This is a genomic window from Corynebacterium sp. DNF00584 (assembly GCF_001552965.1).
Taxonomy (GTDB): Bacteria; Actinomycetota; Actinomycetes; order Mycobacteriales; family Mycobacteriaceae; genus Corynebacterium; species Corynebacterium phoceense.
Map to the genome: position 1 here is coordinate 1 of NZ_KQ959735.1, position 55450 is coordinate 55450.

46 protein-coding genes are annotated in these 55450 nt (G+C 65.8%); 20 read left to right on the forward strand and 26 right to left on the reverse strand.

All coding sequences use genetic code 11. The features are described 5' to 3' along the window. Positions 1-464, forward strand: a 464-nt coding sequence (locus HMPREF0307_RS03575; RefSeq protein ID WP_231725027.1) for an HNH endonuclease signature motif containing protein, incomplete at its 5' end; no start/stop codon positions are given. Between the two features lie 52 nt (positions 465-516). Here HMPREF0307_RS03575 and HMPREF0307_RS03580 read toward each other — a convergent pair. The 6 genes from HMPREF0307_RS03580 to HMPREF0307_RS03605 all read right to left on the reverse strand — a co-directional run bounded on the left by HMPREF0307_RS03580 (position 517) and on the right by HMPREF0307_RS03605 (position 10002). Continuing rightward, positions 517-3378: an acyltransferase family protein gene (locus HMPREF0307_RS03580; RefSeq protein ID WP_066487376.1), complete on the reverse strand. Its 2862-nt coding sequence runs from the start codon at positions 3376-3378 to the stop codon at positions 517-519. A gap of 67 nt (positions 3379-3445) precedes the next feature. Beyond that, positions 3446-4561 carry a DUF6882 domain-containing protein gene (locus HMPREF0307_RS03585; RefSeq protein WP_066487380.1) on the reverse strand — a complete coding sequence of 372 codons (1116 nt, stop codon included), beginning with the start codon at positions 4559-4561 and terminating at the stop codon, positions 3446-3448. 25 nt (positions 4562-4586) lie between these two features. Beyond that, positions 4587-5720 carry a glycosyltransferase family 4 protein gene (locus HMPREF0307_RS03590; RefSeq protein WP_066487383.1) on the reverse strand — a complete coding sequence of 378 codons (1134 nt, stop codon included), beginning with the start codon at positions 5718-5720 and terminating at the stop codon, positions 4587-4589. Continuing rightward, a complete protein-coding gene (locus HMPREF0307_RS03595; protein WP_066487395.1) occupies positions 5717-6910 on the reverse strand; it encodes an NAD-dependent epimerase/dehydratase family protein in 1194 nt (397 codons plus the stop codon). Before HMPREF0307_RS03595 ends, HMPREF0307_RS03590 begins: the two co-directional genes overlap by 4 nt. Before the next feature lie 111 nt (positions 6911-7021). Then, the gene (locus HMPREF0307_RS03600; protein ID WP_066487397.1) at positions 7022-7636 is read right to left on the reverse strand and encodes a TetR family transcriptional regulator; all 615 of its coding nucleotides are present in this window, start codon (positions 7634-7636) and stop codon (positions 7022-7024) included. After that, a complete protein-coding gene (locus tag HMPREF0307_RS03605) occupies positions 7636-10002 on the reverse strand; it encodes an MMPL family transporter (protein WP_066487399.1) in 2367 nt (788 codons plus the stop codon). The genes HMPREF0307_RS03600 and HMPREF0307_RS03605 overlap by 1 nt, the downstream gene beginning before the upstream one ends. A gap of 142 nt (positions 10003-10144) precedes the next feature. Between HMPREF0307_RS03605 and HMPREF0307_RS03610 the strand changes: the two genes are divergently transcribed. After that, on the forward strand, positions 10145-10798 hold the full coding sequence (locus HMPREF0307_RS03610) for a hypothetical protein (RefSeq protein WP_066487410.1): 654 nt from the start codon (positions 10145-10147) through the stop codon (positions 10796-10798). Here the strand turns inward: HMPREF0307_RS03610 and HMPREF0307_RS03615 are convergent. Both HMPREF0307_RS03615 and HMPREF0307_RS03620 read right to left on the reverse strand, forming a co-directional pair. Then, positions 10795-11337 (reverse strand): gamma carbonic anhydrase family protein, encoded by a 543-nt coding sequence (locus HMPREF0307_RS03615; protein WP_066487413.1) that lies wholly within the window; start codon positions 11335-11337, stop codon positions 10795-10797. The two genes, HMPREF0307_RS03610 and HMPREF0307_RS03615, sit on opposite strands and share 4 nt — an antisense overlap. A 3-nt stretch (positions 11338-11340) precedes the next feature. Next, positions 11341-11721 (reverse strand): hypothetical protein, encoded by a 381-nt coding sequence (locus HMPREF0307_RS03620; RefSeq protein WP_066487416.1) that lies wholly within the window; start codon positions 11719-11721, stop codon positions 11341-11343. Between the two features lie 36 nt (positions 11722-11757). On the opposite strand from HMPREF0307_RS03620, the gene HMPREF0307_RS03625 reads away from it, so the two are divergent. The 5 genes from HMPREF0307_RS03625 (at position 11758) to HMPREF0307_RS03645 (ending at position 16823) form a co-directional block, all read left to right on the forward strand. Further along, positions 11758-12627, forward strand: a complete 870-nt coding sequence (locus HMPREF0307_RS03625; RefSeq protein ID WP_066487422.1) for a patatin-like phospholipase family protein — start codon at positions 11758-11760, stop codon at positions 12625-12627. Between the two features lie 76 nt (positions 12628-12703). Then, a complete protein-coding gene (locus tag HMPREF0307_RS03630) occupies positions 12704-13894 on the forward strand; it encodes an acetyl-CoA C-acyltransferase (protein WP_066487425.1) in 1191 nt (396 codons plus the stop codon). Positions 13895-13908: 14 nt separating this feature from the next. Next, complete coding sequence (locus tag HMPREF0307_RS03635) at positions 13909-14985, forward strand: enoyl-CoA hydratase/isomerase family protein (RefSeq protein ID WP_066487433.1); 1077 nt, start codon at positions 13909-13911, stop codon at positions 14983-14985. A gap of 21 nt (positions 14986-15006) precedes the next feature. After that, on the forward strand, positions 15007-15771 hold the full coding sequence (locus tag HMPREF0307_RS03640) for an enoyl-CoA hydratase (protein ID WP_066487435.1): 765 nt from the start codon (positions 15007-15009) through the stop codon (positions 15769-15771). 317 nt (positions 15772-16088) lie between these two features. After that, positions 16089-16823, forward strand: a complete 735-nt coding sequence (locus HMPREF0307_RS03645; protein WP_068801566.1) for a CPBP family intramembrane glutamic endopeptidase — start codon at positions 16089-16091, stop codon at positions 16821-16823. Between the two features lie 58 nt (positions 16824-16881). Here HMPREF0307_RS03645 and HMPREF0307_RS03650 read toward each other — a convergent pair whose 3' ends face one another. From HMPREF0307_RS03650 to HMPREF0307_RS03660, 3 genes are all read right to left on the reverse strand, one after another. Next, complete coding sequence (locus HMPREF0307_RS03650) at positions 16882-17361, reverse strand: MarR family transcriptional regulator (protein WP_066487440.1); 480 nt, start codon at positions 17359-17361, stop codon at positions 16882-16884. Positions 17362-17364: 3 nt separating this feature from the next. Continuing rightward, entirely contained in the window at positions 17365-19110 is a 1746-nt protein-coding gene (locus HMPREF0307_RS03655; RefSeq protein WP_066487443.1) for an AMP-binding protein, read from the reverse strand. 146 nt (positions 19111-19256) lie between these two features. Further along, positions 19257-19835, reverse strand: coding sequence for a TetR/AcrR family transcriptional regulator (locus HMPREF0307_RS03660; RefSeq protein WP_066487445.1), 579 nt, complete (start codon positions 19833-19835; stop codon positions 19257-19259). 159 nt (positions 19836-19994) lie between these two features. Between HMPREF0307_RS03660 and HMPREF0307_RS03665 the strand changes: the two genes are divergently transcribed. From HMPREF0307_RS03665 to HMPREF0307_RS12850, 3 genes are all read left to right on the forward strand, one after another. Further along, the gene (locus HMPREF0307_RS03665; protein WP_066487447.1) at positions 19995-21203 is read left to right on the forward strand and encodes an acyl-CoA dehydrogenase family protein; all 1209 of its coding nucleotides are present in this window, start codon (positions 19995-19997) and stop codon (positions 21201-21203) included. 9 nt (positions 21204-21212) lie between these two features. Further along, positions 21213-21959 (forward strand): SDR family NAD(P)-dependent oxidoreductase, encoded by a 747-nt coding sequence (locus HMPREF0307_RS03670; protein ID WP_066487455.1) that lies wholly within the window; start codon positions 21213-21215, stop codon positions 21957-21959. 73 nt (positions 21960-22032) lie between these two features. Then, positions 22033-22176: a hypothetical protein gene (locus tag HMPREF0307_RS12850; RefSeq protein ID WP_156435899.1), complete on the forward strand. Its 144-nt coding sequence runs from the start codon at positions 22033-22035 to the stop codon at positions 22174-22176. Here HMPREF0307_RS12850 and HMPREF0307_RS03675 read toward each other — a convergent pair. Then, positions 22173-23300, reverse strand: coding sequence for an acetoin utilization protein AcuC (locus tag HMPREF0307_RS03675; protein WP_066487462.1), 1128 nt, complete (start codon positions 23298-23300; stop codon positions 22173-22175). The genes HMPREF0307_RS12850 and HMPREF0307_RS03675 overlap by 4 nt on opposite strands. Positions 23301-23309: 9 nt before the next feature. Beyond that, a complete protein-coding gene (locus HMPREF0307_RS03680) occupies positions 23310-25928 on the reverse strand; it encodes a GNAT family N-acetyltransferase (RefSeq protein WP_066487541.1) in 2619 nt (872 codons plus the stop codon). A 179-nt stretch (positions 25929-26107) separates the two neighbouring features. Here HMPREF0307_RS03680 and HMPREF0307_RS03685 point away from each other — a divergent pair, with 179 nt between their 5' ends. Next, positions 26108-27622: a CoA-acylating methylmalonate-semialdehyde dehydrogenase gene (locus HMPREF0307_RS03685; protein ID WP_066487470.1), complete on the forward strand. Its 1515-nt coding sequence runs from the start codon at positions 26108-26110 to the stop codon at positions 27620-27622. 16 nt (positions 27623-27638) lie between these two features. Beyond that, entirely contained in the window at positions 27639-28517 is an 879-nt protein-coding gene (gene mmsB, locus HMPREF0307_RS03690; RefSeq protein WP_066487472.1) for a 3-hydroxyisobutyrate dehydrogenase, read from the forward strand. Positions 28518-28548: 31 nt separating this feature from the next. On the opposite strand, the gene HMPREF0307_RS03695 is transcribed toward mmsB, so the two are convergent. Then, on the reverse strand, positions 28549-29136 hold the full coding sequence (locus tag HMPREF0307_RS03695; protein WP_066487475.1) for a TetR/AcrR family transcriptional regulator: 588 nt from the start codon (positions 29134-29136) through the stop codon (positions 28549-28551). A 60-nt stretch (positions 29137-29196) separates the two neighbouring features. Here HMPREF0307_RS03695 and HMPREF0307_RS03700 point away from each other — a divergent pair, with 60 nt between their 5' ends. Then, positions 29197-30699 carry a GntP family permease gene (locus tag HMPREF0307_RS03700; protein WP_066487478.1) on the forward strand — a complete coding sequence of 501 codons (1503 nt, stop codon included), beginning with the start codon at positions 29197-29199 and terminating at the stop codon, positions 30697-30699. A gap of 18 nt (positions 30700-30717) precedes the next feature. Here the strand turns inward: HMPREF0307_RS03700 and HMPREF0307_RS03705 are convergent, their stop codons facing one another. Genes HMPREF0307_RS03705 through pth (HMPREF0307_RS03715) form a run of 3 tightly spaced genes read right to left on the reverse strand, consistent with a single transcriptional unit; the run spans position 30718 to position 33943 of the window. Continuing rightward, positions 30718-32358 carry a peptide chain release factor 3 gene (locus tag HMPREF0307_RS03705; RefSeq protein ID WP_066487482.1) on the reverse strand — a complete coding sequence of 547 codons (1641 nt, stop codon included), beginning with the start codon at positions 32356-32358 and terminating at the stop codon, positions 30718-30720. A 24-nt stretch (positions 32359-32382) separates the two neighbouring features. After that, complete coding sequence (locus HMPREF0307_RS03710; RefSeq protein ID WP_066487486.1) at positions 32383-33237, reverse strand: SDR family NAD(P)-dependent oxidoreductase; 855 nt, start codon at positions 33235-33237, stop codon at positions 32383-32385. Between the two features lie 40 nt (positions 33238-33277). After that, positions 33278-33943 carry an aminoacyl-tRNA hydrolase gene (pth, locus tag HMPREF0307_RS03715; protein ID WP_082723214.1) on the reverse strand — a complete coding sequence of 222 codons (666 nt, stop codon included), beginning with the start codon at positions 33941-33943 and terminating at the stop codon, positions 33278-33280. Positions 33944-33973: 30 nt separating this feature from the next. Here pth (HMPREF0307_RS03715) and HMPREF0307_RS03720 point away from each other — a divergent pair, with 30 nt between their 5' ends. Beyond that, positions 33974-34963: a nitronate monooxygenase gene (locus tag HMPREF0307_RS03720; RefSeq protein ID WP_082723215.1), complete on the forward strand. Its 990-nt coding sequence runs from the start codon at positions 33974-33976 to the stop codon at positions 34961-34963. Positions 34964-35036: 73 nt separating this feature from the next. Beyond that, entirely contained in the window at positions 35037-36509 is a 1473-nt protein-coding gene (locus HMPREF0307_RS03725; protein ID WP_181734615.1) for a glyceraldehyde-3-phosphate dehydrogenase, read from the forward strand. 175 nt (positions 36510-36684) lie between these two features. Here HMPREF0307_RS03725 and ppk2 read toward each other — a convergent pair whose 3' ends face one another. Both ppk2 and HMPREF0307_RS03735 read right to left on the reverse strand, forming a co-directional pair. Beyond that, positions 36685-37584: a polyphosphate kinase 2 gene (gene ppk2, locus HMPREF0307_RS03730; protein ID WP_066487492.1), complete on the reverse strand. Its 900-nt coding sequence runs from the start codon at positions 37582-37584 to the stop codon at positions 36685-36687. Between the two features lie 119 nt (positions 37585-37703). Next, positions 37704-39146 (reverse strand): MFS transporter, encoded by a 1443-nt coding sequence (locus HMPREF0307_RS03735; RefSeq protein WP_070593846.1) that lies wholly within the window; start codon positions 39144-39146, stop codon positions 37704-37706. 149 nt (positions 39147-39295) lie between these two features. Between HMPREF0307_RS03735 and HMPREF0307_RS03740 the strand changes: the two genes are divergently transcribed. Next, on the forward strand, positions 39296-40447 hold the full coding sequence (locus HMPREF0307_RS03740; protein WP_066487495.1) for a PucR family transcriptional regulator: 1152 nt from the start codon (positions 39296-39298) through the stop codon (positions 40445-40447). On the opposite strand, the gene HMPREF0307_RS03745 is transcribed toward HMPREF0307_RS03740, so the two are convergent. The 7 genes from HMPREF0307_RS03745 to HMPREF0307_RS03775 all read right to left on the reverse strand — a co-directional run bounded on the left by HMPREF0307_RS03745 (position 40444) and on the right by HMPREF0307_RS03775 (position 47019). After that, positions 40444-41376: a fumarylacetoacetate hydrolase family protein gene (locus HMPREF0307_RS03745; RefSeq protein WP_082723217.1), complete on the reverse strand. Its 933-nt coding sequence runs from the start codon at positions 41374-41376 to the stop codon at positions 40444-40446. The genes HMPREF0307_RS03740 and HMPREF0307_RS03745 overlap by 4 nt on opposite strands. A 21-nt stretch (positions 41377-41397) precedes the next feature. Beyond that, positions 41398-41961, reverse strand: coding sequence for an aminoacyl-tRNA hydrolase (pth, locus tag HMPREF0307_RS03750; protein ID WP_066487504.1), 564 nt, complete (start codon positions 41959-41961; stop codon positions 41398-41400). A gap of 93 nt (positions 41962-42054) precedes the next feature. Further along, the gene (locus HMPREF0307_RS03755; RefSeq protein WP_066487514.1) at positions 42055-42711 is read right to left on the reverse strand and encodes a 50S ribosomal protein L25/general stress protein Ctc; all 657 of its coding nucleotides are present in this window, start codon (positions 42709-42711) and stop codon (positions 42055-42057) included. 215 nt (positions 42712-42926) lie between these two features. Further along, the gene (locus HMPREF0307_RS03760; protein ID WP_066487518.1) at positions 42927-43199 is read right to left on the reverse strand and encodes a hypothetical protein; all 273 of its coding nucleotides are present in this window, start codon (positions 43197-43199) and stop codon (positions 42927-42929) included. Positions 43200-43254: 55 nt separating this feature from the next. Then, complete coding sequence (locus HMPREF0307_RS03765) at positions 43255-44229, reverse strand: ribose-phosphate diphosphokinase (RefSeq protein ID WP_066487521.1); 975 nt, start codon at positions 44227-44229, stop codon at positions 43255-43257. 47 nt (positions 44230-44276) lie between these two features. Next, entirely contained in the window at positions 44277-45734 is a 1458-nt protein-coding gene (gene glmU, locus HMPREF0307_RS03770; protein WP_066487526.1) for a bifunctional UDP-N-acetylglucosamine diphosphorylase/glucosamine-1-phosphate N-acetyltransferase GlmU, read from the reverse strand. Positions 45735-45786: 52 nt separating this feature from the next. After that, positions 45787-47019: an MFS transporter gene (locus tag HMPREF0307_RS03775; RefSeq protein ID WP_066487528.1), complete on the reverse strand. Its 1233-nt coding sequence runs from the start codon at positions 47017-47019 to the stop codon at positions 45787-45789. Positions 47020-47068: 49 nt separating this feature from the next. Between HMPREF0307_RS03775 and HMPREF0307_RS03780 the strand changes: the two genes are divergently transcribed. The 4 genes from HMPREF0307_RS03780 (at position 47069) to mfd (ending at position 55059) form a co-directional block, all read left to right on the forward strand. Then, positions 47069-48700 carry a multicopper oxidase family protein gene (locus HMPREF0307_RS03780; RefSeq protein ID WP_066487530.1) on the forward strand — a complete coding sequence of 544 codons (1632 nt, stop codon included), beginning with the start codon at positions 47069-47071 and terminating at the stop codon, positions 48698-48700. Between the two features lie 352 nt (positions 48701-49052). Next, on the forward strand, positions 49053-50276 hold the full coding sequence (locus HMPREF0307_RS03785) for an MFS transporter (protein ID WP_255356846.1): 1224 nt from the start codon (positions 49053-49055) through the stop codon (positions 50274-50276). A gap of 523 nt (positions 50277-50799) precedes the next feature. Further along, positions 50800-51408 carry a TetR/AcrR family transcriptional regulator gene (locus tag HMPREF0307_RS03790; RefSeq protein ID WP_066487536.1) on the forward strand — a complete coding sequence of 203 codons (609 nt, stop codon included), beginning with the start codon at positions 50800-50802 and terminating at the stop codon, positions 51406-51408. Then, positions 51409-55059, forward strand: a complete 3651-nt coding sequence (gene mfd / locus HMPREF0307_RS03795) for a transcription-repair coupling factor (protein WP_197418381.1) — start codon at positions 51409-51411, stop codon at positions 55057-55059. It begins immediately after the preceding gene. Positions 55060-55450 lie beyond the last annotated feature (391 nt).

A 55450-nucleotide genomic window follows, 5' to 3' on the forward strand; every position in this document is an offset into this window, starting at 1 on the left:
CACCGGCTCGTGCTGCGCATGTGGTTATTCGTCTTGATGAGCATGAGGAGTACGTGGCTGAGGGCAAGCTTATTCGTGCTACGGATGGCACGGTGCGCCCGGCTCGTTTGCTCGCCCAGGACAAGCTTGCGGAGGTCGGCTACGTCACGTTGGTGACCGATTGGGGTGAGCCGGTGGATTGCTTTAAGTCGACGCCGATCTTCAATGAGAAGCAAACGCTCATGGCGTTTGCTTTGCATCCGCAGTGTATTCATCCGGGTTGTGTGACGCCGGCTTTGTTGTGCGAGCGTGACCACTTTATCCCGCGGAACAAGGGCGGCGACACGAATGTCGCGAACCTTGTGCCGTTATGCCGGTTCCATAACGGGCGCAAGGCCGATGGTGATTCGTATACCCGTGATGCCGAGGGCAATTACTGGTACGTCACGCCGTATGGCAAGCGCCTGCTCTGCACCGTGGACTAACCCCCCACAAACGAAAACCCGCCCCGCAGGGCGGGTCATTCGGCATGCCGTTTTATACAGCGCACTGCGTCGAAGTGTTCTTGTCGTAGTTCGAGTACTGCTGCAGCGCGTACTGGAACGCCAGCGCGTACTGGTCGGCGCCTTCGATTTCGGGGTGGACGCCGTCGGCGCGCAGGAGCGACGTGTTGGACTGTGCGTGCGTGCACCAGTCCGCGATGTAGACGTTCTTGTGGTCCTTGGCCGCTTGGATGACCTCGGCGCGCGCGCCGGGCATCCAGTCCCGGTCGCCGTAGGGGACGGAGAGAACGATGGTGCGGTCGGGGCCGATGGCATCGATAAGCTCATCGAGCTGTCCGGGGAACGCCGCGCCATTCGTGCCGAAGCCGAGGAAGACTGTATCGCGCAGCTGGCCCGTACTCTTCAGCTCCTGGACGATTGGAATCGCCGCGGTGTAGTGACGCGAGACCGTCGCGTCGATGTAGAGACCAGGGAAACGGGTGTTGAGCGCGGCGCTCGAGGCGAGCATGACCGAGTCGCCGATGGCGGTTATCTCTGGGCCGCGCGGCATGGGGCGGGTCTTCTTAGCAGTCGTCGTGGGAGCGGCGGCCTCGGGAGCTGGCGTGCTTCCCGAGTTATTGAGCTGTTGCAGCTCTTCGAGGTCGCGTTCGAGCTGCGTCTTATCGCTCGACGTCACGACGCCGTAGACCACGCCTGCCAGCGACGCAACGACGAGCAGCGGCACGAGCGGCCACGCGACCTTCGCGAAGCCGTACCGCAGCTCGGCAAGGCCCGGGCGGGAGGCCCAGTACGTCGTCCACGCCTTCTTGTATCCGCCGCGACGGAACGGGTTTTCAATGAACTGGTACGAGATTTCCGCCAGGAGGAAGGACAGCGGTAACGCCACAAGCCCCCACACCCAGGCGTGCTCGCGCTTTGAGTCGAAGAGCGCGATGAGGATCATGATGAGCGGCCAGTGCCACAGGTAGAGCGAGAACGAGCGTTGGCCCAGCCACCGCATGACGGTCGTGCTGAAGAGCCACGTGAGCGGACGCGCGTCGCGCACGACACCCCAGAGCATGAGCGCTCCCAGCACGCTCGTAAGCATCAGCCCGCCGCGGTAGGTGAATTCCAGATCGTCTGTCATGAAAATGAGCTGCGCGAGGTACGCGAGCAACGTCAGCGGCGCGAGGACCTGCGCCGCGATAGCGCCTGCGCGGCGCGACGATGGCCAGGAGTCCGCCGCTGGGTCCGAGTGCGTCGACGTAATGATGAGCGACAGCGCCGCACCGATGAGCAAGCCAAACGCGTGCGTATCCGTGCCGTAGTAGACACGCGTCGGGTCCTCGCCTGGGGTGTAGATAAACCACATGGCGACCGCGGACGCCGCGGCCAGCACGACCGACACGATAATCGGCACGCGCCGCGGATACCGCCGCACGACGATAAACAGCCCCGCGATAAGCAGCGGCCAGATGAGATAGAACTGCTCCTCCACGGCGAGCGACCAGTAGTGCGCGAAGACCTGAATCTCGTTGTCCGCAAAGTAAGACTGGGAGGTGGCAATCTGCGTCCAGTTATTGACGAAGAAGAGCGTGCCCAGGAACTGCTCGCGAATCCCCACGGCCAGGTCGCCGCCAATCGCCGCGACAATCGCCGTACAGATCACCAGCACCGTCACGGCTGCCGGCAAAATGCGCCGGAAACGCCGGACCCAGAAATCCTTGAGACTAATGCGCCCCGTGACGCGGAACTCGCGCACGAGCAGCGACGTAATAAGGAAGCCCGACAGGACAAAGAACATGTCCACGCCCAGGTAGCCGCCGGGCAGCACATCGCCAAAGAAGTGATAAATGACCACAGCGAGTACCGCCAGGCCGCGCAGGCCGTCAAGACCCGGCACCAGACGCAGCCGGGTGCGCGCATTCTTTCGCACCGCCGCGGACTCGACCGGCGTGGCAAGCGCCCGCTTGCCGATGCCCCCATCGCCCACCGCAGCCTCCGCCTCCGCCGCCCGGGCGGCGCTGCGTTGTGCCGCCGAGGGAATGACAACCGGCATCGCGCGCTTGCGAGCCATGGGTCCAGCAGTTGCGGTTGCAGCAGCGGCCGCCGCGGCCGCGAGTGCTCCTGCCGTCTCGGCAGCGGGCTTGTCAGCTACGGGTTGCGATGCAGGCGTTTCAACTCGGGGCGCTGGGGAGGAGAGAATTCCCGACAAGCGCCGCAGCACCCGACGCGCAGCCGGCGACGGCTCTGGTTCGTCATCCGTTGCGGGAGCGGGGCGCAGGCTGGCGGGGAGGCGGCGTGCGGCGACGCGGTTGGCGGGCGTTGCTTCGCGCTCGAGTGGGGGCGCTGGGCGTAGCGGACGGGGAGCCGCAGGCGCGGGAACCGGGGCCAGGGTAGCTGCGGGGACGGTGAGGAGCGTGGCGAGCCGGCGGTGCGCGCGGCGCGCGGCGGGCGAGAGCTCTGGTTCTTCGTCCGTGGCGGGAGCGGGGCGCAGGCTGGCGGGGAGGCGTCGTGCGGCGACGCGGTTGGCGGGCGTTGCTTCGCGCTCGAGTGGGGGCGCTGGGCGTAGCGGACGGGGAGCCGCAGGCGCGGGAACCGGGGCCAGGGTAGCTGCGGGGACGGTGAGGAGCGTGGCGAGCCGGCGGTGCGCGCGGCGCGCGGTGGGCGAGAGTTCTGGTTCTTCGTGCGTTGCGGGAGCAGGGCGCAGGCTGGCGGGGAGGCGGCGTGCAGCGACGCGGTTGGCCGGTGTCGCCTGGCGCGGGGCAGGCGCGGCGTGACGCGGCGGGCGCGCGATGGGCTCGGGAACTGCGGGGCGGGAAACTGGGGCCGACTCCGGAGACTGGGGCGCGGGAAGCTCGTTGTCACGGTGGGTGCCGGTGACGCGATCAACAATCGACCGAAGGAAGCGTTTCACAAAATCTCCCGCATGAGAAGATGGTACAAGGACGTGCTATAGCTTAACCCCCACGGCGGGATGGGCGTTAGCCGCGGGCGGCGCGATACGCGGCCTGCGCGCGCACGGCGTCGAGGCCATCCGGCAGCGGCACGGCGAGGATCGCCGAGTGCGTCGCAACGGTGGCGTCGGGCAGGCGTAGCTGCGGGGCGTCGAGGAGGAACAGGCCCGTCGTCGTGGGGGAGAGCGCGACGGGAACGAGCGTCCACAGCTGAAGGATGGGCATGGCGGCTTGGGCAAGGCCGAGCTCGAAGGCGCGGGCAGCGGGCAGCTGCGGGCGCAGGAAGTCCGCGATGCCGTGGTCCGCGCCGAAGCGGCGCACATTGGCGGCGGCGCGGCGGGCCGGCGGGGCGAGTTCTTCGTCGGCCCAGGCCCACGTCCACGTGTCGTCCGTGATGGTCGCGAGGACCGGGGCGACGGCCTCGAAAGCATGGCCGCCGGCAGAGACGGTGGCGCGGCCCTCGAGCAGGCGCGGGGACACTTGCGCGTGGGGGAAGCGGGCATCGACGAAGAACTGGTGCTCGGCAGCGAGGTAGTGGGCATCTGCGCGCACATCGGCGAGGGTGAGCGAGGAACCCCAGCCGGTCAACCGCGTGCCGTCGAAGCGCGGTGCGGGAATCTGTTGGCCGGTGGCTTGGGCGTAGGCCTCGAGGGCGCGCCGCTCGTCGGTCGCGGGAGTGGACTGTGCGAGCCCGGCGGCAATCGCCTCGGACAGCGGCACGCCGTTGCCGCGGAAGGCGACGGCGACGGCGGCGAGTGCGTCGTCCTGCTCGGCGATGAGCACCGGCGAGCCGCCCACGACGGTGCGCGCGGCGGCGAGAAGCTTCGGAGAATAAGGCTGGGTGCCGCTCAGCTCGGGCACAGTAAGCCCCGCGGTCATGGAGGTGGCCCACGTCCACTGGCCGTCGCGGAGGACGGCCAGGCGAGTGCCCTCGAGATCATGGACGCCGGTCTGGGCGTCGATGCGCAGCTGGACGGGGACATCGGGAAGCGGGGCGCCAGCGCCGTCACGGTCGGCCGCGAAGTTATACTCCGCCGAGCTTACGGGCCCGAGTGCCTGCGCGAACGCGAGGTCTTGGGCTGCGGAGACGAAGAGTCCGTCGGCAAGCACATCGGCGAGCGTGGCAGGCGCGGGCAGCGGCATGGCGTGGAATGCTCCTTACAGAGGGTTAGGCCAACGGGGCCGCGACGGCGTCCTCGTAGGCGGAGATAAGGGACATCGTAGACTCTCGCCACGAGTATTTTTCGGCCTCGGCGCGCGCGGCGGCGCCCATTTCTGCGCGCGCCGTGGGATCGGTGAGGAGGTCGGCGATGGCTGCGGCCCAGGCGGCATCGGGAAGCTCGGGCTCAATGAGGCGGCCGGTGACGCCTTCGGTGATGACGAAGGGAATGCCGCCGGCGCGGGTGCCCACGACGGGCACGCCCGAGGCGAAGGACTCGAGCGCGACAAGGCCGAGAGTCTCCGTCTGGGAGGGGAAGACGAAGACGTCGCCGGAGGCGAAGGCGGCGGCGAGGTCCTCACCGGAGAGGTAGCCGGTGAAGACGGTGCCGTCGTCGAAGTGTTGCTTGAGCTCCTCGAGGTAGGGGCCTGCGCCGACGATGGCGAGGCGCGCGCTGGGGACTTTCTCGCGGACGCTTTGTGCGATGGCGGGGAGACGGTCCAAGTCCTTTTCCTTGGAGACGCGGCCGACGTAGACGAAGAGCGGGTCCTCGGGGTGGCCGTCGCTAAGCCGGTCGCGCATCTCACGTGTGGCCTTGGAGGGGTGGTAGCCGTGGGTGTCGACGGCCTTGGGCCACAGCCGGACGTTGCGGATGCCCAGGTCGCGAGCCTTGGTCACCATGGGGCCGGAGGTGCACAGGTTTACCGCAGCCTGGTTGTGGAGGTACTTCAGCGCGGCGACGGTGAGCGGCTTGGTCCAGCCGATGCCGAGGGCCTCGACGTATTCGGGCACGTTGGTGTGGAAGCTCGCGACGAGCGGGACGGCGTCGAGCTTCGCGGCAAAGACGCCCAGCGCCGCGGTCCAGATGGGGTTGACGGCGTGGATGACGTCGGGGTCGAAGGCGCGGATTTCCTTGAAGAAGCGCGCGGACGGGAGACCGAACTTGATTTCCGGGTAGACGGGCAGTGCGAGCGACGGGATGCGGTGGACCGGGAACCCCGCGAAGGTCGCGGGCGGGGTGCCGGGTGCGAAGATGGCGACCTCGTGGCCCAAGGCTGCGAGCTGCTCGATGGTACGGGTCAGTCGCGTGACCACGCCGTCGATTTTGGGGAGGAAGACCTCCGTGACGATGGCTACTCTCATGAAAGTTCGGGCACACCTGCGCGCTGGTTCTTCGTCCACAGGGACTGCGCGGGGATCTTGTCACGGTCGACGCGATCGGCGTAGCGCTGGGCGACTTCCTCGACTTCGTGGAGCAGGCCCTCGGCGAGCGTGGTGGGCTTAAGCCCCAGGGAGAGGAACGTGTCGTTGGAGACGAAGAGCTCGTTTTCCGCTGATTCCTTGCGCGGGTTGGGCACGTAGGCCACGGCGGCGCCGGAAATCTGCGCGACGAGCTCGGCAAGGTCGCGGACGCGGTGCGTTTCCGTCATCTGGTTGATGATCTTCACGCGCTCGCCACGCGCCGGCGGGTTCTCGAGCGCGAGCTCGATGCAGCGGACCATGTCACGGATGTGGATAAATGCGCGGGTCTGGCCGCCCGTGCCGTGGACGGTGAGCGGGTAGCCGATGCCGGCCTGGATGAGGAAGCGGTTGAGCACCGTGCCATAGTCGCCGTCGTAGTCGAAGCGGTTGATAAGGCGCTCGTCCCGCGCCGTCTGCTCGGTCCACGTGCCCCAGATGATGCCCTGGTGGAGGTCGGTGACGCGCAGCTCGTCGTTCTTCGCGTAGTACGCAAAAAGGTGCTGGTCGAGCACCTTCGTCATGTGGTAGACGGAGCCCGGGTTGGACGGGTAGAGGATGGACTGCTCGATGTTGCCGTGGTCGTCCGTGTGGACCATGACGTCGAGGTAGCCTTCCGGAATCTTCATGCCCGCGGTGCCGTAGCCGTAGACGCCCATGGTGCCCAGGTGCACGACGTGGATATCGAGCCCGGACTCCACGATGGCCGCGAGCAAGTTGTGCGTCGCGTTGATGTTGTTATCCACCGTGTAGCGCTTCGTGCGTGAGTTCTTCATGGAGTACGGCGCGGCGCGTTGCTCGGCGAAGTGCACGACGGCATCGGGAGCCTCCGCGCGCAGGAAATCGAGCAGGGCGTCGTAGTCTTGCGCGACGTCGATATTGCGGAAGCCGATGGTCTTGCCGGTGACCTCGTACCAGGCGTCCAGGCGCTCCGCGATGGAGGCGATGAGGGTGAGCGATTCCGCGCCGAGTTCTTTATCGATGGCGCGGCGGGAGAGGTTGTCGATGATGGTGACGTCGTGTCCCCGGTCCGAGAGGTAGAGGGATGCGGGCCAGCCGCAGAATCCGTCGCCGCCCAGAATCGCGATCTTCACTGTGGTGTTCACTCCTCGTGCTCGTGCGCCCGCCGAGTTGCGGGGCCTTTGCACGACAATACCCCGGCCTTCCGCCCGCAATGGGGGGATCCGGGGTAAATACTTGGTGAACTAGGCGCGGAGCTTTCCGATGCCACGTACCACCCGCACGGCACGAGCGATCAGCGCCCGGCCCTGTTCAGGGGTGCGATCCGGGCCGAGCTCGTCGTAGATGTGCAAGGCATGGCCGATGCCCCCGGCGCCGGCCTGGAGGGCGACAAGGATATCGAACTCGTCCATACTGGGGAAGCGTTCCTGGAAGGCGGTGATGATGGGAGCCGCGGCGGCGCGGGCTGTCTCCTCGTCCGCGCCGAGGGCGCTGGGGCCTCGGTGCTGCATCTCCATGGCCTGACCGATGGCGAGCAGCGTGCTGAGCGAGTAGAGCTCAACGCCGTCGTCGGAGAGGGCATCGCCCAGCAAGCGCTCGAGGACGTCGAGCATGTCGAGGCCCGTGGGGAGCGCGCGGATATCCTCGGCGATGACGGCGAACGTGCCCGCGATGAAGTCGACGAGGGGCTCTTCCAGACTCGAGAAATAGTTGTGGAAGGTGCGGGGAGAAACGCCGGCGGCGTCCGCGACGGCGGCGACGGTAAGCGCGTCGAAGCCCTCGCGCAGCACGATATTAGCTGCCGACTCCGCGATGGCGGTGTGTGTCGCTTGCTTCTTCTTATCCCGCAGTCCGGTCACTAGTTCTTCACCTTCTCGCGCTGGCTGGCCTCGAGCGCCGCGCGGTCGCGGGAGAGGGCCTCGCCTTCGATATCCATGTTGGGAAGCAGCTTATCGAGCCACTTCGGGATCCACCAAGCCTTCTCGTCGAGGAGGAACATCGTGGCAGGGATGAGCATCATGCGGACGATGAAGGCGTCAATGAACACGCCCACGGCGAGCGCGAAGCCCATCGTCTTAATGAATGGCATGTCGATGAGCATGAACGCCGCGAAGACGGAGATCATGATGAGTGCTGCGGCCGTCACGGTGCGGGCGCCGTGCTTGAAACCGTTGGAGGTTGCGTTGCCCGCGGTCTTGCCGTGGACGAAGCCTTCGCGCATGCGGGTGACGAGGAAGACTTGGTAGTCCATGGCGAGGCCGAAGGTCAGGCCGATGAGCATGATGGGCAGGAAGGAAAGGATGGGCTGTGGGTCGTCGATGATGCCGAACATGCCCTTCTGGAAGATGGCGACGGTAATGCCGAAAGTCGCGGCCATGGAGAGGCCGAAGCCGGCGGCCGCGATGAGCGGCACCCAGATGGAGCGGAAGACGAGCAGCAGGACGAAGAACGCGAGGACCAGGACGATCGCGATATACGGAACGAGAACGCTATTGAGCTTCTCCGAGATGTCGTTGAAGATAGGCGTGATGCCCGTGACGCCATAGGTGCCGCCGGTGTTCTCCTCGAACTCGCCCTTGTAGTCGCGCAGGTGCTCGAGCGTGGTCGTCGTGGCCTCGTCCGTGGCGCCGGTGGTGGGGGTAATCATGATGCGGGCGGCATCGTTCGCCTCGTTCATGCCTGCGATCTGGGCGTTGACGACGCCCTCGGTCGTAGCGAAGTCCTGCAGAAGCTCCTGGAGGGCCGGCATGCGGTCTTGCTCGGAGACGTTCGCGAGGTCGACGAAGGCGATCATCGGGGCGTTGCGGCCGGGGCCGAAGGCTTCTTCGGTCATCTCGTACGCGTTGCGCTGCGGTGAGCCGAGCTTGGCGGTGCCGTCGGTGGGCATCGCGAGCGTGAGGTTCGCAGCAGGGATGGCGAGGACGCCGAGCAGGACGACGCCCGCGACGAGGTGGAGGAACGGATGCGCGCGGATGCGGCGGACCCAGAGCAGCCCCATGGTCGGCTTCTCGTCCTCGGGATCCGGGACCTTGGGGCCGGGGACGCGGGCGGCGAAGATTTTTGTGCCAAGCAGGCCGAGCAGCGCCGGGATGAACGTGAGCGCGACGAGTACGGCGATGACGACGGTCACGGCGGCGGCAATGGCCATCGTGGACAGGAACGGGATGCCGATGATGGTGAGCGCGGCGAGTGCAATGACCACCGTCGTGCCGGCGAAAACGACGGAGGAGCCGGCGGTGCCGAGCGCCATGCCCATGGAGTGGGCGCGGGTGGCCTTGTCCATCTTCTTCAGTTCCGCGGCGAGTTCCTTGGGGCTCAAGTCGTTGAGGCCGGAGGAGGTGATGAGCTCGTTGCGGAAGCGCGCGACGATAAACAACGCGTAGTCGATGCCGACGGCGAGGCCGATCATGGACGCGAGCATGGGCGTCATGTCGGAGACGGAGTCGGTGAAGATCGTGGCGAGCTGGACGCCGAGGAGCCCCACGCCCACGCCGATGACGGCGGAGATGAGCGGCATGCCTGCGGCGACGAAGGAGCCGAAGGTGATGAGCAGGACGATGGCGGCGACGATGAGGCCGAGGATCTCGGACGTGCCGTTCATCTCGTCCGCGCCGCTAAAGGCGTTGCCGCCGTAGGCGACGGTGAGGTCGCCCTCGTCAGCGTGGGTGAGTACGTCGGTGACGGCGGACTTCTCTTCCGTGGGAATCTCGGTGATGGTGTCCGCGTCGAAGGTAATCGACAGCGTGCCGGTGCGCTTATCGGCGCTCAGCGGCGAAATGGCGGCGAGGTTCGCGTCGATCTGCTCCTGCGGCATGCCCTGGGCCGAGAGCTGCTCGGTCATCTGCTTCTGCATGCCGGCGGCCGCCATGACGGGGCTCACGAGAGCGTCGGTGTCGGTGAGCGCGCCGGTGTCCTTGAGATTCGCGATGAGCTGATCGACCTCGGCGGCGACGTCCGGGTCGGCGAGGGTCTTACCCTCCGGCGCCTCGATGATGACATTGGCGGTCGGCGCGTCCATGGACTCGCCGCTGTCGCCGAAGCGTTCGTTCATCTGCTCCATCGTCACGGTGGAGTCCATGTCCGGCATGGAGAAGGAGGGGTTGGGGGACTTCGCGAAGCCGGCCGCCAGGCCGCCCATCGCGATGAGGAGTACCAGCCAGAAGGCTAAAAAGGGCCACACCTTGCGGTACGACCACGAGCCAACGCGGTAGAGGAATTTCGACATGTAATTCTTTCTCTCGATAACAGTGCATGACCCGTGCGACGTCACGGCCGCGGGGATACGTGCATACCCTACGCAATTTTGCGGAGATGGTGCAAATTTAACGGTTAAAGTTGCGCGCCGGCGGTGGGCTAGACTGTCCCGCATGCTCCATGCCGTCCTTTATGCCCTCCTTGACTCCGTGAATGCGCTGCTCATCGGCATCCTCGTCGCGATTGGCATCATGCTGCCGCGCGGGATGTACCGCAAGATCGCCACGCTTGTGGTCGTGGGAGACTGGCTGGGCGTGCTTGCTGCGACGGCGCTCGTGTTCTTCATCTTTCTTGGCATCAAGGACCAGATCATCGCGGTCCTCGGCTCGCCCGTCGCAGGCATCGTGCTCATCGTCGTTGGCATACTCCTTGCGCTCGGCGCGTGGCGCTCGAAGGGCCAGTCGAGCCCGCTCGTGGAGAAACTTCTGGGCCCTCTGCGCACTCCGTCGTTGCTCACGGGGCTTGTCGGCTTCGCGATGGGCGTTATCCAATCGCTCACGTCCGTGCCGTTCTACTACGGCCTCATGCACTTGGCGGCGGGCGACCTCTCGGTGAATTCGCGGATCAGCGCGGGCCTGCTCTACGCCTGCTTAGCACTGAGCCTGCCCACGCTGTGCGGCCTGGGGCTCGCGATGGTGCGCCATTACCCGGACAGCCCAGCCGGGCGCATCTTCGCGGCTGCGCGCCGCAACTCGACCCAGGTCGCGCTGTACTCGGGCTACGCGGTCGCGGGCTTCCTCATCATCATGGGCGTGGTCTCGCTCTAGAACCAGACGTCCTCGAGTCGTAGGGACTCGGACTCGGGTGCTTGGCCGCGGGCGGTCTCGACGTAGCGCGCGGCGTGCGGGATAAACGCGGCGGATTCCTCGGGGCTCAGCTCGCGGCGGACCTTGGCGGGCACGCCAGCGGCGAGCGAGCGCGCCGGGATGTGCTGGCCCTCGAGGACCACGGCGCCACCGGCGATGAGCGAGCCGGTACCGATGCGCGAGCGCGAGAGCACGGTGGCCTGCATGCCCACGAGCGTGCCGGACTCGACGTGTGCGCCGTGGACCATCGCCATGTGGCCCACGGTCACGTCGTCTTCGAGGACGCAGTCTGCGTCGCGGTCGACGTGGAGTACGCAATTGTCCTGGATGTTCGTGCGCGCGCCGATACGGATGGCGCCCACGTCGGCGCGCAGGACCGTGCCGTAGAAGACGGAGGAATCGGGGCCGATTTCCACGTCGCCGATAATCGTGGCGTTCGGCGCGATAAACGCGCTGCGGTGGATGCGGGGACGGACGCCGTTGAAAGGAAGAATGAGCATGGTTTACTCCACGGAGATTGCGAGGGTTTCGGACAGTTCGTAGTCGCCCGGCTCGGCGCGCAGGGTCTCTAGGAGTGCGGCGCGCGTGTCCGGGTCGAGCGGGATGGCCCAGCCCTTCTTCGGGTCGCGGACGGGGACCTCGGGGCGCGGGGAGGGGGAGAAGAAGACGCGGGTGGGGGCATCGGCAAGCCAGGCAGGCTCGGCGGCGCGGGCGACCTCACGAAGCGCTGCGACGCCGGAAGGGTCGGTGACGACGATGAGCAAGGTTCCGGCGGTGTGGACCTCGAGGTGGCCGACCTCGACGACGGGCGCGCCAGCCTCGGGCGTGGCGAGGCGCGGGGCCTTGGGGCCGGTGAGCGAGCGGAGCGCGTCAAGTAATCCCATGTGAACATCGTAAGCAGCTGTGTACAGTAAAACAACGTGATTGATGCAAGAAATACCGCCCTGATTTTTGAAGGTGGCGGCATGCGTAACTCGTACACGGCGGCCTGCGTGGCCAAGCTCATCGAGGAAGACGTGCAGTTCGGCTGGGTGGGCGGCGTGTCCGCAGGAGCCTCGCACGCCGTGAACTATCTCTCGCACGATGCGTGGCGGGCGAAGGAATCTTTCGTGGACTTTGCCCATAACCCCAGCTTCGGCGGGGTGTCCTCGCTGCTGCGCGGCACGGGGTATTTCAATGCGGAGTATACTTATGAGCGCTCCTCGGATGAGGAACTGCCCTTCGACTTCGAAGCATTTCTGGCCAATTCGGCGGAGATGAATCTCGCGACGACGCGCGCGGATACAGGCGAGTCTGTCTACATTACGCGCGACGATATTTACGAGCAGTCGGATTTGAATATGTACGTGCGCGCGTCCTCGACGCTGCCGCTTATCATGCCGTTGCGTTTTATTGACGGCGTGCCGTATGTGGACGGCGCGCTGGGCGAGTCCGGCGGCATCTCCATCGACCAGGCGGAGAAGGCTGGCTACGAGAAGTTCCTTTTTGTGGGCACGCACCCGCGCGGCTACGTCCGACCGCAGGTTACACGCCGCCGCGCCGTGCGCCGCGTGCTGGGCCGGTACCCCGCGGTCGCGGAGGCGCTCATCCAACGTCCGGACCGGTATAACGCGTCGAAGGACCGGCTGCTGGAGCTGGAAAAGGAAGGCCGCGCGCAGCTGTTCTTCCCGGAGGATATGCAGGTCGCGTCGACGGAAAAGAACGTCGCCAAGCTGCGGGCGAACTTCGACGCGGGGCGCGCGCAGATGTACGCCGAGTGGCCCGCGTGGAAGGAATTCCTCACTTCCTAACCGAAAGGGTGGCGCAGGTCACGAAGGAACTGTACGATTTATTCTAACTTCGTACAGATTCTTCTTGGGAGGCCTTGTGACCCTGCAGGATACCGATATCGTCATCGTGGGCGCCGCGCGCACCCCCTTTGGCAAGCTGTTGGGCAGGCTTGCTGCACTGCCCGCCACCGACCTGGGCGCGCACGCCATCCGCGGCGCGCTTGAGCAGGCGCGCGTGGAGCCCGAGCTTGTCGATGCCGTCGTCTTCGGCCAGGTCCTCCAGGCCGGCGTTGGCCAGAATCCCACGAAGCAGGCCGCGCTCGCGGCCGGGATTTCGCCGCGGGCGCATACGACGACGGTGAATAAGATTTGCCTTTCCGGGCTCACGGCCGTCATCGACGCGGCGCGTCTGCTGCGCGCGGGCGAGGCCGAGGTCGTCGTCGCCGGCGGCATGGAATCCATGACGAATGCGCCGCACCTGCTGCCGCGCTCGCGCGCCGGCGTGAAATTCGGGGCGTTTGAGGCGCTCGACCACATGGAACACGACGGCTTGCGCGCCGCGGACCTGGGTATTTCCATGGGCTCGCTGTCCGAGAAATACGCGGACCGCTATCCCGTCACCCGCGAAGAACAGGACCATTGCGCGGCGCTGAGCCACCAACGCGCGCTCGCCGCGACGCAGGACGACACGCTCGCCCGCGAAATCGTGCCGCTTACCATCGAGACCCGCAAGGGCTCGGTGACCATCGAGTCCGACGAGGGCATCCGCGAGGGCGTCACGGACGAGTCGTTGGCCAAGCTCCGCCCGGCCTTTGAGAAGGGCGGCTCGATTACGGCGGGCAATTCCTCGCCCATTACGGACGGCGCGGCGGCGGTTGTGCTCACCACGGCCGCGCATGCCGCGGCGCAGGGCTGGGAGGTTCTCGCCGCGCTGCGTTCGGTGGGCCAGACCGCCGGCCCTGATTCCTCGCTGCAGCAACAGCCTGCCGATGCCCTCCTCCGCGCCCTTGAGCGCGAGGGCTGGGACGCAGGCTCCCTCGACCACGTGGAAATCAACGAGGCCTTTGCCGCCGTCGTCGTCCATTCCGCGCGCACCCTGGGCCTGGACCCGGACGCGGTCAACCCGCAGGGCGGAGCGATTGCGATGGGGCACCCCATCGGGGCATCGGGAGCGCGCTTGGTCGTGCATGCGGCGCACCAGCTGGCGGCGGGCGCGGGTTCGCGCGCGGGTGTTGCGCTCTGCGGTGGCGGGGGACAAGGCGAGGCCCTGCTGCTCGAAGCGAAATAGAAAGGAACTGTGAGATGTCTGTAGAAATCACCGAGGGCGAGGTTCTCGCTTCTGTGCGCGACGGCGTGGGCACGCTCACGCTTAACCGGCCTAAGGCGCTCAACGCGTTGACCTTGGACATGATTCGTGAGTTCACCCGCGTTCTGCGTGCGTGGGCGGACGATGACGCGGTGCGTCTCGTGCTCGTGCGGGGTGCTGGTGAGCGCGGCCTGTGCGCTGGCGGCGACGTCGCGGCGCTCTACCGCGACGCAGTCGCCGAGGGTGGACCAGGCGACTTCGGCGCCACGTTTTGGCGCGAGGAGTACGAGCTTAACCACTATATTTCGATCTACCCCAAGCCGTACGTGGCGCTGCAGACGGGCATCGTGCTGGGTGGCGGCATCGGGATCTCGGCGCACGGCAGCCACCGGATCGTCACGGATGACTCGCGCCTGGGCATGCCCGAGGTCGGCATCGGCTACTCGCCGGATGCCGGTGGCTCCTACGTCCTCGCGCGTGCGGCGGATCGGCTGGGCTTCCATCTGGGCTACACCGCGGCCCACGTCGGCGCGGCCGAGACCATCGACACCGGCTTCGCAGACTACTACGTGCCGCAGGACCAGATTGAGTCGCTCGTGGCACGGCTGCACGAGACCGCGGACCCGGCCGTCATCGCGGAGTTCGCGCAGGACGCCGGTCCGGGCTTCGGCGAGGACCGTGCCGAGATGGTCGAGGCCTACGCCGCGCCCACGGCCGAGGCGACGCTCGAGCGACTCGACGCGCTGGCCGCCGAGCACGGCGAGGAGCACTGGGCTGCGAAGGCCGCCAAGCGCATTCGCCGCAACTCGCCGCTGGGCATCCGCGTGACCGAGGAAGGCCTGGAGCGCGCGGCGCAGCACAGCCTCGCGGACGTGCTCACGCAGGAATTCTGGATGTCGCTCAATATGCAGCGCCACCCCGAGTTTGCCGAGGGCATCCGCGCCCAAATCATCGACAAGGACCGCAGCCCGCACTGGAAGTACGCCACGATCGCGGACGTGCCGGGCGACGTGGGCGCCATCTTCGCCCCCATCGACGGCATTGCGCCGCCGGATTTCACCAAGAACGTTTAACGCACGACTGAAGGAGACACCATGGCCATCCTCACCGAGACCCGCGACCGCGTCGCGCTCATTACACTCAACCGTCCCGAGGCGCTCAACGCGCTCAACAAGGCCACGATGGAGGAGGTGACCTCCGCCGTCGCTCAGTTCGACGCGGAAGAGAACATCGGGGCTATCGTCATCACGGGCTCCGAGAAGGCCTTCGCCGCCGGCGCCGACATCAAGGAGATGGCGCCGCGCGGCGCGACCGAGATGTACTCGACCAACTGGTTCGCGGACTGGGATATCCTCACCCGCGCGCGCACGCCGATCATCGCGGCCGTCAACGGCTACGCGCTCGGCGGCGGCTGCGAGCTGGCCATGATGTGCGACTTCATTATCGCTGGCGACCGCGCCAAGTTCGGCCAGCCCGAGGTCAACCTCGGCGTCACCCCGGGCATGGGCGGCTCCCAGCGCCTCACGCGCGCCGTGGGCAAGGCCAAGTCCATGGAGATGTGCCTCACCGGCCGCATGATGGACGCCGAGGAAGCCGAGCGCTCCGGGCTCGTCGCCCGCGTCGTCCCCGCCGGCGAGCTCCTCGACGAGGCGCTGAAGACCGCCGCGACCATCGCGGCCAAATCGCTTATCGCGACGACCATGATTAAGGAGCAGGTCAACGCCGCCTACGAGACGACCCTCGCACAGGGCCTCCTCTTCGAGCGCCGCACCTTCCACTCCATCTTCTCCTCCAACGACCAGAAGGAAGGCATGGCCGCCTTCGCCGAGAAGCGCGACGCCAACTTCACGCACTCCTAAAATTCAGTTTTCGCTTGCGCACCCACATTTGGAGGGCTCTACAGCTGTTGCTTCCGCGCGCACTGTGGGGACCTCTTGTGCTCATTTTCGTTTAGTGTCGCTGATAGTGGTGCTCTACGTGCCGCTTCTCGTGGATGCATAAATATGGTTTCCTTATGGAAATTGATATTCATATGGGATGATGAACGGGCTTAACAATTACTTCATTCTTTGTCTGCTGTTTGAGCCAACGAGCTTGTGGCTGCCTGCGGTGGAGGTCGCTTGTAGCGTGACGAGCCGGCAAGGAGACAACGCCGGAAGGGGACAACCACACCACCATGTTGAACGTCAGCGATCCGAATTTGAAACACGATGCCGGTAGCGACCTCGACCCCAGTCCTCAGCTGGTTCATGTGGTGTGGTCACTTGCAGCGTTGGTGGCGCTGTTGAGCGGGGCAGCAGTCGGAGCGCTGGGATTGGGTTTCATTGCAAAGAAAATAGGAGCTCCTGTTCCGGATTTCGCGACGGTAGGCGGCGTCCTTCTGGGAACCGTCGCTGGAGCAGCTGTGCTGTACTTCGGGCTTATGCGCTCGTGCGGTTGGGGACTGAGAGAACTCGGTTTTGTCCGCCCTGCGCATTCTTTGTGGCACCTTCTGTGGTGGACGCCGGTCACGATGTTATGCGGCGGTGTGGGAGCAATGCTCATTGGAACGGCAGCGGGATTAGCCCCACAGGACGGGAGCGCAGACCGCGATGGATTTCATCTGGGCGTTGCCGCTGGGCTGCTCATGATTCTCTGCGGCGCAGTCGTGATACCTGCGATTGAGGAAATCGTCTTTCGACGAATGCTGTTCGACGGTCTCAGAACCAAGCTATCGACGCCCCTGGCCGCGATCCTCGTGACGGTTGCCTTTGCATTGGTCCACGCGCAGCCCGCGGTCATGCTGTATATCGCATTCCTTGGTACGTCTTTGGTCCTGGCGCGATTGTGGTTCCAGAGCCTGTGGGGATCGTTCCTCGTTCATGCAGCGAATAATGCGCTGCTTAGTGCAATGATTCTTGCGTCGCTCTAAGCATTCAACGCGCTTCCACATTCGGCGTGGCTGCTGCTTGGTGCTCGGAGCGCCGAGGTTATTCGACGTCGTCGCCGGCGGCGCGGCGGAAGATCGCGGCGGCATCGACAAGCTTGGCGGCGGCGTCCTGGTCGAGGCTGACGCAGTAGTCGCTGAGGACGGGGCCGGCGGCGCTGGCGAGCGCGATGCCCTGGTCTGTGATGGTGAGCAACGTCGATCGCTTGTCCTTCTCGTCCGTCACGCGGGCGACGAGGCCTTGGCCTTCCAGACGGCGGACGGTGTGGGTGAGCGAAGCCGGCGGCATGTGGAGCCGGGCGCTGATTTTCGACATGGGCAGCGCGCCGGAGCGCGACCACATGAGGAGCGTGAGGAGCTCAAAGTGAGCAAAGCTCACGCCGAACGGCGCGAGCGCGTCCTCCGCGCCCGCGCGCAGGAGGTGCGCGGCGCGGGCGGCGGAGGAAATCGCGGTGAGGCCTAAGGCGGCATCGGAAGCATAGTGCTTCTCCCATTGCCGGCGGCCCTCCGCGATGCTGTCCATGATTTAGCCCTTCAGGTTCGGGAAGTCCGAATCCGCGAACTCGGTCTGTGCCTTGGTCTCGCCGCCGTCGGCGGAGTGGATTTCGGTCTCGCGCTTGCGTAGATCCACGCGGCGAATCTTACCGGAGATGGTCTTGGGCAGCTCGTAGAACTCCAGGCGACGGATCCGCTTGTAGGGGGCGAGGCCGTCGCGGCAGTGCTTGAGGATGGCCTCGGCGGTCTCGGCCGTGGGCTCGTAGCCCGGGGCGAGTGCGACGTAAGCCTTGGGGACCGCGAGACGGATAGGATCCGGGGAGGGCACGACGGCGACCTCAGCCACGGCGGCGTGCTCGATGACAACGGACTCGAGCTCGAACGGGGAGAGGCGGTAGTCCGAGGCCTTGAAGACGTCGTCGGCACGGCCGATGTAGAAGATGTAGCCGTCCTCATCGCGCTCGGCCGTGTCACCGGAGTGGTAGTAACCGTCGCGGAAGACTTCCTCGTTCTTCTCCGGGAAGTTGAAGTAGCCCGGCGTCAGCCCAACAGGGCGCGGGTCGAGCTTGAGACAGATCTCGCCGGTGTCGCCAATCTCGTCCGTGGCAGGGTCGATGAGGACGACCTCGAAGCCCGGTAGCGGACGACCCATGGAACCGGCCTTGACCTTCTGGCCCGGGGTGTTGGCGATCTGGAGGGTGGTTTCCGTCTGGCCGAAGCCGTCGCGCACGGAGGTCTTCCAGGCATTCTCGATGGCGTTGATGAGCTCCGGGTTGAGCGGCTCACCGGCGGCGACGAGCTTCTTTGGCGGGGTCTTCATGCGGTTCAGATCGGCGAGGACGAGCATGCGCCACACGGTCGGCGGGGCGCAGAAGCTGGTTACGCCTTCTTCTTCCATCTTGTCCATGAGGGCTGCGGCGTCAAAGCGCGTGTAGTTGTAGAGGAAGACCGTCGCGCCCGCGATCCACGGCGCAAAGAAATTGGACCATGCGTGCTTGGCCCAGCCGGGTGCCGCGACGTTGAGGTGTACGTCGCCCGGCTCGAGGCCGATCCAATACATGGTGGTGAGGTGGCCGACGGGGTACGAGGTGTGGGTGTGCTCCACGAGCTTGGCCTTGGACGTCGTGCCAGACGTGAAGTAGAGCAGGAGCGTCTCGTCCGCCGGGGTCTCCTGGGTGGGCGTGTAGGTCTCGGAAGCGGAGTAGCTATCGGAATAGCGCAGCGTCGGGTGGCTGGACTGTGCGTCCGGGGCGTCGCCGACCTGGATCATGGTGAACTCACCCGTGACGTCCTGGAACTTGGCGGCGTCCTCGCCGTTGGCGATGACCCATGAGATATCGGCGCGATCGGTACGGTCCTGGAGGTCAACCGTACCGAGCATCGCCGTGGCGGGGTTGAGGACGAAGCCGGCCTTGATGCAGGCAAGCATGGATTCCCACAGCTCGACCTGGTTGTTGAGCATGAGCATGACGCGGTCACCGCGCTTGACGCCCTGCTCCGTGAGCCAATTAGCGAGCTGGCTCGAGCGGGCGGAAAGCTCGGCGAAGGTGCGGCGGGTGGACGTACCGTCCTGCTCGCAGATGACGAGGGCCTCGCGGTCCTTCGACTCGGCCTCGGTGCCCAGGTGATCAAACCAATCGAGGGCGAAGTTGAAGTGCTCGAAGCGCGGCCATTCGAAGTTCGCGCGAGCGGCTTCGTAATCGGTCTGTACGGAAACAAGCTGGTCGCGGGCGGCGCGGAACTGCTCGGTAACGCTGGGGCTGGAAACAGTAGTCATGATGCTCCTCGAGAAGTGTCGGGGGTCCTAGTGGAAAATAATTGTGACCTGCGTCCCAACTCACCATAGTTCGAATTCGAAGTAATGGCTAGGCAATTGTCAAAGTATTTTTTGTTTCCGCAGTACAGCTAATAAAAATAGTCGCGCTAACGCTCGAGAATCCCGTGGAGGACGAGTTGTCCCAACGCGTGATAGGCCGCGGCGGGGGCGAGTGCTTCCGTGTAGGCGCCCTGCTGGATATCGGCCATGGTGCGCTGGATGACCAGCGAGGTAAACGCCACGGATTCAGCGCGGAATTCGCCTGCTGCGACGCCGCGCTCGAGGAGCGTGCGGATGGTCTGCGTCGCGCCGGAGGTGTTGAGTGCGTAGACCTCCTGGGCGACGGGTTCGGTGGCAAGATCGCGCATGAAGGCAGTGCTCGCGGGGGCGAGTGCGCTGGTCATTGCCGTGAAATAGTCCTCCAGTGCGCGGGCGGCGCTTGTCGTGCGGTTCGCCTCGGGGTCTGTGCGGCGGGTGATTTCTTTGAAGAAGCTCACGAGCACGCGGCGGATGATGGCGTCGCGGGTTTTGCCCAGGGCGTAGATAGTGGACTTGGAGCAGTGGTAGCGCTTGGTGGCGTCGTCGATGGTGAAGGACTCGAAACCCTCGGCCAGGAAGTCTGTGAGGAGCGCGGTAAAAAGCTCGCGTTGGCGCGCGGTGAGCGGGCGTGTGGCGTTCTCGGGCATGGGCTAGGTCCTGTCTGTGTTTCGCGGTTTACCTGCGTTAACTCTAGGTTGGGGAACGCGTGGGGGAAAATTTCCACCCAGAAGACGTGACGTGGGCCACGCCGTACTGTACGATTTTAAACATAATCGTACTATCCCTTCGGACCTAGGGAGCACTTCATGCCACCGATTCTTGATTCTTCCCACCCACTCGGCGCGCACCTCGCCGGCATCAAGTACCCGCACGCGGACATCCTGGGCGTCGCGGATCGACTGCCCGAAGACGAGCAGGCCAAGCTCGCCACCATCCACGAGTTCCTTCAGACCGAGATTCGCCCCGTGGTGGGCGAGTTCTGGGACCGAGAAGAGCTGCCTTTCGACCTGCTGCCCAAGATGGCCGCACACGGCCTCGGCGAGATCGAGCTCTCGGGCACCTCGCGTCTCTACCGCGGTCTCGTCTACGCCGAGGTAACGCGCGCGGACGTGTCGCTCTCGGCGCTCGTGGGCATTCACAACGAGCTCGTGGTCGGGCTCATCGATAAGCTGGGCTCGGACGCACAGAAGAAGGAATGGCTGCCGGGTCTGCGCCAGTTTGAGAAAGTGGGCTGCTTCGCGCTTACGGAGCCGGACCACGGCTCCGATATCGCCGGCGGTCTGGCCACCACCGCAGAAAAGACCGCGGAGGGCTGGGTCATCAACGGCGCCAAGCGCTGGATCGGCGCGGGTACATTCGCGGACTTCTCCATCTGCTTCGCCCGCGACATCGCGGACAACGACATCAAGGCGTTCATCGTCGAGCACAACCGCGAGGGCGTGACGACGCAGAAGATTGCCCGCAAGATGGGCCTGCGCATCATGCAAAACGCGGACATCAACTACGACAATGTCGTTATCCCGCACGAGAACCTCATCCCGGGCGCGGAGACTTTTGCCAACGTCAACGACTTCCTGTGCTACTCCCGCGCCTGGGTGGGCTGGCAGGGTGCCGGTATCCAGCTGGGCATCTTCGACAAGGCCCGCGAGTACGCCGTCAAGCGCGAGCAGTTCGGCCGCCCCATCGCGAAGTTCCAGCTTGTCCAGGAGCAGCTCGCGCGCATTCTCGGCAATGCAACGGCCTCGCTCGCCATGATGGCGCAGGTCGCCGAGGTCCAGGAAAAGGGCCTACTCGAGATGCCTTTCGCGGCACTTGCCAAGGCCACGACCACGCGCCTGGCGCGCGAATCCGCCGCGGCCGGTCGCAATATCGGCGGCGGCAACGGCATCCTCACCGAGTATGACCTGTCCAAGCTCATGTCGGACGCGGAGATCCTCTTTACCTACGAGGGCACCTACGATATCAACTCGCTCATCGTCGGCCGCGCCGTCACCGGTGTGTCGGCATTCGTCTAAGGAGAAACTATGCAGCTCGAGAACATTTCTGCCATCGTCACCGGCGGTGCGTCCGGCCTCGGCGCCGCGACGGCTCAGGCGTTTATTCAGCGTGGCGTGCGCGTCACGGCCTTTGATCTTCGTGCCCCGGAGTATGACGGCGTGGAGTTCGCCGAGGTCGACGTCACCGACGCTGCCGCCGTCCGCGAGGCCGTTCAGGCCGCCCAGCATGCCGATGCCCCCTTGCGTCTCGCCATCAACTGCGCCGGCATCTGCCCCTCGGCGCGCATCTTCGGTCGCAAGGGGCCGCACGACCCAGACCTCTTTGCGAAGACTATCAATATCAACTTGATGGGTACGTTCCACGTCATGACTGCGGCGGCCGAGGCCATGGCCGCGACTGAGCCAGTCGACGAGGACGGCCAGCGCGGCGTCATCATTAATACCGCCTCCGTCGCCGCGTTTGAGGGGCAGGTGGGGCAGGCCGCGTACGCTGCGTCCAAGGGTGCGGTCCATGCGCTCTCGATTACGGCTGCGCGCGACCTCGCGTCGCAGGGCATCCGCGTCAACGCGATTGCACCCGGCGTCGTGGCGACACCGATGATGGAGCAGATTACGCCCGAGTTCAAGCAGCAGCTCGAGGCCACCGTGCAGTTCCCCTCGCGACTGGCCAAGCCCGAGGAGTTCGCCCAGCTGGCCATCTCCATGGCGGAGAATAACTATCTCAACGGCGAGACCATCCGTTTGGACGGCGCGCTGCGCATGCCGCCGCGCTAGAGCGTCACGCAGGGAAACCCGGGGCAGGTGCTCCGGGTTTCTCTGCGTTTTCACGCTCGCGCTCTTTCAGACCATGACTTCTCTTCGCCTGCAGTATTACGCAGAATCCATCCTGGGTTTCGAGGTCGCAGACCAGAATGCGCGTTCGCGTGCTGCGGCGGAAAGCTCGGTGCGCTACAGCATCCTCGCCGCAGAATGGCGGGGTACGACGGCCTAGCCGTAGGCGGGAAGCCCCCAGTAGGGGAAGACCGCGCGGGAGGTCTGCACGACGGCGGGCTCGGGGCGCGTGGCGAGGACCTGGCGCGGGTCGAACTTTGTAAAGTCCGGGCGTGCGCTCCCGAAGTCGCCCAGAGTCGCCGAGCCGTGCCAGCCCTGAGGCATGGGCGCGGCCGGGTCGAGGTCCACGCCAGCGACGGCGGCGGCGACGTGCGTCCAGGCGCGGGCGACGGAGTCGAGGTTGTATCCGCCGCCGCCGAGAGCGACCCACTTTCCGTTGGCGTATTGGTCGGCCCACGTCGCGACGGAGCGGTAGGCATGCGCCATGGCGTCGATGCTCACCTCGAGGTCGGCGAGCGGGTCGGCCGCGTGGGGATCGGCGCCATGCTGAGAGATGAGCAGCTGCGGGCGGAAGCGGCTGAGGAGTGCGGGGATGAGGGCGTGGACGGCGTGGAGCCAGGCGGCATCGGAAGGCGAGCGGGGTAAGGCGATATTGACGGCGGTGCCCTCGGCACCGGGGCCGCCGATGTCGTGCGCGAAGCCGGTGTGGGGGAAGAGGTAGAGGCCGGACTCGTGGACGGAGATAGTGAGCACGCGGGGATCGTCCCAGAAGATGCGCTCGACGCCGTCGCCGTGGTGGGCGTCGAGGTCGAGGTAGGCGACGCGGGTGGCGCCCTGGTCGAGGAGCCACTGGATGGCGACGGCGGCGTCGTTGTACATGCAAAAGCCGGACATGGAATCCGCGAACGCGTGGTGAAGGCCGCCGGCGAGGTTGAGCGCGCGCGGGGCGCGGCCCTCCCACACGGCCTGGGTAGCCTGGAGCGAGGCGCCGGCGATCTTCGCGGCGACGGTGGACAGACCGTGGCTGATGGGATTGTCCTCCGTGCCGAGGCCAAAGCGGCGGGCAGGGACTTCGAGGCGCGTGGCGGTGATGTAGTCCGGGGTGTGGACGGCGGTGAGCTCGGCGGTCGTGGCGGCGGCGGGCTCGACGACCTCGAATTCCTCGGTGAGGTGGAAGTAGTCCGCGAGCTCGTGGGCCAGGCGCACGCGGTCCGGGCCCATGGGATGGTCAGGGCCGAGGGAGTAGCGGCGCATTTCCTCGGCGTTGAAGAGCAATGGCTTCATGGTGGTCTCCTAGCGCAGCGCCCGGGCGAGCGGGTCGCGTTGTTCGTCGAGGGGAGCCACGCGCAGGCGCGCGCCGACGACGGCTGTGCTGTCGAGGCCCGCGATGACGGGCGTGAGCTCGCAGTCGACAACTTGGACGAGCTCGTCTTTGAGAGCGGTCAGGCGCATGAGGACGTCTTCGACGCCATGGAGCTGCGGGGCCTTCGCGCCCTGGTAGCCGGCAAGGAGCGGGGCGGCGCGCAGCTCGCTGAGCATGGTGAGCGCGTCGGTGCGGCGCAGGGGCGGGACGCGCCACGACACGTCGCCAAGGAGATCTGTAGGCAGGCCCGCGATGCCGGCGGAGACCATGGGGCCGAGGACGGGATCCTCGATGGCGCGCAGGGTGAGCGAGGCGCCGGCGGGCACGGTGCGTTGGATGGCGGGGGCGAGGACGCCGGGATCCTCGCCGAGGTGGAGGTCGCGGGTGAGTTGGGTAAGCGTGTCCCAGGCGCGGGTGAGGGCCTCAGGGGTGCGGATGTGGCGCAGGACGGTGGGCAGCTCGGAGCGGCCGCGCACGATGGGGGAGGTGCACTTGAGAACGACGTCCCAGCCGTGGGATTCCGCGGCATGGAGGGCCTCGCCCAAGGTGGGCGCCGGCGTCCACGGCACGATGTCGATGCCGAAGGCGTCGAGGATAGCCATGCATTCCTCGTCCGTGGCCCAGCGGCCAGTGGGGGAGTCGCGGAGGATGTCGGCGATGATCGCGCGGGCGCTGTGGGCGTCACCGGGTTCTGCCAGTTGATCCTCGGGCGTGGGGCGGGCGAGCGTGCGGCGCTTTTCGTTGTGGAGGATGGTGGCGAGAGCCTCGAGCGCGTCCGCGTACGTGGCGAAGACGGGCAGCTGGCCTTGGGTTTCCTCGCCGGTGTGGTCCTCGGACGGGAGGTCGAAGCCCACGAAGGAGGCGATGAGCGGGGTGGCGTGCTCGAGGGCGGGCCCGGCAGCGAGCTCGGTGAGCTGCGCGCGGGCATCCTTGGTGATGAACTCGCCGATTTCCACGACGGCGGTGAGCACCGCATCGACAGCGGGGTCCGCGAGAGCCTGTGCCACGGCGTCGCGGATGCTGGCGACGGGCTCGCCCATGACGGTGGTGCCGCGGACGCGCAGGCCGAAGCGACCGGCGGCGCCTTCCATCTGGCGAGTGAGCCCCGCCGAATTGGAGATGACCGCGACGCGTGGGCCTTGGGGGACGGGCTGGCGGGCAAGCAGCTGCGCGATGTCGTACATGGCGTCGCGCCGGGTGACGACCATGGCGCCGGTCTGCTCGATGACCTCGTCGAGGGCCGCGATGGGCGCGGCGGGCTGGGTGACGGCGACGTCGTCTGGGGCTGCGGCATAGCGCGCCGAGTGGAGCGCACGCGACGGCAGGAAGACCACGACGTGCTTCTCTAGGGCGAGGCGACGCAGCACGCGGAAGAATTTGCGGGGGTTACCCACCGTGTCGAGGGAGAGCAGACAGACCTGCGTGCGCTCGTCGTCGCTCCAGAACTGAATGACGTCGTTGCCCGTGACATCCGCGAAGGAGCCGGCCGCGATGAAGGTGGATAGGCCGACTCCGCGGGCGAGCGCGTGGGAAAGCGTGAGCGTCGCGACGCCCGCGGACTGGGTAAAAAGACCGGTGCGGCCCGCCCGCGGCATCGGCGCGGGTGTCGTGTTGAGCCGCACGTCTGGATCCGTGTTGATAATGCCCAACGAGGCCGGGCCCAGGGCGCGCAGCCCATGGTCGCGGGCGGCGAGAACGACGGCGCGGGAGGCCTCTCCCGCGAGGCCTGGGTTTTGGCTGCGGGAGACGAGCACGACGCCGGCCGCATGGACCGCGGAGGCCGCGTCCATGAGCGGGCCCGGGTCGGTGCCGGTCGGGGCGACAACGAGGCCGCCGGGGATGGCGGCGTCGGGGGAGGGGGCATCGGAAAGCTGGGCGAGGGAGCTGGTGGGGCCGTGGAAGGTGGCGGGGGCGTCGCCGACGGTAGCTACGTGGGTGGGATTGAGGAGACGGCGGATGGAGCTGGACTCGGCGCGCAGCTCGCGGCGCTCCATGACCTCGCGGGAGGTGGCGTTGGGCTCAATCCGGAAGTCCACGCTGATGTAGCCGTCCGCGAGCTCCGGCTTGGCGGAGTAGCCCGCGCGGATGAAGACCTGCGCCATCTGGCGGTTTTGGGTGAGCATCTCCGCGAAGAAGCGCTCGACGCCGCCTTCGCGGCCGATTTCGGCGAGGTGCTCGAGCAGGATATTGCCCACGCCCTTGCCGTGGTGGGAGTCCTGAACGAGGAAGGACACGTCGCCCACGCGGGCGGGCAGGAGCGACTCGACAATCCCGTACCCAGCCACGGCCACGATGTCCCCGCGCTCCTCGACGACGAGGGTGACCTTGTTATAGCCGCGCGTGTCGAGCCAGCGGTCCAGGTCCTCGTTGGTGAGCTCGGGGTGGGTGCCGAAAAAGCGCAGATACTTGGAGTGATCGGAGACGCGACCAAAGAACTCCACGAGGCCCGCGCGGTCCGTATCCCGGACGGCGCGCAGCGTGGCGATGGTGCCGTCGTTCAAGATGACATCCGCGTCCCAGGCTGTATACCTGCTGTTTTCGGGCTTCATGCCGTCCCACTTTAGCCAGTGAATGGCGTTCACCCCAGGGGTTTGGGCGAAATCCCATGACACTGGGGTCACTCCAGGGGTAAACAGTGGTTCAGCTCTCGCGAAAGATAGTTTTGTGACGTGTGTCTCGTTAGGGTGAAAGGCAACGAAACCCCAATCTGGATGCAAAGGAGTCCGCTATGTACACCATTCACCACTACGTCAACGGTGAGGCCTGGGAGGGCACGACCGGCAACACGCAGCCGGTCCTCAACCCGTCTACCGGCCAGGAGCAGGCCGCAGTGGCGCTGGCGAACACGGCGGACGTCGACCACGTTGTCGCGGAGGCCGAGAAGGCCCAGCCGACGTGGGCGGCGATGAACCCGCAAAAGCGCGTCCGCGTCATCATGGAGTGGATTCGCCTCATCCACGCCAACATGGATGAGTTGGCCCGCACGCTCTCTCTGCAGCACGGTAAGACCTTCGAGGATGCCAAGGGCGACGTCCTGCGCGGTGTCGATGTCCTCGAGTTTGCGCTCGGCGCGCCGCACCAGCTCAAGGGCGAGTACTCCACCGAGGTCGGCACCGGCATTGACACCTACTCCCTGCGTCAGCCGCTCGGCGTCGTCGCGGGTATTACGCCGTTTAACTTCCCAGCCATGATCCCGCTGTGGAAGGCTGGCCCGGCGCTCGCCTCCGGCAACGCGTTTGTCCTCAAGCCCTCCGAGCGCGACCCGGAGGTTCCGGTCCGCCTCGCCGAGCTCTTCATCGAGGCCGGCGGTCCGGCAGGCGTCTTCAACGTCGTCCACGGCGGCAAGGAAGCCGTCGACGCGCTGCTCGACAATCCGACCATCAAGGCCGTCGGCTTCGTGGGCTCCACCCCGATTGCGAACTACATTTACGAGCGTTGCGCGGCCAACGGCAAGCGCGCCCAGTGCTTCGGCGGCGCGAAGAACCACGCCATCGTCCTGCCGGACGCGGACATCGAGGCCACCGCGGATGCCTTGGCTGGTGCCGCCTTCGGCGCGGCCGGCGAGCGCTGCATGGCGCTGTCCGTCGTCGTTCCCGTGGGCAAGGAGACCGCCGATAAGCTCCGCGAGGCGCTCATCCGCAAGATCCCGGACCTCAAGGTCGGACACTGCCTTGACCCGGAGGCGGACTACGGCCCGCTCGTCACCGCGGATGCCCGCGACCGCGTCAATCGCCTCATCGGCGAGGGCGTCGAGGCTGGCGCTGACCTCGTCGTCGACGGCCGCGACATCGACATGTCCGGCAAGGAATTCGAGGGTGAGTCCCTCGCGGGTGGCTTCTACTGCGGGCCCTCCTTCTTCGACAACGTCACCGCAGACATGTCCATCTACACCGAGGAAATCTTTGGCCCGGTCCTCTCCATGGTCCGCGTGGAGACCCTCGAGGAAGCCATCTCCTACCCGAACGACCACATGTACGGCAACGGCGTCGCCATCTTCACCCAGAACGGCGGCGCGGCGCGCGACTTCGTGAAGAACATCAACGTCGGCATGGTGGGCGTCAATGTCCCCATCCCGGTCCCCATCGCTTACCACACCTTCGGCGGCTGGAAGGCCTCCGGCTTCGGCGATCTCAACCAGCACGGCCCGGACGCCTTCCGCTTCTACACCAAGACCAAGACCGTCACCTCGCGCTGGCCGGATGACCAGAACGCTGGCCCGCAGTTCACCATGCCGGTCATGTAAGAAAGGACTGATTTCAATGAGCACCATCGCATTCATCGGCCTAGGCAACATGGGCGGCGGCATGGCCGCCAACCTGGTCAAGGCAGGTCACACGGTCCGCGGCTTCGACGTCGTGGAGGAGGCCTGCGAGCGCGCCGCGGACAACGGCGTGGAGATCATCGCTTCGGCTGAGGAGGCCGCCCAGGGCGCTGACATCGTCATCACCAGCCTGCCTAACGGCGGCCTGGTCAAGCAGGTCCTCGAGCCCATCATCGCGGCCGAGGATACCGCCCCGATCTTCGTCGATGTCTCCACCATCGCCGTTTCCGAAGCCCGCGAGCTTGCCGATGCCGTCTCCGCCGTCGGCTCTCGCTTCCTCGACGCCCCAGTCTCCGGCGGCATGGCGGGCGCCGCCAACGGCACCTTGGCCTTTATGGTCGGCGGCGAGAAGGAGGACTTCGACAAGGTCAAGCCGGTACTTGAGGCCATGGGCAAGTCCGTGACGCACTGCGGCCAGACCGGCAACGGTCAGGCTGTCAAGGCCTGCAACAACATGATTCTGGCCATCCAGCAGATTGCCCTGTCCGAAGCCCTTGTCTTGGGCGAGCGCCTCGGCCTCGACCACCAGGCCTTCTACGACGTGGTCTCCAACGCGACGGGTAACTCCTGGTCGCTCACCGTCAACGCGCCGGTGCCGGACATCGTGCCGGGCTCGCCGGGCGACAACGACTTCAAGCCGGGCTTCGCCGCAGCGCTCATGCTCAAGGATCTGAAGCTCGCCATGGCCGCGGCGGAGGAGACGAAGACCGATACCGTCCTGGGCAAGATTGCCACCCAGCAGTACACAAAGCTCGTGGACGAAGGCCACGGCGGCCTCGACTTCGGCGCGATTATCAACGACGTGCGCGCGACGTAGTTAATGCTAGCCGGGGCGCGCAGCGTTCCGGCTAGTGCCCGTCCAGCATCTCCTGGAGGACGGGCGCGTAATACTCGATGAGCGTGTCCGTGTGGAAGGCCTCGAATTCCGTATCCCCGAAGCGGCGCATGAAGCTCAAACCCATGAGCAGCGCCACCGCCGATTGCGCCCGCAACTCCGGCGAAGGACTCGGGTGCGGGGCCTCGTCCCGGATGCGCTGGGCGAGTACTTGCAGCAGGTCTGACTTGATGCGCTTGCCAATCGCGTTGAGGCTCTCCGGGGCACCCGCGGCCACGGAGATGGTCCGCGCCATCGAGTAGGGCGCATTGTGTGGGGCCGTGAGCGTTTCGATGACCGCGGTCCGCCCGAGCTCCCCAAACGGTCCGGCAAACAGCGCGGCCGAAGAAGCCGTGAAATCCACGGTGGCCTCGAAGAGGCTGTCCTTGTTACCAAAGTGCTTGACCACGAGCGCCACGGACACGCCCGCAGCCTCCGCGATGTCTTTGAGTGAGACCTGCGCGAACGTGTGCTCACTAAAGAGCACGCGCGAGCATTCCAAAATCCGCTCCCGCGCGCTCGGCTTTACCTCGTTCGGCTCCTGTGCCGGGCCTGTATCCATGTCGCTTATCGTAGCGCCCGCCCCGCGGGCGCACGATGCTTTTCTAGGAAGGTTCTTTCGATGGTCATCTCGCTCATAGGCGTGGTCCTCTCGCTCATATTCCTTGTCGTCTTCGCTTATCGTGGCCACTCCGTGGTCGTCGTCGGCCCCGCCGCCGCGCTCATTGCGGTGCTCTTTGCCCGCGAACCGGTCATGGGCACGTACACCCAGATCTTCATGCCGGCGCTCGCTGGGTTCATTGGGAAGTATTTCCCGCTCTTCCTCTTCGGCGCGATCTTTGGCTACCTCATGACCTCGACAGGCCTGGCGCGCTACCTCGCCCGCGGTATCACCGCGCTCTTCGGGCCGAAACGTGCGATGCTCTCCACTGTTATCGCCACCGCACTGCTTACCTACGGCGGCGTCTCCGCGTGGGTCGTGGCCTTTACCATCGTGCCGATTGCGACCGCGCTTTTTAAAGAAACCGGCATCCCCAAGCGGCTTATGCCCGGCGCCATCGCGCTGGGCACCATCACCTTCGCGCTCGCCGCGTTGCCGGGCTCCCCACAGATTCACAACGCCATTCCGACGAGCTACTTTGGCACGAATACGTACGCCGCGCCGGTGTTTGGCATCCTCTCGGCCCTCCTCATGCTGGTGGCCGGTATGGCCTGGCTCGAGTTCCGCATTAAGCAACTCCAGCGCGGCGGCGAGCGCTTCGAGCCCATCGACGCAAAGGGCAACGTCATCCCGACGCCCGAGGGCATCGGCGATACTGGCGACGAAGCCTCCGTCGACATCGGCGGCGAGTCCTTCGACACCAACTCCGGTGGTCACCTCACCACCCACGCGCCGCTGGGCATCAAGGAACCGTCCGTCAAGGTCCAAGGCATGCTGGGCCTGTTGCCCATTCTCGTGGTCATCGTGGTGAACTTCGCGATTGTCTACTTCTTCTCCAAGTCCTGGACCGCCGACTACCTCGCCGCAGAAAAATACGGCGAGACCTCTCTCAAGGCGCTGCTCGGTATCTGGTCGCCGACCATCGCCCTGGCGCTCGCCGTCGTGGTCATCATCGCGATGTTCCCCTCGCGCGTGAGCACCTCGCTCAAAGAACTTTCCGAAGGCGCGAAGAACGCCATCCTCCCGTGTTTTACTACCGCGTCTGAGGTCGGCTACGGTGCCGTCATCGCGGCGCTGGCCGTCTTCGCCGTTATCAAGAACAACATGCTCGGCATCGCGGATAACGCGCTCGTGGTCTCCACCGTGTCCACCGCGGTCATCTCCGGCATCACCGGCTCGTCCTCCGGAGGCTTGTCCATCACCATGGAAACCCTCGGCGAACAGCTCGCGCAGCTGGCCACGGAGCAAGGCATTAGCTTGGAGCTTATGCACCGCGTGACCGCCATGGCCTCCGTGAGCTTCGACTCGCTGCCGCACAACGGTGCGGTGCTCACCATGCTCATGGTCTGCGGCATGACTCACCGCCTGTCCTACAAGGACGTGGCCGTCGTGACCATCATCATCCCGCTCGCGACGTTGGCCATCATGCTGGGACTCAACGCCGTGATTCCTGGCTTGTCCTAAAATCTTCTGCGCCGCAGGTTAGTCCGCGACGAGCGGCTCCATCGTGAGGTCCGGGTGTTCCTTCTCCACGAAGGCGAGCTTCCACTTATCGCCGAACAGCGCGATGAGCTCGCCGTCGGTGCGGGTGAAGATTTCCACGCCGCGCTGGCGGCCGAGTTCCTCGGCGGAGGCAGCGTCGGTGCGGCGGGCGACGGAGTAGGGGATGGGTTCGGTGACGGTCTCGACGTTGTACTCGACTTCCATGCGGGCCTGCATGACCTCGAACTGCATGGGGCCGACGGCGGCCATGACGGGGGCGGCGTCGCCGCGGATGTCGTTGCGCAGGATCTGCACGACGCCCTCGGCGGCGAGCTGGTCCAAGCCCTTGCGGAACGCCTTGTAGTCGCCCAGCGACTTGGCACGCAGGATGCGGAACGCCTCGGGCGCGAACTGGGGCATGGGCTTGAATTGGACCTTGCGGCCGTTGTAGATGGTGTCGCCGGGAGCGAGTGAGCCGGCGTTGACGAGGCCCACGATATCGCCCGGGTAGGCGGTGTCGATGGTGTCGCGCGTGCGGCCGAAGACGGTGAGCGCATACTTCGTGGAGAAGCTGCGGCCTGATTGGGCGTGGGTGACCTGCATGCCGCGGTCGAACTCGCCGGAGACGACGCGCATGAACGCCAGGTTGTCGCGGTGCTTGCGGTCCATGCCGGCCTGCACCTTGAAGACGACGCCGGAGAAGTCATCGGTGACCTCGCGGACCTCGTCGATGGCGGTGGTGGATGCCTCGACGGCCTTGGGATCGGACTCGCGGGAGCGCGGGGCCGGGGCGATGGCGCAGAGGGTATCGAGAATCTGGTGGACGCCGAAGTTGAGCATCGCGGAGGCGAAGATGAGCGGCGAGGTGACGCACTGCTCAAACAACTCCTGGTCGTGGAGCGCGCCGTCCATGGCGAGCAGCTCGGCTTCCTCCACGGCGGTGTCCCAATCGGAGCCTTCGCGCGTGGCGGCATCGGCAGGCTGGAAGTGCTCCTCCGGAGCGATGGTGGAGCCGCCGGCGGTGCGGATGAAGTGGATGTACTCGTCCGCCTCGCCGTCCGAGTTGATGTGGGCCAGGCCCTTGAAATCACCCGCGATGCCCACCGGCCAGTAGAGCGGAGTGGGCTGGAGCTGGATCTCGTTGACGATTTCGTCGACCAGCTCGAGCGGCTCGCGGCCGACGCGGTCCCACTTGTTGATCACCGTGATGATGGGCAGGCCGCGGGCCTTACAGACGCGGAAGAGCTTGAGGGTCTGGGGCTCGAGGCCCTTGGCGGCATCGATAAGCATGACTGCGGCGTCGACGGCGGTGAGCACGCGGTAGGTATCTTCAGAGAAGTCCGCGTGGCCAGGGGTATCGACGAGGTTGATCATGAAGGGTTCCCCTTCATGGTCTTCAGGTGCGTATTCGAACTGAAGAGCCGAGGACGCGACGGAAATACCGCGGTCCTTCTCCATCTCCATCCAGTCAGAGACCGTGGCCTTGCGGTTGCCCTTGCCGTGGACCGCGCCGGCCTCGTTGATGACGTGCGCATGGAGGGCCAAGGCCTCCGTGAGCGTCGACTTACCGGCATCCGGGTGGGCGATGACGGCGAAGGTGCGGCGACGGGAGGCCTCATTGGCCACGGTGGAAGAACTCATGGCCTCTACCTTAGCGGGAGGGACTTACCATTCCACATTCAGCCGGCGGCCGAGATCGTCAAAGAGGCGGCGCGCCACGGAGAGCTTCTTCGCGATGGGACGTTGCAGGCCTGGACGCCGTTTGTCGTTGTAATACTCGCCCGGCTCGAAGTGCACGCCGGGCGTGCCGAGGAGGAAGAACGCCAAGTTATCGCCGCCGGAAGATGGCTTGCCAAAGAAGCGGTGAGCGAGCTTCGACGCGTAGATCTTTTGCACCGCGCCCGTGCCGGACTGCGCGAAGTTCGTGGCGAGCACGCCAGGGTGAAAGGCCACGGCGTTGAGTCCTTTACTCGCGAGATATCTCGCGAGCAGGATATCGCCCAGCTTCGCGTTGCCGTAGGCGCGCTCGCGGCTGAAGTTCTGGAAGGTATTGGGGTCCGCGGCATCGAAGTTGCTCATGAGCATGTTTGCTACCGATGCCGTCTGCACCACCGTCGCCGCTTCCTTTCCCAGCTCTGGGTCCGGGGTGAGTTGTTCGCGCAGGAGCGAGGTGAGCAGGAAGGGGGCGACGACGTTGACCTGCCACGTGCGCTCGAAGCCATCTGCGGTGCGGAAGGGGCCGTCAAAGACGCCGCCCGCGTTATTGGCGAGGGCATCGATGTGGCCCAAGTCTTGCAGTTCCTCGGCGAGACGGCGGACCTGGCCCAAGGACTCAAAGTCCGCGAGGTGGTAGCGCGCGCCGATTTCGCTCGCGACGGCCCGGGTCTTCTCCGGGTTGCGACCGACGATGACGAGGGTGTGCTTGTTGTTCATGCGCTGCAGCTTGCGGGCCGCGGCGGCGCCGATGCCGTCCGAGGCGCCGGTGATGACAATCGTCTTGGATGCAGTCTGGTCGCTCATGGTTGTCGAGATTACGCGTGCGAACTGCTGCGCGCCGGGCTTAGCGCGAATGGATGTCGTTCTGCGCGGCGTTCAGGCCGCGAGCAACGATGAGCCGGGCGCCGCGGGCGGCCGTGGCGATGGCGGTATCGAAGTCGTGGCCGTCGTCGACAGGCCCCAGCACCCAGTCGGGAATGGGCTGCGGCGCGGACTTGGCCGGGCGGCCGATGCCGATGCGCACGCGCAGGTAGTCGCGGGTGCCCAGGTGCTCCGTGAGCGACTTGAGTCCGTTGTGGCCATTCTCGTTGCCGCCGAGCTTGAGACGTAGCTTGTGCGCGGGCAAGTCGAGCTCGTCGTGGCAGACGATGACGCGGTCCGGCCCGACGCCGAGCGCTGTGGCGAGCGGGCCGATGCCCTCGCCCGAGAGGTTCATAAACGTCGTTGCGCGCGCCACGACGACGGGCGTGCCATTGATGTCGATCTGCGCGGCCTCGGCTTTGATGCCGCGCACGGGGGCGAGCACGTCCCCGGCGTCAGCGAGGAGATCGTCGATGGCCATGTAGCCCACGTTGTGGCGCGTCGCCGCGTAGCGTGCACCCGGGTTGCCGAGTCCCACGATGAGCCATTCGGCCTGCAAGGATGCCGGGTCGAGCGCGACCGGCCCCCGCGTGTCGGGTGCGCCAGCGCCGCCGAAGAGCGCGCGAATCTTCGAAATAAAACCAACCATGCGTTCCAGTCTCGCACGTAGGATGTCCGCATGAGTACTCGCGTGATCGATTCCTTCCCGTCGCCTGTCATCGTCGCCCCCATGGCCGGCGGCCCCACCACGCCCGCCCTGGTGCGTGCTGCCGATGCCGCCGGCTCATTCAGCGCCCTTGCGCTCGGCACGTCGCCTATGAACGTCGTCGCGCAGCAGCTCGACGCTATGGAGGGGGCGCGCTTTGGGCTCAACCTCTTCCACCCGCAGCCGCCGCTCACCAAGGACCTGTGGGCGGCCGCGCAGACCATCTCGGATGAAGAGGGCGTTGTGCTCGGCCACGTGGATTACACGTTTGGATGGCATGAGAAGCTCGCCCTCGCACTGGCGCACGACAACCGTCCCGCCGTCATCTGGTCGATGTTCGGAACCTTCAGCGACGAGGAAATACAACGCATCCACGAAGCAGGAATCGAGGCGTGGACGACGGTGACGACGGCGGCCGATGCCCTCGTGGCCGCGCGCCGGGGCGTCGACGTGCTCTGCGTCCAGGGCGCCGACGCAGGCGGGCACCGCGGGACGTGGACCATCGAGGAAGAACCGGACTGGCGGCCGCTGCGTGAGCTCGTTGCGGACGTCCACGCGGCGCTCGAGGCCGAGGGTTTTGCCATTCCGCTCATCGCGGCCGGCGGCTTGCGCGACCACGCGGACGTTGAGGAGGCCCTGGGCTGGCCCGGCGTGGCCAAGGTGAGCTGCGGCTCGGCGTTCCTGCTCGCGGAGGAGGCGGGGACATCCGAAAGCAATCGCGAGCTCATAGCGAGCGGCGGGGAGACGGTCTCGACGCGCGCTCTGTCCGGACGCTACGCCCGTGGGCTCGCGACGGACTACACCCGCACGCACCCAGACATGGCTCCCATTTACCCGCATTTGAGCCCGCTGCTCAAGACGCGACGTGCGCAGAAGGACCCTGCGGTGGCCTATTGTCTCGTGGGCGTGGAGCCCGAGCGACTCGGCGGGGGTAGTGTGGCGGAGATACTTCAGCGTCTTTAGTAAATTGCGTGCCCGGTTCGGATATTATGTGTTGTTGCATTAACCCCTTTTGCGCACTCTATGTGACAACCCCATGAGTAAAGGATTGATTGAAGTGACCGGAAACGCCCAGGTTGGCCACGACGACTGGAACGAGCGCATCGAGCGCGCTCAGAAGATGATCCCGCTGCTGCACACGCTGCGCCGCTCCAACGTCGTGACGTCGATCTTCGGCTCGCTGCTCGAGGGTGTCACTGACATCGACATTGTCAAGGCACACCGCTACGCCCGCCGCGTCGCCGGCGAGGAACTCTCCACCGCGCAGACCCTCCCCATTCTCGAGGTTCTCGTCGACCTTAACCTGGCCTCCGTGTCTATCGATCTGGGCCAGCTCGCGCTCGACTTCGCCGATTCCGGCGAGACCGACCTGCGTGCCTTCGTCGAGTCCGCCCTCGCCGACGTCATTGGCAAGGACACCCAGAAGGAGCCGGTCGATGTCGTGCTCTACGGCTTCGGCCGCATCGGCCGCCTGCTTGCCCGCATCCTCATCGCTCGCGAGGCCGCCTACAACGGCGTGCGTCTGCGCGGCATCGTGGTCCGTAAGAAGGGCGACGGCGACATCATCAAGCGCGCCTCCCTCCTGCGCCGCGACTCCGTCCACGGCGCCTTCAACGGCACCATCTCCGTCGACGAGGAGAACGAGGTCATCTGGGCCAACGGCACGAAGATCCAGATGATCTACGCCAACGATCCGGCATCCATCGACTACACCGAGTACGGCATCGACAACGCCATCCTCGTCGACAACACGGGCGTGTGGCGCAACCGCGAGGGGCTCGAGCAGCACCTCAAGTCCAAGGGCATCGCTCGCGTCCTGCTCACCGCTCCGGGCAAGGGCGACCTGAAGAACATCGTCTACGGCATCAACCACGGCGACATCGAGGACACGGACAAGATCCTGTCTGCCGCATCCTGCACCACGAACGGCATCACTCCGGTGCTCAAGGTCATCAACGACCGCTACGGCGTCGTCCACGGCCACGTCGAGACCGCGCACTCGTTCACCAACGACCAGAACCTCATCGACAACTTCCACAAGGGCCCGCGCCGCGGCCGTGCCGCTGGCCTCAACATGGTGCTTACGGAGACCGGCGCTGCCAAGGCCGTCTCCAAGGCCGTGCCGGAGTTCGAGGGCAAGCTCACCGGTAATGCCATCCGCGTTCCTACCCCGGACGTGTCCATGGCTGTGCTCAACCTCGAGCTCGCCAAGGAGGTCGAGGCCGACGAGGTCAACGACTTCCTGCGCAACGTCTCCCTCCATTCGGACCTGCGCCAGCAGATTTCCTACATCGCCTCCCCGGAGGTCGTTTCCTCGGACTTCGTCGGCTCCACCCACGCGGGCATCGTCGACGGCCTGGCGACCATCGCCTCCGGCAAGCACCTCGTGCTCTACGTGTGGTACGACAACGAGTTCGGTTACTCGAACCAGGTCATCCGCATCGTCGAGGAACTCGCCGGCGCACGCCCCACGGTTCTCCCGACGCGCAAGTCCGCCGCTGAGCTCTAAGCGCTAGACGCACAAGGCCGCCCCGTCGAATTCGCTTCGCGGGGCGGCTCGTTGATCTTCGCGACGTCGAAAGTTGTTTATGCAGTGAAATAGCCATTTCGCCCGAATAAGAATCCGATTTGTCGGAAAATCGGAGCTAATTCGGGCGAAATGGCTATTTCAGTGGCGTGGGAGGCTAGTCCTTCTTCTTGCCTGACTTCTTAGCGGCCTTCTTAGCCTTTTTAGCCTTCTTCGCGGCGGCGACCTTGTCGCGCTCCAACTCGGAGGCGACGTCGGGGACGTAGGAGAAATCATCGCGCGGCGGACGCTCGTACTCTTCGCCGCTCTCGTCCGGGCGCTCCGGGATTTCCGGCACATCCTGCGGGACGTGCTGGTACGGAATCGTCTTCAGGATGTGGTTGATGACGTTGATACGCGAGCGCTTCTTGTCCTCGGACTCCACGGTGTACCACGGCGCGGTGGGCGTGTCCGTGTGGACGAACATCTCGTCCTTCGCGCGGGAGTAGTCCTCCCAGCGGGTAATGGACTGGAGATCCATGGGGGAGAGCTTCCAGCGGCGCAGCGGATCGTTGCGGCGGGATTTGAAGCGGGCGATCTGCTCTTCGTCGGAGACGGAGAACCAGTATTTGAGCAAGATGATGCCGTCTTCGACGAGCATGCGCTCAAGGACCGGCGCCTGGTGAAGGAAGCGCACGTGCTCCTGCGGGGTGCAGAAGCCCATGACGCGCTCCACACCGCCGCGGTTGTACCAGGAGCGGTCAAAGATGACGATCTCGCCGGCGGTGGGCAGCTTTTCGATGTAGCGCTGAAAGTACCATTGGCCGGACTCGCGATCGGTGGGCTTGGGCAGCGCCTCGATGCGGCACGTGCGGGGGTTCAGGTACTGGGTAATGCGCTTAATAGCGGAACCCTTGCCAGCGGCGTCGCGGCCTTCCATGATGATGACGACGCGGGCGCCGGTCTCGACGACCCACTGCTGCATCTCGACGAGCTCGGCCTGGAGACGCTTGAGTTCGGCCTCGTAGGCTTCCTTGTCGAGTTTGGCGGGCTTGGTGCGCTTTGTATTCTTGCTCATACTTAACAGCTTATTAGCGGAACTTTAGACATGCGAAAACGCCGCTAGCCCCAGAATGGTGGGGGCGAACCCAGTGATCTGGCCATTCGGGGCATGCGACGCACAGACGCAGAGTTCCGCTATGGGGTAGCGCGCGCCGAAGAGGAGGTTTGCGCTGCGTTTTCCTCGGCGGCTTCCGTAGCGACGGCGTCGGCTAAGGCGCGGGAGGAGGCGATGACGCCGAGGAGGGCGGCATCGGCAGCCTTGACGCGGGAGTAGTGGCGGCGGGAGATGAGGCAGCTGGAGAGGAACGACAGCACTGCGGTGCCGATGAAGAAGTACATCGGCGAGGTGATATCCCCGGTGAGGTTGATGAGGTAGGACGCGATGAACGGGGCGGAGCCACCGAAGATGGCGACGGGGAAGTTATAGGCCATGGAGATACCCGTGGCGCGGACTTGCGTGGGAATCATGTCCGTCATCACCGCGTACGGGGTCGAGGAGTAGAGGCCGAAGAGCACGCAGCAGGCCATGAATGGCAGGAAGAGCGACTGCGCTGTAGCGCCCGGGGCCGAGGAGAAGAACCACCAGACCGCCGGCACGGTGAGCGCGGAGGTGAGGATGAGGAACGGGCGGCGTCCCCACACGTCCGTGATGAGTCCGCCCAGTGGCATGAGGCATGCGGCCGTGGCGCCGCCGACGGTGATGAACCAGAAGCGCTCCGTGGCGGTGAAGCCCAGCGTGTTGACCAGGTACGTCGAGGAGAACGTGAGGACCATGTAGAACATGGAGGCCAGCAGGGAGATGGAGCCAGCCACGAGCAGCAGGTTGCCTTTCCACTTCCACAGGGCGCGCAAAGGGCGCTTTTCCTGGTGGCCGGACTCGGCGATGGCCTCGAACTGGGCGGAATCCTCGAGACGCGAGCGGATGTAGGCCGCGATGAGGCCGAGTGGGCCCGCGACGAGGAACGGAATGCGCCAGCCGTAGGCCTGCATCGCCTCGTCGCCGAGCATGGCCGCGAGGCCGTTGGCGACGATGGATCCGAGGAGCAGGCCGGAGACCGCAATCGTCATGAGCAGCGAGGTGGCCAGGCCACGGCGCTTGGCGCCGCCGTACTCCGCGACATAGGAGGTCACGGTACCGATCTCGCCGCCGGCGGATAGGCCCTGGACGCAGCGGGCGAGGATGAGCAGGGCCGGTGCCGCGAAACCGATGGCGGCGTAGGTGGGCATAAGCCCAATGCAGAAAGTGGAGCCGGACATGAGCACCATGACCAGTGCCATGGTGTTCTTGCGACCGATGCGGTCGCCGAGCGGGCCAAAGATGAATCCACCGAGCGGACGCATAAAGAACGACAATGCGAAGGTCGCGAAAGAGGACAGCAGTGCGATGGCAGGCGTGGCGGCGGAGAAGAAGGCTTGGCCGACGTAGATGGCTACAAAGCCGTAGACGCCGTAGTCGTACCACTCGATGAGATGGCCAGCGATGGCACCTAAAAACGCTTTGCGCTTCTGGCGCGGGGTGCGGGTGGGTTCCATGACGTCAGCGGCCTTGGCGAGGCTCGCGGAAAGGGAAGTGGGCATGAGTGTCTCCAAGAGGATCAGGCGTGCAGGGCACGTCGCGGCTGGGGCGACGCGATGCCCACTACTATCTCCCGTGATATACATCATATTCAATGGGGTTCTGTCTAATAGTTCACGTGCGCGTTTGGAGTTTCCTACAATCGAGATGCATGAGTCCGGATAACTCCATTCCCTACGCGACGCTGGCGACCGTCGTGGCGCAGCTGCGCCGTGAGCACGAGGACCTCACGGTGCACGCCGTGGGCGATATCCACGAGGAGCTGCCGGACTACGCGGACGTCCCGCGCCGCGAGCTTGTGGCCTCCGTGGGCGGGATTATCGATGTGGTCCTCGACGTCGTTGCGAGCGGTTCTGCAGCGCAGCTTCCGGCCGTGCCCAGTGTCGCGCTGCGCCGCCTAGGTCAGGGCGTGCAGGTCGATTCGTTGTTGCGTGCTTACCGTCTGGCGCTCACCTCGACGCAGCGGCGGTTTAGCGACATCGCGCGGACGCGTGGGCTTCCGGTCGAGGACTGTCTTACCGCCATGGACGCGATGTGGGAGGTGGGTGAGTGGTTCATGCAGCAGGCCGTGCGTGAATATCGGGCGGCGAGCGTGGGTGAGTCCGTGCGCCGCCGCGTGGCTAAGGCGGAGTTGCTGCGCCTTATCGCCGCGCCGCAGCATTCGGGCTTGGAGATTGCCGCCCGCGCGCGGCGGCTCGGCCTGCCGGATATCGCGTACCGCGTAGCCCTCGGCATGGCCGCGGACCCGGACGAGTGGGTCGCCTACGTGGAGAAGTGGGGCTCGACGCCCGCCGCGATGGCGGTCGCGGCCGAGGTCGGCGATGTCATCGCCGCGCTTATTCCCGCCACGGCCCAGCTTGCCGATGCCCCCGTTCTCCTCGCCGCAGGCCCCTCCACTTCGCTGGCCGAAGCCGGGGAGTCCTGGGCTGGGGCGAGGCGCGTGCTCTCTGCGCTGCCGCCGGGCCGGACGGGGTGGTGGGACGCCGCCGCGTTGTCGTGGCGGCTCGCCGTGCCGGAGGTCCCTGCGGTCACGGCCATCGTGCAGGCGCGCTACGAGACTGTCTTCGCTGAGGCCCCTGAGACCGGCGCGATGCTGCTCGAGTCGGTGTGGGCGTATTTGGACGCGGGACTGAGCTTCAAGCAGGCCGCCGCGGGGCTATATGTGCACGAGAACACGCTGCGCCACCGTGTCGCGAAGTTCGAGGAGGTCACGGGTCGCAGCCTCACCGAGCCGGATACGCGCATGGAGCTACTCTGGCTGCGCTATGCGCGGGAGCTCGGCGGGGGTTCGTCCGGTGATTAGTGCGCGCCGCAGGAGCAGTCGCCGCCGCAGGCGCAGCCGTCCGAGTTGCCGCTGTGCCCGTGTCCAAGGAGGTCTTCGCCCACGATGGAGGGCATCACCGAGTGGTCGTAGATGGTCTGGTTCGCGATATGGCCCAGGCCCTCGATCTCGATGCGCACGGTCTGACCGTCCTGGATGAAGGCCTGCGGCTTATGGGCGAAGCCGACGCCCTCGGGCGTGCCGGTAGCGATGACGTCGCCCGGGTGGAGCGGGTAGAGCTGCGAGCAGAACTCGATGAGCCGAGCGACGGAGAAAATGAGATCGTCCGTGTTGTCGTCCTGGCGGACCTCGCCGTCGACGGTCGTGGTCAGGCGCGCGCCGCCGCCCGGCGCCCACTCGTCGGAGGTCGTGAGCCACGGCCCGAAGCCGGCGGTGCGGTAGAAGGACTTGCCGGCGTGGAATTGCGTGGTCGCGCGCTGGAAATCGCGCAGCGTGTAGTCGTTGATGATGGAGTAGCCCGCTACGTAGTCGAGCGCCTCGGCGGCGGTGACGTGGTGGGCGCGGCGGCCGATGACGACAGCGAGCTCGCCCTCGTAGTCGAGCTTGGACTGCCCGAACGGCGGGATGTGCACGTCGTCGTAGGGGCCGGTGAGCGCGTCTGGGAACTTGATAAACAGCGTGGGGACGTCGGGGAACTCGCGACCCATCTCCCGGATATGCTTGGCATAGTTGAGGCCGACGCAGATGATCTTGCCCGGGTGCGGAATAACGGGTGCCAGGTCCTCGGGCGCGAAGGCGACGGGCTCGCCGGACAGCGCGGCCGCCTTGCGCCAGTCCTCGGTGCGCAGGAGCGCGCCCACGTCCTCGTGGTCGAGCTCAATACCGACGTTGTCGCCCTCGACGCGGATGGTCGTCGTGCCGTAAGGGGTGCGCAGCGTAGCAAGTCTCATGGTGGGACAGTGTACTCGTGCCTACGCGGCGCGGAGGAGGGCATCGGCAGCATCAGCGCACACGATGGGGATGTCCTGGGCCTCACGCTTGGACCACGGCTTGAGCACGAAGCTGGCGGGATCCATGCGGCCCGGTGGGCGGCCGATGCCGATGGACAGGCGCTGGTAATCCTTGGTGCCCAGGGACTTAGTGATGGAGCGCAGGCCGTTGTGGCCGTGGTCCCCGCCGCCCGTACGCAGTCTCACTTGGCCGAAGTCGAGCTCGAGTTCGTCGTGGATGACCACGATGTCCGCGGGGGCCACGCCGAAGTACTGCGCGAGGGCCTTGACTGGCCCGCCGGAGAGGTTCATGAACGAGCGCGGGCGGGCGAGGATCGTCTTGCGCGAGGTGAGCCGCCCGGCGCCGAGCTCCGCGACGAACGTGTTCGTCTTCTTATGGACGCTCAAGCTCGTAGCCATGGGCGTCACGCGGTCGCACAGCTCGTCAATGACGTCGTAGCCGATGTTGTGGCGCGTGCCCGCGTACTGGGCGCCCGGGTTGCCCAGGCCAACAATGAGAAGGGGAGAATCAGTCACGCGTTCCATTCTCGCACGCCCGCGTGGGCGTGGGCGAAGCCGCCTGAAAAACGGCGAAACGCCGCGCACCCCATGCGGGGAACGCGGCGAATGAGGCGAGAATTACTCGGACTCGGTGGCTGCGGCAGCCGCGGCGTCCTCAGCGGAGTCAGCGCCAGCCTCGGCGCCGCCCTCTTCAGCTGCCTCAGCGGCGGCCTCGAGCTCTTCGTCCACCTGCGGGATGGAGACGGAAGCGATGACGGTCTCGGCGTCGGCGACCAGGGTGGTGTTCTCCGGCAGGGTGATGTCGGCGGCGGTGACGACGGAGCCGTCCTCCAGGCCCTCGATGGAGACGACGATTTCTTCCGGAATGTTAAGAACGTCAGCCTCAACCAGGATGACGTCTGCATCCTGGTAGTACTCGGTGCCCGGTGCCGGCTCGCCCTCGACGACGACCGGGACCTCGACCTCAACCTTCTCGCCGCGCTTGATGGCGAGGAGGTCGATGTGGTCGATGTCGAGGGTCAGCACGTTCTGGTCGACGTGCTTGACCATGCTCAGGTGCTGCTCGCCGTCGAGCTCGAGCTCGAGAACAGCGTTGACGCCGTGGTTACGAACCAGAGCGGTGATCTCCAGGCGGTCAACAGAGAAGTGGACCGGGTCGGTGCTGTGGCCGTAGACAACGCCCGGGACCTGGCCGGCGACGCGCAGGCGGCGAGCCGGGCCCTTGCCGAATTCGTTGCGGGCTGTAGCCTTGATGACCGGAGTCTCGTTAGACATAAAATTCTCCTTGCGGTTAATCAGTGTGTGGCGAGGCTCAATGATACGGCGCAAGAACGACGAAAGCCTGCCGATGGACGTCTGGGGAGGAGTCATCGCAGGCTTATATGCTTAGAAGTTCACAATCGCGTCGATAACGGCTTACGGTCATGTGACCGCTCGCCCTCGCCGAGACGGATATATCCTAGCAACGCATCGGCCCGGACACCAAATACTTAGCGCTCGTCCGTCTCGTCCTCTGCCTCCTCCGCAGTGGCCTCCGCAGTGGCCGCGGCAGGGTGCTCAAGTTCAATGAACTCGCGGACCTCGCTGTCGTTCACGACGCCCCAGCCTTCATCGTCGACGAGCACGGACTCTTCCTGGCCGTCTTCCGGCTCCGGCTCCTTAGGCGGGCGCGGTTCCTCGCCCTGGGCGACATGGACGGCGCCATACGCCTCGGCGTCGCGCCCGCGAGCGGTGTGTGAGTACTGCGGTGATAAAGATTGCACAACAAAAATCCCCGCTGGGCCGTGAGGCCGAGCGGGGAAGAAGCGAGATGCGCGCTTAGTGCGTCTCGAACAGCGTGGTGACGGAGCCGTTCTCGAAGATCTCGTTGATGGTGCGTGCCAGCAGCGGGGCGATGGACAGCACCGTGAGGTTGGACCAGCCCTCGGTGGACTGCGGGAGGGTATCGGTCGTGATGACCTCTTCTGCGCCGCACTCGGACAGACGCTCGCGCGCCGGGTCGGAGAAAACGCCGTGCGTACACGCGATGACGACGGACTTGGCGCCCGCTTCCTTAAGGACGCGGACGGCGCCGGCGATGGTGCCGCCGGTATCGATCATGTCGTCGAGGAGGATGCAATCCTTGCCCTCGACCTCGCCAACGACGCGGTTGGACACGGTCTGGTTGGCGACCTCGGTGGAGCGGGTCTTGTGGACGAAGGCGAGCGGAGCGTCGCCCAGGTCGTGGGCCCACTTCTCAGCGACCTTGACGCGGCCGGCATCTGGGGAGACGACCACGAGGTTATCCATGGCGTACTTCGACTTGATGTAGTCGACGAGGATAGGCTGCGCATGCATGTGGTCGACCGGGCCGTCGAAGAAACCCTGGATCTGGTCCGTGTGGAGATCGACGGAGACGATGCGGTCTGCGCCGGCGGCCTGGAGCAGGTCAGCGACGAGGCGGGCGGAAATCGGCTCGCGGCCGCGGTGCTTCTTATCCTGGCGGGCGTAGGGGTAGAACGGCAGGATCGCGGTGATGCGCTTGGCGGAGCCGCGCTTCAGAGCGTCGATCATAATGAGCTGTTCCATGAGCCACTTGTTGAGCGGCTGCGTGTGGGACTGCATGACGAAGCAGTCCGCGCCACGGACGGATTCCTCAAAGCGGATGAAAATCTCGCCGTTGGCGAAGTCGCGGGCGGTGGTGGGGACCAAGTCGGTCTTGAGCTCGCGAGCGACTGCCTCTGCCAGCTCCGGGTGTGCGCGCCCGGAGAAGAGCTTCATGTTTTTGCTGCTACCAGTTACCTTGCCGGTCATGGCTGGGTGTTGCCTTCCTTGTCAGTTGTGGCGGGAAGTTTCTGCGATTACTTATCGTCGTTCGTCGGCTGTGCGTCGCGTGCCGCCGCGGCGGCGTCTGCTGCCGCGGTGCCCGGGCGCTTGCGCTCCACCCAACCTTCGATGTTGCGCTGCTTGCCGCCGGAGACGACGAGGGCTCCCGCAGGAACGTCGTCCTTAATTACTGTACCCGCTCCGGAGTAGGCGCCGTCACCGACCGTCACCGGAGCGATGAACATGGTGTCCGAGCCGGTACGCACGTGGCTGCCGATGGTGGTGTGGTGCTTGTTCACGCCGTCGTAGTTGACGAAGACGGAGGACGCGCCGATATTGGAGTACTCGCCCACGGTGGCATCCCCAATATAGGTGAGGTGCGGGACCTTGGTGCCGCGGCCGATCTGGGCATTCTTGGCCTCGACGAAGCCGCCGAGCTTGCCTTCTTCGCCCACGACGGTGCCCGGACGAATGTAGGTGTACGGGCCGATGTTGGCGCCGCGGCCGATGACAGAGTCGAAGCCGTGGACGCGGATAACGTGGGCGTTCGCGCCGACCTGCATGTTGGTCAGCGTCGTGTCCGGGCCGACCTCGGCGCCGTCGGCGATGGAGGTGGCACCCCACAGCTGGGTGTTGGGGTGGATGATGACGTCGGAGCCGATGGTGACGTTGACGCCAATCCACGTGGTAGCAGGGTCGACGACGGTGGCGCCGCCGCGCATGGCGGCCTCGACGACGCGCTCGTTGAGCGCGCGGCCCGCGGCGGCGAGCTGGACGCGGTCGTTGACGCCGGCGAGCTCGGACGGGTCTGGGGCGACGACGGCGCCCACGCGGTGGCCCGCGTCGCGCGCGATGGAGAGCACGTCCGTGATGTAGAGCTCGCCCTGTGCGTTATCCGAGTTGAGCTGGCCCAACGCGTCGCGCAGGATGGCGCCGTCAAAGGCGAAGACGCCGGAGTTGACCTCGGTAATCGCGAGCTGCTCCGGGGCGGCGTCCTTTTGTTCCACGATGGCCGTCACGGCGGAGCCGTCGCGAACGATGCGGCCGTAACCCGTCGGGTCGTCCAACGACATGGAAAGCACAGTCACGGCGTTGGACTCGGCGACGTGCGCCTCGAAGAGGGACTGAATGGTCTCCGGGCGCAGCAGCGGGACGTCGCCGTTAGTGACGATGACGGTACCGTTGAAGTCCGGCAGCGGCGCGAGGCCTGCGGCAACGGCGTCGCCCGTGCCGTTCTGCTCTTCCTGGACGGCGACGAGGACCTCGCGGTCCAGCTCCGCAGCGATGGCCTCGACGGCCGGGGCGACCTGCTCGCGCTGGTGGCCCACGACGGCGACGAGGTGTGCCGGGTTCAGGCCAGCGGCCGCGTGGAGCGAGTGGCCCAGGAGGCTGCGCCCGCCGATCTCGTGGAGGGTCTTCTGTTTCGCGGATTTCATGCGGGTGCCTGCGCCGGCGGCGAGGACGAGGATGGCGAGATCGGTGGTATCAGCCAAAGGAATAGCTCCTCACAAAAATGTCGAGTCAAAAAGTATCTAGGCACACATTCTAAACGTTCCCACGCGAGACGTTGTCGAGACCACGGGCGCGCCAGGCGCCCAGCAGCCCGATGGCGGCCAAAAAGAGCAGCGCCGGGGCCGGTCCCGCGAGCGCGATGACGGCCGAAATTCCACCCACGATGAGCAAGACGACGCCCATCATCGTGTTCGCCGCGCCCACGTACTGCGTGCGCTTATCGCCGCCAGCCATGTCTACGACGTACGTCTTACGCGCCACGCGAATGGCCGTGTGCGCGAGGTTGACTAAGAAGAATCCCAGCGGCATGACCCAGGCGTTGAGGCTCGCCGGAGCCCACCACGCGCAGGCCACCAAGGCCAGCAAAACTGCCGATGCCCCCGCCGCCCCCGCGGCCATCACTGTCCGGGAGGACCGGTCCGACCACACACCGGACAGGCGCCCGCCTAGCAGGTTGGACAGGCCTGAGGCGAGCACGAAGCCTGCGAGCCCGGAGAGCATCGCTTGCCCCGCGTCGCGCGAGAGCACGACGATAAACGACGTGGACAGTGCGGAGACGAGCAGCAGCGCGCGGACATTGACGAAGCGCCGGAACTTCTCATCGCCGCGGTAGAGCTCCCACGTATCCTTCCACCAAGACTTATTGAGGCCCTGAGCCTCCACATCCTCGTCCGGGATCGGTTCTTCGACGCCGCGGAAGATGCCGCCTGCGATGAGCCACGTCGCCGCGCCTACCGCGAGCAACAGCGCAAGACCCCACCGCGGCACGTCGCCGAGCACCGCGAGCACGACGCCCGTGATGAGCGTCGCCGCGCCGCCGAGCCGGGCCGCGCGGCCGGTGACCTCGCCTCGCGCGCCCTTCGAAATCGTGCGGCCCTGCACGTCTTTGCCCGTGATGGAACACAGCGCGCGAAAGATCGCGAGCCCTGCGAGCGCAAGGACGACAAGGACGCCGAGGAGGGCGGCATCGGCAAGCCATGCGGCGAGCGCGATGACCGCGGCGCAGGCGGCTTGGCCGAGCGAGCCTAAGACCCACAGGCGCTTGCGGCCGGCATGCGTGGTGACCCAGGGCGTGAGCGCGGCCTGCGGGAGCATGGAGCCGGACTCGCGCAGCGGCACAAGCAGACCCGTAAAGAAGCCCGGCACGCCCGCCGCATGGAAGAGCCACGGCAGCACCGTCTTGCCGGAGACGAGCTGGTCGCCGACGTTTTGCAGACCATTGGCCCACACGAAGCGGCGTGCGTTGGATTCCTCACTCGTTTTCATATTTTTCAAGGGTAGGCCACACCCCGCTCGAGCGTTTAAAGTAGGACACATGAGTCTCACGCGTCGCCTCTTTGTCCAAGGTTCCGTCTTCCTCGCCGCCGGTGGTGTACTCGCCGCGTGCTCGGACTCGGACGACACCGCAGAAAAGAGCCAGACCCCGCCCCGAGGCTATGATTCCGAGCCCCGCCCGCTGCCCATCCCGCCGCTGCTCGAAGGCGAGAAGGACGGCGACACCCGCGTCTTCAAGCTCACAGCGCAGGACGGCCACTCCGAGATTCTGCCCGGCGCGTCGGAGACCCGCACGTGGGGTTTCAATGGCCCGTACCTGGGGCCCACGCTGCGCGCACACAAGGGGGAGAAGGTCCGCGCGGAGATCACCAATGACCTCATCGAGATGACCACGGTGCACTGGCACGGCATGAAGTTGCCTGCGTATTCGGACGGCGGCCCGCATTCGCCCATCCAGGTCGGAGAGACGTGGAAGCCGACGTGGACCATCGAGCAGCCCGCCGCGACGACGTGGTACCACCCGCACCCGCATATGGCGACGGCAACGCATGCGTACCGTGGCTTGGCTGGCATGTTCATTCTCGACGACGACGTCTCGGACGGCCTCGAGCTGCCGCATGAGTACGGCGTGGACGATATCCCCGTCGTCTTGGTCGACGCGAAGTTCACGGACGACAACCAGCTCGACCATTCCGTCGACTCGACGCTCGGCCTGCTGGGCACGACGCCGGTGGTCAACGGCATTACGAACGCGAAGTTCGAGGCGACGACGCGCCGGGTGCGCCTGCGCATCCTCAACGCCGCGTCCATGCGTTTCTACACGCTTACCATGCACAACGGCACGCCGCTGCGCGTCATCGCGACGGACGCCGGGCTGCTGCCCGAGCCGCTCACCGTCGACGAGGCCTTCATCGGCCCCGGCCAACGCCTCGAGGTGCTCGTCGACCTCAAGCCGGGGGAGGAGCACATCCTGCAGTCCGTCGCGCGCGCCGATAACTTTGGCGTGCCCGACGACGAGTACTCCTCAGACTTCGGCTTCGGCGATAACTTCGACCTCCTCCGCATTATCGGCCCGGCTGCCGATGCCCCCGATGCCCCCGCGTTGCCCGCCGAGCTCGACCCCGCAGCGCTCGAGGTCCCCAGCGAGGAGGGACTTACGGAGCGCGAGTTTGTGCTCAATACCTTCATGATCAACGGCGAGTCCATGGACATGGCGCGCGTCGATGTCGTCATCGACCACGACGAGCCGGAGATCTGGACCGTGACGAATGAAAATGATGACTGGCCGCACAACTTCCACATTCACGACGCGCGCTTCAAGGTGCTTGGCGTGGACGTCGCGCAGGCCTCGACGACGGTGACGGTGCGTCCCAAGCCGGAGGCCGGATGGCACGATACGGTCAACCTGCCTCCAAAGACGACGGCGCGCCTGCTCGTTGAGTTCGGCCACTACCCGGATCCCACGATTCCGTACATGTACCACTGTCACATGCTCCTTCACGAGGACGAGGGCATGATGGGGCAGTTCGTCATCGTGGACAAAGGCGAGAAGCCGGACGTGCGCGTTCAGGCCGCCGCGCTCTACTTCGAGCAGAAGGCGCACTCCCACCACGGCGGCCAGATCATCGACGCCTCGCGCAGCCCGTATGCGACCCCGACGCAAGGGGCCTAACTTCCTGTGTCGGCCGCCTGTTGAACGACAGGATTGTGATTAAACCGTGCCCCGTAACCTCGGCGACCACGTAGTATGCCTTTATTCTTTATTAAGGTTTAGTCGCTTCAGACATGAACTTTTTATTGTATAGAGGAGAAAAGAAGTGCCAAGCAATTCACCCCTAGACCGGGATGGTGCCCCAGGAGACGCCACGAAATAACCCACGTCTTCCTGCCCTCACACGGCGTTCGTACGGCGCGCGACGGATCCCCGAACGGACCACGCGCGCCGTTCGCATGCACCGGGCATGCAAAGCCCCGCGGCGGGGGAGTAAGGTAACGCGCGTTCTTTTGTCCCCGCACGATGTGAGGTGTTTCCCACGTCCCCGTCCATTGGTCCCGCCGCCGCACCGGGCGCGCCGAGCCCACGGCTCATCACGCCCACCTTTGTCTTCGCCTGGCTCGTGAACTTCGCACAGTTCATGGTCTTTTACCTGCTCGTGACCATCATGGCGCTCTACGCCGCCACGCAGTTCGCGGCGAGTGAGACCGCCGCCGGCTTCGCCTCGAGTTCCTTTGTCGTCGGCGCGACCGTCGCTCGACTCTTCTCGGGCTACGTCGTCGACACCGTCGGCCGGAAGACCTCGCTGCTTGTCTCGCTCGCGGTCGTTGCCGTGGCCTGTGTCGCCTACTTCCCGGCGCATTCGCTCGCGTTCCTCATCGTCGTGCGTCTTATTCACGGCCTCGGCTACGCGGTGGCCTCGACCGCCGTCATGGCCGTCGCACAGTCCGTCATCCCGGACCACCGCCGCGCCGAGGGCACCGGCTACTTCGCGCTCGGCACGACGCTCGCCACCGCCGTCGGACCCGCGGCCGGCCTCGCGCTGGCGAACTCGCTGGGCTACAACGCGGTCTTTATCTCCGTGCTCAGTCTTACCGTGGTGGCGCTCGCCCTAGCGATGTTCCTCCGTGCCCCGGCCCAGGAACGCCACGCCGCGCGCTTCTCGCTGGCGACCATCGTCCACCCCAAGGTCGCGCCCGTGGGCTTCTTCATGCTGCTCGTCGGCGTCGCGTACGCCGCGATCATCACCTTCATCAATGCGTACTCCGATGCCGCCGGTCTCGCGACCGGCGCCAGCTTCTTCTTCCTTGCCTACGCCGGCGTGAGCCTTGTCATGCGCTTTGTCCTCGGCCGCATCCAGGACCGCCACGGCGACAACGCGGTGGTCTACCCGGCGCTCGTCGTTTTCGTCGCGGGCCTGGCGCTGCTCGCCGCTGCACACACCAACTGGCAGGTCGTCCTCGCCGGCGCCCTCGTGGGCCTGGGCTACGGCTCGCTCATGCCAGCCGTGCAAGCGATCTCCGTGCGTCTTGTCCCGCTCGCCGAGATGGGCGCGGGTATTTCTACGCTCTTTCTTCTGCTCGACGTGGGCATCGGCTTCGGCCCGCTGGCGCTCGGCTCGCTCATCGCCGCGACGGGGTATACGACAATGTACTGGCTCATGGCTGGCCTCGTCATCGTGGCCGCCGGAGTCTACGTCCTCGTCCACGGCCGCACGGCCGCGGCCCAGTCCCGACACCTCGATTTCGAATAATTCGGGTCGGTTTGCAGTAGCGGTGCCCCCGTCGGGTATCCTCTAAGAACGGTTGTTTACGCAGCCGGATTTCCCCATGGTGTAATCGGCAACACTACGGTTTTTGGTACCGTCATTCTAGGTTCGAGTCCTGGTGGGGAAGCACAATCGCAACCCGGTCCTCTCTGTTCCACGCGAGCAGGGAGGACCGGGTTGCGCGCTAGGTCCACCGTCTTGGCCGCCGCCGGTCGTGGCGTCTTCGGCGCCCTGCGACACGGAATACACCGTCCCGCGGCGCAGCACCCAGACCTCGGACGCGGAGGCGACCGTACCGTCCGCGCACTGTGCGATGAGCTCGGCGGACGGCTCTTAGCCACAGGCGGCCGCGGCTACATGGCGCGGCAGCGTCTCATCAAGAGGCTCATGGCTGGTTGTAGGGAAGGGACGGCATCAACCTAGCACGCGGGGCGGACATGAGACGGGAGGGAAAGGGGGGGGGCATCGGAAAGCTGCGCGCGAGCTGGGAGACGATAGGGTAGAAGGCATGGTTCGACAAAGGATGACGGGGCGTGAGCGCCGTGAACAGCTCATTGCAGTGGGGCGCGCAGCGTTTGCGGAGTTGGGTTTCGATGGCACGAGCGTGGAGGAAATCGCCGCCCGCGCGACCGTGTCCAAGCCCGTTGTCTACGAACATTTTGGTGGCAAAGAGGGGCTCTACGCCGTCATTATTGACCGCGAGATGCTCGCGCTGGAAAAGCTCGTCACGGACGCGCTGGGGGAGGGCTCGTGGCGCGAGCGCATTGAGCAGGCCGCGCTCGTGCTGCTCACCTACGTCGAAGAGGAGACCGACGGCTTCCTCATCCTCGCGCGCGACTCGAAGCCGGGAACGGACCGCAGCTACGCCACGCTGCTGTCCACCGCGGTGGGGCAGGTGAGCCACATCCTCGCGACGGCCTTCCATCACCGCGGGCTGGACGAGACGCTGGCGAACCTCTACGCGCAGGCGCTCGTTGGTGCCGTGTCCATGACGGCGCTATGGTGGCTGGACGAACGCGAGCCGTCCAAAGAGGTCGTCGCCGCGCATATCGTGAATCTCTGCTGGAATGGGCTCGCGGGCCTGGAGGCCCAGCCTAAGTTGAAAGGACACGCCTAGATGGCAACCCCCATGCTCGCCGGCCTGCTCAAGGTCGCGGCTACGGATCCCAAGCTCAAGGGCATGCTCACGCACGTGGGCGAGGCCTCGCTGCACCTCACCGGCATTGACCAGGTGCGTCCCTGGGCGCTGGGCGCGCTGGCGCACCGCGCCCCGGTCCTCGTCGTCACGGCCACGGGCCGCGAGGCTGAGGATCTTACGGCGGAGCTTGCGGCTCTCTTGGGACCCAAGGTGGCGTATTTCCCGTCCTGGGAGACGCTCCCGCACGAGCGCCTCTCGCCGGGCGCGGACATCGTGGGGCGCCGCGCGCAGGTGCTCGACCGTCTTGACTCGCTCGACGTTGTCGTAACCGCCGCGCGCGGCTACGCACAGCCTTTGTTGCAGACCGTGGAGGGCCGCGCGCCTCTTCGCCTCGCCGAGTCTTTAGAGGTCGAGTTCGAAGACGTCGTGGCCGGCCTGGAATTCCGTGCCTACCGCCACGTCGATATGGTGGCCAAGCGCGGCGAGTACGCCACGCGCGGCGGCATCCTGGACATCTTCCCCACGACGCTTGATTACCCGGTGCGCGTGGAGTTCTGGGGCGACGAAATCACGGATATCCGGCAGTTCTCCGTCGCGGACCAGCGCACGATTGCGGAGATCGAGGTCGGCTCCGTGGACGTCTACCCGGCCCGCGAACTGCCTATCACTGACGCTGTGGCCGCCCGCGCCGCGTCGCTCATGGGCACGCATCCGGGCAACGCCGCGTTGGTGGAGCTTTTGGCCAAGGTCTCGGAGAAGATTCCCGCCGAAGGCATGGAGGCTCTTCTGCCCGTGCTTTCCGATGCCCCCATGGTCACCCTCCCAGAGCTCCTCCCCGCCGGCACACACGTCGTGCTCGTGGGGCCGGAGAAGATCCGCACGCGCATCGCGGACCTCGTGGACACGGACGCGGAGTTCCTCGCCGCCGGCTGGGAGGCCGCCGCCATGGGCGCGGATGGGCCGCTCGCGGCGGAGGGCCTGGACACTTCTGCCTCTAGTTACCGCTCTTTTGAGTCCTTGGACATCACGTGTGCCAACGCGTCGCTGCCGCTGTGGACGTTCTCGCCGCCGGGCATGCTCTTCGCGCCAGAAGATGAGACGCTGCCGCTCGACTTCGAGCCGGGCCCCACCCCGCGCGGCGATATCAAGCAGATCGACGCGATGATGGCGGAGCTACTCGCCCACGTGAACGCGGGCGGGCGCGCGGCGTTCATCGCGCCGGCCAAAGGCGCTATCAAGCGCATGGTGGACCGCTTCGCGGAGAAGGGCATTCCCGCCAAGGTCGCCACGCCCGGCTGGGAGCCCACGCCTGGCGAGGTGACGCTTTACCAGGCGCTGTCGCATGCCGGTCTGGTTTTCCCCAAGATCCGCAAGGCCCGCGACGCCGCGGCGCTGCCTCTTGTGGTCATTACGGAGACGGACCTCACCGGTAACCGCGTGGGCGACATCGCGGGTGCCAAGCGCCGTCCCGCCAAGCGTCGCAACCGTGTTGACCCTTTGGCCTTGAAGGCCGGGGATTTTGTGGTGCATGAAACCCACGGCATCGCCAAGTTCGTCAAGATGGCTGAGAGGACCATCCAAGCCGGCGATGAAACGTCCCGCCGTGAGTACATCGTGCTCGAGTACGCACCGAGCAAGCGCGGCCAGCCGGGTGATCAGCTCTGGGTGCCCATGGACTCGCTCGACATGCTGTCCAAGTACACGGGCGGCGAGGCCCCCAAGCTGTCCAAGATGGGCGGCTCGGACTGGAAGAACACGAAGAAGAAGGCGCGCGCCGCCGTGCGCGAAATCGCCGGCGAGCTCGTCGAGCTCTATGCCAAGCGCCAAGCAGCGCCGGGCCACCAGTTTGCGCCCGACTCGCCGTGGCAGGCGGAGATGGAAGATAACTTCCCGTACGTCGAGACCGAGGACCAGATGCTCGCTATCGATGCCGTTAAGCACGATATGGAATCGCCTGTTCCCATGGACCGCGTCGTCGTCGGCGACGTGGGCTACGGCAAGACTGAGGTCGCCGTGCGCGCTGCGTTCAAGGCCGTCCAGGACGGCATGCAAGTCGCGGTCCTCGTGCCGACGACCCTTTTGGCGCAACAGCATGCCGATACCTTCCGCGAGCGCATGGCCGGATTCCCCATCAACATTCAGGTCCTCTCGCGCTTTACCACCGCGAAGGAGTCCAAGGAGATCCTGCGCGGGTTGACGGACGGCTCCGTCGACATCGTCATCGGCACCCACCGTCTGCTTCAGACAGGCGTGCAGTGGAAGAACCTTGGCCTCATCGTCGTCGACGAGGAGCAGCGCTTTGGCGTCGAGCACAAGGAGCACATCAAGGCACTCAAGTCCTCCGTGGACGTGCTCACCATGTCCGCGACCCCGATTCCGCGCACGCTCGAGATGTCCATGGCCGGCATCCGCGAGATGTCGACCATCCTCACCCCGCCGGAGGATCGCCACCCGGTGCTTACCTACGTTGGTGCCTACGAGGACAAGCAGGTCGCCGCGGCCATCCGCCGCGAGCTCCTGCGCGACGGCCAGACCTTCTTCATCCACAACAAGGTCTCCGACATCGAGGCCAAAGCTCGCGAGCTGCGCGAGCTCGTCCCCGAGGCGCGCATCGTCGTCGCCCACGGCCAGATGAACGAGGAGCTCCTTGAGAAGACCGTCCAAGGATTCTGGGACCGCGAGTACGACGTGCTCGTCTGCACGACCATCGTGGAGACCGGCCTCGACATCGCGAATGCGAACACCCTCATCGTCGAAAACGCCCACCACATGGGCCTGTCCCAGCTCCATCAGCTGCGCGGGCGCGTGGGCCGCTCCCGCGAGCGCGGCTACGCCTACTTCCTGTATCCCAAGGGCGCGACGCTCACCGAGCCCTCCTACGACCGCCTTGCGACCATCGCCCAGAACAACGACCTAGGCGCCGGCATGGCCGTCGCCATGAAGGACCTCGAGATGCGCGGCGCCGGCAACGTCCTCGGCGCGCAGCAGTCCGGCCACATTGCGGGCGTCGGCTTCGATCTCTACGTCCGCCTTGTTGGCGAGGCCGTCGAGACCTTCAAGGCCATGGCCCGCGGCGAGGTCCCCAAGGCCACCGACGAAGGCCCCAAGGAGATCCGCATCGACTTGCCTGTCGATGCCCATATCCCCGAAGCCTACATCAACGCCGAGCGTCTACGCCTCGAGGTGTACCGCAAGCTCGCGGCCTCGAAGAACAACGCGGATCTCCAGCTCATCGTGGAGGAAATGGAAGACCGTTACGGCCCCGTGCCCGAGGAGGTCTCGCGTCTCCTCGCCGTCGCACGCTTGCGCCATCAGGCCCGCCGCGCCGGCGTCTCAGACATCACGGTCCAAGGCACGCGCATCAAGGTCCACCCGGTTGAGCTCGCGGATTCCAAGCAGGTGCGTCTCAAGCGTCTCTTCCCAGGCTCGAATTACCGGGCGGCCGCGAAGGCCATCCAGCTGTCGTTCCCCAAGGCCGGCCGCAACGTGCGCGACCCGCTCCTGCGCGACGTCGAGCTCGTCCAGTGGGTCGCGGACTTCCTATCGCAGATGTTCGACATCGATCAGGTGGACGTCACCGGCGGCAAGACCCCGCGGAAGATGGGCAACGTTATTTCCGTAAGCGAGTAGCGCTTTCTAGACGTTGCGCAGGAACGGCAGCGAGCTCAGTGCGCAGAGCATCGACGGGCCCAGTCCTGCGTCCAACAGCGACTGGCCAAAGTCCATCGGTGATGACAGTTTCATAGCGTTCTCCTTTCGCAGTAAGGGTGTCTAGGTCGTGATAGCGAGAATTGGCACGGAGCTCAACACGATCGGGAGCATTGCGAGCTGGATCAGCGGGCCAAGCCCGGCCTCGCTGGCCGCAGCGAACAGGGAATACATAACGCTATCCTTTCGGTCCTCCGATTGACAGTGGACCTTCAAGCTAACCGATGCCACCGGCACGCTCGCGCCGAAACGCGCGGACCTGCACGTTTATTGCCTCATTACCCCTGTTCGAATACCCCTGTTCGACAAATGC

Bases quoted from the DNA above. Each gene is read 5' to 3' on its own strand.
- HMPREF0307_RS03585 (WP_066487380.1), bottom strand. From the start codon at position 4,561: ATGCCGCTGCCCGCGCCTGCCACGCTCGCCGATGTGCTTGCCGACGGA.
- HMPREF0307_RS03590 (WP_066487383.1), bottom strand. From the start codon at position 5,720: ATGAGAGTAGCCATCGTCACGGAGGTCTTCCTCCCCAAAATCGACGGC.
- HMPREF0307_RS03605 (WP_066487399.1), bottom strand. From the start codon at position 10,002: ATGTCGAAATTCCTCTACCGCGTTGGCTCGTGGTCGTACCGCAAGGTG.
- HMPREF0307_RS03610 (WP_066487410.1), top strand. From the start codon at position 10,145: ATGCTCCATGCCGTCCTTTATGCCCTCCTTGACTCCGTGAATGCGCTG.
- HMPREF0307_RS03615 (WP_066487413.1), bottom strand. From the start codon at position 11,337: ATGCTCATTCTTCCTTTCAACGGCGTCCGTCCCCGCATCCACCGCAGC.
- HMPREF0307_RS03620 (WP_066487416.1), bottom strand. From the start codon at position 11,721: ATGGGATTACTTGACGCGCTCCGCTCGCTCACCGGCCCCAAGGCCCCG.
- HMPREF0307_RS03635 (WP_066487433.1), top strand. From the start codon at position 13,909: ATGTCTGTAGAAATCACCGAGGGCGAGGTTCTCGCTTCTGTGCGCGAC.
- HMPREF0307_RS03640 (WP_066487435.1), top strand. From the start codon at position 15,007: ATGGCCATCCTCACCGAGACCCGCGACCGCGTCGCGCTCATTACACTC.
- HMPREF0307_RS03645 (WP_068801566.1), top strand. From the start codon at position 16,089: ATGTTGAACGTCAGCGATCCGAATTTGAAACACGATGCCGGTAGCGAC.
- HMPREF0307_RS03650 (WP_066487440.1), bottom strand. From the start codon at position 17,361: ATGGACAGCATCGCGGAGGGCCGCCGGCAATGGGAGAAGCACTATGCT.
- HMPREF0307_RS03655 (WP_066487443.1), bottom strand. From the start codon at position 19,110: ATGACTACTGTTTCCAGCCCCAGCGTTACCGAGCAGTTCCGCGCCGCC.
- HMPREF0307_RS03660 (WP_066487445.1), bottom strand. From the start codon at position 19,835: ATGCCCGAGAACGCCACACGCCCGCTCACCGCGCGCCAACGCGAGCTT.
- HMPREF0307_RS03665 (WP_066487447.1), top strand. From the start codon at position 19,995: ATGCCACCGATTCTTGATTCTTCCCACCCACTCGGCGCGCACCTCGCC.
- HMPREF0307_RS03670 (WP_066487455.1), top strand. From the start codon at position 21,213: ATGCAGCTCGAGAACATTTCTGCCATCGTCACCGGCGGTGCGTCCGGC.
- HMPREF0307_RS12850 (WP_156435899.1), top strand. From the start codon at position 22,033: ATGACTTCTCTTCGCCTGCAGTATTACGCAGAATCCATCCTGGGTTTC.
- HMPREF0307_RS03675 (WP_066487462.1), bottom strand. From the start codon at position 23,300: ATGAAGCCATTGCTCTTCAACGCCGAGGAAATGCGCCGCTACTCCCTC.
- HMPREF0307_RS03680 (WP_066487541.1), bottom strand. From the start codon at position 25,928: ATGAAGCCCGAAAACAGCAGGTATACAGCCTGGGACGCGGATGTCATC.
- HMPREF0307_RS03685 (WP_066487470.1), top strand. From the start codon at position 26,108: ATGTACACCATTCACCACTACGTCAACGGTGAGGCCTGGGAGGGCACG.
- mmsB (WP_066487472.1), top strand. From the start codon at position 27,639: ATGAGCACCATCGCATTCATCGGCCTAGGCAACATGGGCGGCGGCATG.
- HMPREF0307_RS03695 (WP_066487475.1), bottom strand. From the start codon at position 29,136: ATGGATACAGGCCCGGCACAGGAGCCGAACGAGGTAAAGCCGAGCGCG.
- HMPREF0307_RS03700 (WP_066487478.1), top strand. From the start codon at position 29,197: ATGGTCATCTCGCTCATAGGCGTGGTCCTCTCGCTCATATTCCTTGTC.
- HMPREF0307_RS03705 (WP_066487482.1), bottom strand. From the start codon at position 32,358: ATGAGTTCTTCCACCGTGGCCAATGAGGCCTCCCGTCGCCGCACCTTC.
- HMPREF0307_RS03710 (WP_066487486.1), bottom strand. From the start codon at position 33,237: ATGAGCGACCAGACTGCATCCAAGACGATTGTCATCACCGGCGCCTCG.
- pth (WP_082723214.1), bottom strand. From the start codon at position 33,943: ATGGTTGGTTTTATTTCGAAGATTCGCGCGCTCTTCGGCGGCGCTGGC.
- HMPREF0307_RS03720 (WP_082723215.1), top strand. From the start codon at position 33,974: ATGAGTACTCGCGTGATCGATTCCTTCCCGTCGCCTGTCATCGTCGCC.
- HMPREF0307_RS03725 (WP_181734615.1), top strand. From the start codon at position 35,037: ATGAGTAAAGGATTGATTGAAGTGACCGGAAACGCCCAGGTTGGCCAC.
- ppk2 (WP_066487492.1), bottom strand. From the start codon at position 37,584: ATGAGCAAGAATACAAAGCGCACCAAGCCCGCCAAACTCGACAAGGAA.
- HMPREF0307_RS03735 (WP_070593846.1), bottom strand. From the start codon at position 39,146: ATGCCCACTTCCCTTTCCGCGAGCCTCGCCAAGGCCGCTGACGTCATG.
- HMPREF0307_RS03740 (WP_066487495.1), top strand. From the start codon at position 39,296: ATGAGTCCGGATAACTCCATTCCCTACGCGACGCTGGCGACCGTCGTG.
- HMPREF0307_RS03745 (WP_082723217.1), bottom strand. From the start codon at position 41,376: ATGAGACTTGCTACGCTGCGCACCCCTTACGGCACGACGACCATCCGC.
- pth (WP_066487504.1), bottom strand. From the start codon at position 41,961: ATGGAACGCGTGACTGATTCTCCCCTTCTCATTGTTGGCCTGGGCAAC.
- HMPREF0307_RS03755 (WP_066487514.1), bottom strand. From the start codon at position 42,711: ATGTCTAACGAGACTCCGGTCATCAAGGCTACAGCCCGCAACGAATTC.
- HMPREF0307_RS03765 (WP_066487521.1), bottom strand. From the start codon at position 44,229: ATGACCGGCAAGGTAACTGGTAGCAGCAAAAACATGAAGCTCTTCTCC.
- HMPREF0307_RS03775 (WP_066487528.1), bottom strand. From the start codon at position 47,019: ATGAAAACGAGTGAGGAATCCAACGCACGCCGCTTCGTGTGGGCCAAT.
- HMPREF0307_RS03780 (WP_066487530.1), top strand. From the start codon at position 47,069: ATGAGTCTCACGCGTCGCCTCTTTGTCCAAGGTTCCGTCTTCCTCGCC.
- HMPREF0307_RS03790 (WP_066487536.1), top strand. From the start codon at position 50,800: ATGGTTCGACAAAGGATGACGGGGCGTGAGCGCCGTGAACAGCTCATT.
- mfd (WP_197418381.1), top strand. From the start codon at position 51,409: ATGGCAACCCCCATGCTCGCCGGCCTGCTCAAGGTCGCGGCTACGGAT.